The organism is Oxalicibacterium sp. (genome assembly GCF_035565035.1).
Lineage (GTDB): Bacteria > Pseudomonadota > Gammaproteobacteria > Burkholderiales > Burkholderiaceae_D > Oxalicibacterium.
Map to the genome: position 1 here is coordinate 1 of NZ_DATMTD010000014.1, position 57,671 is coordinate 57,671.

At 57.0% G+C, this 57,671-nt stretch carries 56 protein-coding genes (1 of these 56 running past the window's edge); 30 read left to right on the top strand and 26 right to left on the bottom strand.

The window, feature by feature from the left end:
- Positions 1 to 103: 103 nt before the first annotated feature.
- The 3 genes from VN114_RS01405 to VN114_RS01415 all read right to left on the bottom strand — a co-directional run bounded on the left by VN114_RS01405 (position 104) and on the right by VN114_RS01415 (position 3,207).
- The gene (locus VN114_RS01405) at positions 104 to 580 is read right to left on the bottom strand and encodes a DUF494 domain-containing protein (protein ID WP_325511231.1); all 477 of its coding nucleotides are present in this window, start codon (positions 578 to 580) and stop codon (positions 104 to 106) included.
- 355 nt (positions 581 to 935) lie between these two features.
- Positions 936 to 2,051 carry a DNA-processing protein DprA gene (dprA, locus tag VN114_RS01410; RefSeq protein ID WP_325511347.1) on the bottom strand — a complete coding sequence of 372 codons (1,116 nt, stop codon included), beginning with the start codon at positions 2,049 to 2,051 and terminating at the stop codon, positions 936 to 938.
- Between the two features lie 61 nt (positions 2,052 to 2,112).
- Entirely contained in the window at positions 2,113 to 3,207 is a 1,095-nt protein-coding gene (locus tag VN114_RS01415) for a LysM peptidoglycan-binding domain-containing protein (protein WP_325511233.1), read from the bottom strand.
- Positions 3,208 to 3,384: 177 nt separating this feature from the next.
- Here VN114_RS01415 and def point away from each other — a divergent pair, with 177 nt between their 5' ends.
- From def to metH, 3 genes are all read left to right on the top strand, one after another.
- Complete coding sequence (gene def / locus VN114_RS01420; RefSeq protein ID WP_325511235.1) at positions 3,385 to 3,918, top strand: peptide deformylase; 534 nt, start codon at positions 3,385 to 3,387, stop codon at positions 3,916 to 3,918.
- A 146-nt stretch (positions 3,919 to 4,064) separates the two neighbouring features.
- Complete coding sequence (fmt, locus tag VN114_RS01425; RefSeq protein WP_325511237.1) at positions 4,065 to 5,015, top strand: methionyl-tRNA formyltransferase; 951 nt, start codon at positions 4,065 to 4,067, stop codon at positions 5,013 to 5,015.
- Positions 5,016 to 5,263: 248 nt separating this feature from the next.
- Positions 5,264 to 9,040 (top strand): methionine synthase, encoded by a 3,777-nt coding sequence (gene metH / locus VN114_RS01430; protein ID WP_325511239.1) that lies wholly within the window; start codon positions 5,264 to 5,266, stop codon positions 9,038 to 9,040.
- 63 nt (positions 9,041 to 9,103) lie between these two features.
- On the opposite strand, the gene VN114_RS01435 is transcribed toward metH, so the two are convergent.
- The 10 genes from VN114_RS01435 to VN114_RS01480 all read right to left on the bottom strand — a co-directional run bounded on the left by VN114_RS01435 (position 9,104) and on the right by VN114_RS01480 (position 17,967).
- Positions 9,104 to 9,871, bottom strand: coding sequence for a class II glutamine amidotransferase (locus tag VN114_RS01435; protein WP_325511241.1), 768 nt, complete (start codon positions 9,869 to 9,871; stop codon positions 9,104 to 9,106).
- A gap of 89 nt (positions 9,872 to 9,960) precedes the next feature.
- Positions 9,961 to 10,644, bottom strand: a complete 684-nt coding sequence (trmB, locus tag VN114_RS01440) for a tRNA (guanine(46)-N(7))-methyltransferase TrmB (RefSeq protein WP_325511243.1) — start codon at positions 10,642 to 10,644, stop codon at positions 9,961 to 9,963.
- Between the two features lie 139 nt (positions 10,645 to 10,783).
- Entirely contained in the window at positions 10,784 to 11,041 is a 258-nt protein-coding gene (locus VN114_RS01445; RefSeq protein WP_325511245.1) for a BTH_I0359 family protein, read from the bottom strand.
- A 212-nt stretch (positions 11,042 to 11,253) separates the two neighbouring features.
- Complete coding sequence (locus tag VN114_RS01450) at positions 11,254 to 11,619, bottom strand: GTPase (RefSeq protein ID WP_325511247.1); 366 nt, start codon at positions 11,617 to 11,619, stop codon at positions 11,254 to 11,256.
- Between the two features lie 4 nt (positions 11,620 to 11,623).
- On the bottom strand, positions 11,624 to 12,340 hold the full coding sequence (locus tag VN114_RS01455; RefSeq protein ID WP_325511248.1) for a response regulator: 717 nt from the start codon (positions 12,338 to 12,340) through the stop codon (positions 11,624 to 11,626).
- A gap of 61 nt (positions 12,341 to 12,401) precedes the next feature.
- On the bottom strand, positions 12,402 to 14,726 hold the full coding sequence (locus tag VN114_RS01460; protein ID WP_325511249.1) for a sensor histidine kinase: 2,325 nt from the start codon (positions 14,724 to 14,726) through the stop codon (positions 12,402 to 12,404).
- Positions 14,727 to 14,728: 2 nt separating this feature from the next.
- Positions 14,729 to 15,304: a DUF4390 domain-containing protein gene (locus tag VN114_RS01465; protein WP_325511251.1), complete on the bottom strand. Its 576-nt coding sequence runs from the start codon at positions 15,302 to 15,304 to the stop codon at positions 14,729 to 14,731.
- Positions 15,305 to 15,362: 58 nt separating this feature from the next.
- Positions 15,363 to 16,679, bottom strand: coding sequence for a 16S rRNA (cytosine(967)-C(5))-methyltransferase RsmB (rsmB, locus tag VN114_RS01470; protein WP_325511253.1), 1,317 nt, complete (start codon positions 16,677 to 16,679; stop codon positions 15,363 to 15,365).
- A 257-nt stretch (positions 16,680 to 16,936) separates the two neighbouring features.
- Positions 16,937 to 17,281 (bottom strand): DUF1840 domain-containing protein, encoded by a 345-nt coding sequence (locus tag VN114_RS01475; protein ID WP_325511255.1) that lies wholly within the window; start codon positions 17,279 to 17,281, stop codon positions 16,937 to 16,939.
- A 134-nt stretch (positions 17,282 to 17,415) separates the two neighbouring features.
- A complete protein-coding gene (locus VN114_RS01480) occupies positions 17,416 to 17,967 on the bottom strand; it encodes a hypothetical protein (RefSeq protein WP_325511257.1) in 552 nt (183 codons plus the stop codon).
- 172 nt (positions 17,968 to 18,139) lie between these two features.
- On the opposite strand from VN114_RS01480, the gene VN114_RS01485 reads away from it, so the two are divergent.
- Positions 18,140 to 18,925 carry a 5'-3' exonuclease gene (locus tag VN114_RS01485; protein WP_325511259.1) on the top strand — a complete coding sequence of 262 codons (786 nt, stop codon included), beginning with the start codon at positions 18,140 to 18,142 and terminating at the stop codon, positions 18,923 to 18,925.
- A gap of 113 nt (positions 18,926 to 19,038) precedes the next feature.
- Positions 19,039 to 19,329, top strand: a complete 291-nt coding sequence (locus VN114_RS01490; protein WP_325511261.1) for a hypothetical protein — start codon at positions 19,039 to 19,041, stop codon at positions 19,327 to 19,329.
- Positions 19,330 to 19,357: 28 nt separating this feature from the next.
- Here VN114_RS01490 and VN114_RS01495 read toward each other — a convergent pair whose 3' ends face one another.
- The 3 genes from VN114_RS01495 to VN114_RS01505 form a co-directional block, all read right to left on the bottom strand.
- Positions 19,358 to 20,881: a YifB family Mg chelatase-like AAA ATPase gene (locus VN114_RS01495; protein ID WP_325511263.1), complete on the bottom strand. Its 1,524-nt coding sequence runs from the start codon at positions 20,879 to 20,881 to the stop codon at positions 19,358 to 19,360.
- Between the two features lie 391 nt (positions 20,882 to 21,272).
- Positions 21,273 to 21,635, bottom strand: coding sequence for an aminoacyl-tRNA synthetase (locus VN114_RS01500; protein ID WP_325511265.1), 363 nt, complete (start codon positions 21,633 to 21,635; stop codon positions 21,273 to 21,275).
- Between the two features lie 102 nt (positions 21,636 to 21,737).
- A complete protein-coding gene (locus tag VN114_RS01505) occupies positions 21,738 to 21,977 on the bottom strand; it encodes an accessory factor UbiK family protein (RefSeq protein ID WP_325511267.1) in 240 nt (79 codons plus the stop codon).
- Between the two features lie 253 nt (positions 21,978 to 22,230).
- Between VN114_RS01505 and VN114_RS01510 the strand changes: the two genes are divergently transcribed.
- The 8 genes from VN114_RS01510 (at position 22,231) to ptsP (ending at position 30,095) form a co-directional block, all read left to right on the top strand.
- Positions 22,231 to 22,989 (top strand): TorF family putative porin, encoded by a 759-nt coding sequence (locus VN114_RS01510; protein WP_325511268.1) that lies wholly within the window; start codon positions 22,231 to 22,233, stop codon positions 22,987 to 22,989.
- Positions 22,990 to 23,005: 16 nt separating this feature from the next.
- Positions 23,006 to 23,344 (top strand): P-II family nitrogen regulator, encoded by a 339-nt coding sequence (locus VN114_RS01515; RefSeq protein WP_325511270.1) that lies wholly within the window; start codon positions 23,006 to 23,008, stop codon positions 23,342 to 23,344.
- Between the two features lie 10 nt (positions 23,345 to 23,354).
- The gene (locus tag VN114_RS01520; RefSeq protein WP_325511272.1) at positions 23,355 to 24,845 is read left to right on the top strand and encodes an ammonium transporter; all 1,491 of its coding nucleotides are present in this window, start codon (positions 23,355 to 23,357) and stop codon (positions 24,843 to 24,845) included.
- A gap of 218 nt (positions 24,846 to 25,063) precedes the next feature.
- Complete coding sequence (gshA, locus tag VN114_RS01525; protein WP_325511274.1) at positions 25,064 to 26,362, top strand: glutamate--cysteine ligase; 1,299 nt, start codon at positions 25,064 to 25,066, stop codon at positions 26,360 to 26,362.
- 111 nt (positions 26,363 to 26,473) lie between these two features.
- Positions 26,474 to 27,427 carry a glutathione synthase gene (gshB, locus tag VN114_RS01530; protein ID WP_325511276.1) on the top strand — a complete coding sequence of 318 codons (954 nt, stop codon included), beginning with the start codon at positions 26,474 to 26,476 and terminating at the stop codon, positions 27,425 to 27,427.
- 82 nt (positions 27,428 to 27,509) lie between these two features.
- Entirely contained in the window at positions 27,510 to 27,917 is a 408-nt protein-coding gene (locus VN114_RS01535) for a PTS fructose transporter subunit IIA (RefSeq protein ID WP_325511278.1), read from the top strand.
- 25 nt (positions 27,918 to 27,942) lie between these two features.
- Positions 27,943 to 28,212, top strand: a complete 270-nt coding sequence (locus VN114_RS01540; RefSeq protein WP_325511280.1) for an HPr family phosphocarrier protein — start codon at positions 27,943 to 27,945, stop codon at positions 28,210 to 28,212.
- Positions 28,213 to 28,346: 134 nt separating this feature from the next.
- A complete protein-coding gene (ptsP, locus tag VN114_RS01545) occupies positions 28,347 to 30,095 on the top strand; it encodes a phosphoenolpyruvate--protein phosphotransferase (RefSeq protein WP_325511282.1) in 1,749 nt (582 codons plus the stop codon).
- Between the two features lie 25 nt (positions 30,096 to 30,120).
- Here the strand turns inward: ptsP and VN114_RS01550 are convergent, their stop codons facing one another.
- Positions 30,121 to 30,705, bottom strand: a complete 585-nt coding sequence (locus tag VN114_RS01550; RefSeq protein WP_325511284.1) for a chromate transporter — start codon at positions 30,703 to 30,705, stop codon at positions 30,121 to 30,123.
- Entirely contained in the window at positions 30,702 to 31,319 is a 618-nt protein-coding gene (locus VN114_RS01555) for a chromate transporter (protein ID WP_414694179.1), read from the bottom strand. Before VN114_RS01555 ends, VN114_RS01550 begins: the two co-directional genes overlap by 4 nt.
- A 494-nt stretch (positions 31,320 to 31,813) precedes the next feature.
- On the opposite strand from VN114_RS01555, the gene metX reads away from it, so the two are divergent.
- Together metX and metW are read left to right on the top strand one after the other, a co-directional pair.
- Positions 31,814 to 32,971: a homoserine O-succinyltransferase MetX gene (metX, locus tag VN114_RS01560; protein ID WP_325511286.1), complete on the top strand. Its 1,158-nt coding sequence runs from the start codon at positions 31,814 to 31,816 to the stop codon at positions 32,969 to 32,971.
- Positions 32,968 to 33,573, top strand: coding sequence for a methionine biosynthesis protein MetW (metW, locus tag VN114_RS01565; RefSeq protein ID WP_325511288.1), 606 nt, complete (start codon positions 32,968 to 32,970; stop codon positions 33,571 to 33,573). Before metX ends, metW begins: the two co-directional genes overlap by 4 nt.
- Here the strand turns inward: metW and VN114_RS01570 are convergent, their stop codons facing one another.
- Positions 33,574 to 34,926, bottom strand: a complete 1,353-nt coding sequence (locus VN114_RS01570) for an AmpG family muropeptide MFS transporter (protein ID WP_325511290.1) — start codon at positions 34,924 to 34,926, stop codon at positions 33,574 to 33,576.
- A gap of 99 nt (positions 34,927 to 35,025) precedes the next feature.
- Between VN114_RS01570 and VN114_RS01575 the strand changes: the two genes are divergently transcribed.
- Complete coding sequence (locus VN114_RS01575) at positions 35,026 to 35,508, top strand: VOC family protein (RefSeq protein ID WP_325511292.1); 483 nt, start codon at positions 35,026 to 35,028, stop codon at positions 35,506 to 35,508.
- A gap of 35 nt (positions 35,509 to 35,543) precedes the next feature.
- A complete protein-coding gene (locus tag VN114_RS01580) occupies positions 35,544 to 36,710 on the top strand; it encodes a putative sulfate/molybdate transporter (RefSeq protein WP_325511294.1) in 1,167 nt (388 codons plus the stop codon).
- A 13-nt stretch (positions 36,711 to 36,723) separates the two neighbouring features.
- Here the strand turns inward: VN114_RS01580 and VN114_RS01585 are convergent, their stop codons facing one another.
- The 3 genes from VN114_RS01585 to VN114_RS01595 all read right to left on the bottom strand — a co-directional run bounded on the left by VN114_RS01585 (position 36,724) and on the right by VN114_RS01595 (position 41,532).
- The gene (locus tag VN114_RS01585) at positions 36,724 to 37,851 is read right to left on the bottom strand and encodes an MFS transporter (protein WP_325511296.1); all 1,128 of its coding nucleotides are present in this window, start codon (positions 37,849 to 37,851) and stop codon (positions 36,724 to 36,726) included.
- A gap of 177 nt (positions 37,852 to 38,028) precedes the next feature.
- Positions 38,029 to 40,275 carry a PhoX family phosphatase gene (locus VN114_RS01590; protein WP_325511298.1) on the bottom strand — a complete coding sequence of 749 codons (2,247 nt, stop codon included), beginning with the start codon at positions 40,273 to 40,275 and terminating at the stop codon, positions 38,029 to 38,031.
- Between the two features lie 480 nt (positions 40,276 to 40,755).
- A complete protein-coding gene (locus VN114_RS01595) occupies positions 40,756 to 41,532 on the bottom strand; it encodes an exodeoxyribonuclease III (RefSeq protein WP_325511351.1) in 777 nt (258 codons plus the stop codon).
- Positions 41,533 to 41,709: 177 nt separating this feature from the next.
- Here VN114_RS01595 and pyrE point away from each other — a divergent pair, with 177 nt between their 5' ends.
- The 3 genes from pyrE (at position 41,710) to VN114_RS01610 (ending at position 43,591) form a co-directional block, all read left to right on the top strand.
- Complete coding sequence (pyrE, locus tag VN114_RS01600) at positions 41,710 to 42,375, top strand: orotate phosphoribosyltransferase (protein WP_325511300.1); 666 nt, start codon at positions 41,710 to 41,712, stop codon at positions 42,373 to 42,375.
- Between the two features lie 23 nt (positions 42,376 to 42,398).
- Positions 42,399 to 43,016 carry a DUF4124 domain-containing protein gene (locus VN114_RS01605; protein WP_325511301.1) on the top strand — a complete coding sequence of 206 codons (618 nt, stop codon included), beginning with the start codon at positions 42,399 to 42,401 and terminating at the stop codon, positions 43,014 to 43,016.
- 248 nt (positions 43,017 to 43,264) lie between these two features.
- The gene (locus VN114_RS01610; RefSeq protein WP_325511302.1) at positions 43,265 to 43,591 is read left to right on the top strand and encodes a DUF805 domain-containing protein; all 327 of its coding nucleotides are present in this window, start codon (positions 43,265 to 43,267) and stop codon (positions 43,589 to 43,591) included.
- A gap of 68 nt (positions 43,592 to 43,659) precedes the next feature.
- Here the strand turns inward: VN114_RS01610 and gatB are convergent, their stop codons facing one another.
- The 3 genes from gatB to gatC form a co-directional block, all read right to left on the bottom strand.
- Positions 43,660 to 45,309 (bottom strand): Asp-tRNA(Asn)/Glu-tRNA(Gln) amidotransferase subunit GatB, encoded by a 1,650-nt coding sequence (gene gatB, locus VN114_RS01615; protein WP_325511353.1) that lies wholly within the window; start codon positions 45,307 to 45,309, stop codon positions 43,660 to 43,662.
- Positions 45,204 to 46,664, bottom strand: coding sequence for an Asp-tRNA(Asn)/Glu-tRNA(Gln) amidotransferase subunit GatA (gene gatA / locus VN114_RS01620; protein ID WP_325511304.1), 1,461 nt, complete (start codon positions 46,662 to 46,664; stop codon positions 45,204 to 45,206). Before gatA ends, gatB begins: the two co-directional genes overlap by 106 nt.
- A gap of 85 nt (positions 46,665 to 46,749) precedes the next feature.
- On the bottom strand, positions 46,750 to 47,052 hold the full coding sequence (gene gatC / locus VN114_RS01625) for an Asp-tRNA(Asn)/Glu-tRNA(Gln) amidotransferase subunit GatC (protein ID WP_325511306.1): 303 nt from the start codon (positions 47,050 to 47,052) through the stop codon (positions 46,750 to 46,752).
- A 267-nt stretch (positions 47,053 to 47,319) separates the two neighbouring features.
- Between gatC and VN114_RS01630 the strand changes: the two genes are divergently transcribed.
- The 6 genes from VN114_RS01630 to VN114_RS01655 all read left to right on the top strand — a co-directional run bounded on the left by VN114_RS01630 (position 47,320) and on the right by VN114_RS01655 (position 54,281).
- Positions 47,320 to 48,363 carry a rod shape-determining protein gene (locus VN114_RS01630; protein ID WP_325511308.1) on the top strand — a complete coding sequence of 348 codons (1,044 nt, stop codon included), beginning with the start codon at positions 47,320 to 47,322 and terminating at the stop codon, positions 48,361 to 48,363.
- A gap of 158 nt (positions 48,364 to 48,521) precedes the next feature.
- Positions 48,522 to 49,499 (top strand): rod shape-determining protein MreC, encoded by a 978-nt coding sequence (gene mreC / locus VN114_RS01635; protein WP_325511310.1) that lies wholly within the window; start codon positions 48,522 to 48,524, stop codon positions 49,497 to 49,499.
- On the top strand, positions 49,496 to 50,011 hold the full coding sequence (gene mreD / locus VN114_RS01640) for a rod shape-determining protein MreD (protein WP_325511312.1): 516 nt from the start codon (positions 49,496 to 49,498) through the stop codon (positions 50,009 to 50,011). The genes mreC and mreD overlap by 4 nt, the downstream gene beginning before the upstream one ends.
- Positions 50,012 to 50,085: 74 nt before the next feature.
- Positions 50,086 to 52,002: a penicillin-binding protein 2 gene (mrdA, locus tag VN114_RS01645; protein ID WP_325511314.1), complete on the top strand. Its 1,917-nt coding sequence runs from the start codon at positions 50,086 to 50,088 to the stop codon at positions 52,000 to 52,002.
- Between the two features lie 74 nt (positions 52,003 to 52,076).
- On the top strand, positions 52,077 to 53,180 hold the full coding sequence (gene rodA / locus VN114_RS01650; RefSeq protein ID WP_325511316.1) for a rod shape-determining protein RodA: 1,104 nt from the start codon (positions 52,077 to 52,079) through the stop codon (positions 53,178 to 53,180).
- A gap of 30 nt (positions 53,181 to 53,210) precedes the next feature.
- Positions 53,211 to 54,281, top strand: a complete 1,071-nt coding sequence (locus VN114_RS01655; protein ID WP_325511318.1) for a septal ring lytic transglycosylase RlpA family protein — start codon at positions 53,211 to 53,213, stop codon at positions 54,279 to 54,281.
- A 12-nt stretch (positions 54,282 to 54,293) separates the two neighbouring features.
- Here VN114_RS01655 and rsmI read toward each other — a convergent pair whose 3' ends face one another.
- Positions 54,294 to 55,217: a 16S rRNA (cytidine(1402)-2'-O)-methyltransferase gene (gene rsmI, locus VN114_RS01660; protein WP_325511320.1), complete on the bottom strand. Its 924-nt coding sequence runs from the start codon at positions 55,215 to 55,217 to the stop codon at positions 54,294 to 54,296.
- 12 nt (positions 55,218 to 55,229) lie between these two features.
- On the opposite strand from rsmI, the gene VN114_RS01665 reads away from it, so the two are divergent.
- The 4 genes in view from VN114_RS01665 to VN114_RS01680 are tightly spaced (at most 52 nt apart) and all read left to right on the top strand, a layout consistent with a single transcriptional unit that may run on beyond the window.
- Positions 55,230 to 56,507: a penicillin-binding protein activator gene (locus tag VN114_RS01665; protein ID WP_325511322.1), complete on the top strand. Its 1,278-nt coding sequence runs from the start codon at positions 55,230 to 55,232 to the stop codon at positions 56,505 to 56,507.
- A gap of 17 nt (positions 56,508 to 56,524) precedes the next feature.
- On the top strand, positions 56,525 to 56,896 hold the full coding sequence (locus VN114_RS01670) for a YraN family protein (RefSeq protein WP_325511324.1): 372 nt from the start codon (positions 56,525 to 56,527) through the stop codon (positions 56,894 to 56,896).
- A gap of 52 nt (positions 56,897 to 56,948) precedes the next feature.
- The gene (locus VN114_RS01675; RefSeq protein WP_325511326.1) at positions 56,949 to 57,545 is read left to right on the top strand and encodes a phosphoheptose isomerase; all 597 of its coding nucleotides are present in this window, start codon (positions 56,949 to 56,951) and stop codon (positions 57,543 to 57,545) included.
- Positions 57,538 to 57,671, top strand: the 5' end (the start) of a protein-coding gene (locus tag VN114_RS01680; RefSeq protein WP_325511328.1) for a BON domain-containing protein. 520 nt of this gene lie beyond the right edge of the window; 134 of the gene's 654 nt are visible here — the first part of the coding sequence; its start codon is at positions 57,538 to 57,540; its stop codon lies beyond the right edge, outside the window. Before VN114_RS01675 ends, VN114_RS01680 begins: the two co-directional genes overlap by 8 nt.

Sequence of the window (57,671 nt, forward strand, 5' to 3'; positions counted from 1 at the left end):
AAGCGCGTTGCGACGAAAACCGCAAGCGGGACACGGTAAGTGTGGTGGAGTGTTGTTGAAGAAGCATGTCCGATCGGTGTGCCGGACATGCTAGATGGGATGTTTAGTGCAACATCCGCGGTTCGGCGTCATCTTCGTCGACGAACAGTTCGTCGAAAATCAGGCCGTCAGGTTCCTTGCCCTGGCTCCACAGAACCATCAGCACGATGACTTTCAGCTTGTCGAGCGAGATCGGCGTCTCGCCGGCGGCCAGTGCGCGTTCGATGACGATCTCGCGCTGGATCGGATTGATCAACTTGGCCGATTCCAGAAACTGGATAAAACCGATCGCCGGCGTGCCTATGCAGTCGATTTCGCGGTCGGCATACATCCGGATGCCGAACGAGAAGGCCGTCTGGTGCGGATAGGAATCGGAGAATTCGTTGGTGGTTTCCGCCAGGGCTGTCAGCCAGCCGAGTGCCTTGGAGATTTCTTCTTCCTCAAAGCCGATGGCCGACAGCTTCTTTGTCAGCGCCTCGGAATCAGGGCACGCGTCGGGGCGGTAATAGGTTTCGTACAGATAGACAAGGACGTCGAACATGGTGTCACCGTAGCGCTTGGGTTAAGACGACACCTTGCGGATGTCATCAGGATCGGATGCGTATGAATCACGCTCTTTACACGAACAATTACAAAGAGGGTGCTACGACAGCGGCAGATCAAAGACAGCGCTTACTGGAATCTAGGATACCTCAAAATTCCGAAGGCTGGAGGGGAGGGGAAAATTTTGTTGTATCGGCGCGATGTCCGAATGGAAATGCTGCCGGAATGCATTATCGGCTCGGCAAGCAAACATATTTCAATGACATCGAACGATGCTGCTTGATCAAGAAAGCGATACGAACAATCCGCTAGGAATCAGCCGGCCCGGTTGAGTTGCGACGACACCGATCAGATCAACCGATGCGACGATGCATGCCGCCCGGGAGCATTTCCGTGCGGCCGTTCATTTCAAGCGATAGCAGATGTGCGTTGATTGCAGCAATGTCGAGCTTGCAGCGTACGGCCAGCGTATCGGCATCGACAGGATCGAATCCCATTTGCTGCAGTATCTGTTCATGCGGCGCATCGAGCGCGGAGGCGTTTGGGTTGTCGTGCGTTACGACGTGCGACGGGGGTGTGGACGCGTAGTGCAGTTCTTCGAGAATGTCCTGCGCCGATTCGACCAGTTTGGCGCCTTGCTTGATCAGCTGATGGCAGCCTTTCGACAGCGGCGAATGAATCGAGCCCGGGATTGCAAACACATCGCGTCCCTGTTCGGCAGCCATGCGCGCCGTGATCAGCGAACCGGATTGCAATGCAGCTTCAATCACCAGTACGCCGCGCGCCAAGCCACTGATGATGCGATTGCGTCGAGGGAAATTGGACGCGATGGCGGGCATGCCGAGCGGATATTCACTGACGATGCAGCCGGCTTCGGCGATCCGATGTGCCAGTGCACGATTGCGTGCCGGATAAACCATATCCGCGCCAGTGCCGATGACGGCAATGGTGGAGCCGCCCGCACGCTTCGCCGCCAGTCCGCCTTGATGTGCCGCGGTATCGATGCCGAGCGCCATGCCGGAAATGATGGTCAGGCCGGCATGGGCCAGCGCTTCCGAAAATTTTTCTGCATTCGCAATGCCTTGCGCCGTTGCATTGCGGCTGCCGACGACGGCCATCGATGGTTGCGACAGCAAGTCGAAACGGCCTTTTACGTATAACAGAATCGGTGGGTCGGCGATATCGAGCAACGCCGGCGGATAGTCAGCGTCGGCCAGCGTCAGCACACGGTTGCCGGGTTGTGCCGACCATTCGACAGTGCGCAGAATGCGTTCTGATTCTTCGGTGGTAGGTGGTGCCGCAAGCGCATGGGCGATGCGCTCTGACACGACTTTCTTCAATTCCGGCAGCGGTGCGGAAAAAATATTCTGCGGAAGTCCGAAAGCACCGAGCAGGCGTCGTGCCGTTTCAGGGCCGACACCGGTTGTTTGCGCAAGACGCAGCCAGCAAGCCAGTTCGTCGGAAGGCAACACAGTCGGGGGCGGAGAAAGTGCGCGCTGCGTACGCAGCGCGCATGGTCATCGATCGGGATTATTCCGGCGATCTGGCGATATCGCCGATTTGCGCCGTATCACGTACCTGCATGATCAGGCCGTAGGAAATGTGATTGAAGACGCGGAAGATGAACAGGTCACCGTATTGTTCGTCGGGCAGCTTGATCGTTGGTTTTTCTGCATCCGTCGTGTCTTTTATCAATCCGCCGAGGCGATACAGTTCAAGCACGCTGCCGCGATCGAGACCGTCCTGCGCGCCGCGATTGATCGTGACAATCTGGTTCTGCCCGGCTTGCGTGACACCGCCGTAGACCGACATGATCTGCCCGACAACTGATTGTTCCGGAGCGTGCGGCACGTAGTTGATGATCGGTGTCGGTTCCTGCGGAACCATGCGATCGCCGACCCCCATTTCTTCCTTCGCATTGATGACGGTGAAGGTATGCGGTTCGTTTTTGGCACGGCTTTCGCGCAGCAGGCGCAGCGTGCCGAGATAAACGGCTTCGTAACCGATGATTTCCTTGGTGGCTGGATCCTTCAGTGGTTTGCCTGGATGGAAAACCTCAAACACGGTGCGACCTTTCAGGTCGCCGCGCACGTATGCTTTCGAGCCGACGGAAATATAGACACTGCCTTCCTGCGTGGCGACGATGCGTGGCGCATTGTTCAGTTCGTTTTCCTCGACGATCAGCGGTTTCGACAGGAACGGTTCGATCGCATTCATCGGAATGGCTGGAATCGCATCGGCGGCAAGATCGGTGCTGCGTGTTTGCGGCGACAGGCGAACCGTCGGCAGGCCGCTGCCATCGCCGGTTGGCTTGCCAAGGCGCAAACGGCCGGCGACGCGATCAAAGTAAACGATCTGGCCTGGATAGATCCAGTGCGGATTGCGGATCTGGTCGCGATTCATGTCCCACACTTGCGGCCAGCACCACGGACGCTCCAGGAATTTGCCTGAAATGTCCCACAGCGTATCGCCGCGCACGACAACGTGCTGGTCCGGTGCATTCGGCAAAAATGCACAGCGCGCATTCGCAGAGACCGGTTTTGTCGGCGTCTGGGCGGAGGCGGTTACGGGAAGAACGGCTGAGGCAAAAGCGAAGAAAAGTGCAGCTGTGCTAAAATTTTTCATGGTTTGTCCGGTTGAGCTTGACCAAGTTGTGACGCCATTACTGTGCTGCAGCAGGTTGAGACGAAACAATTGCTTCGTGAAAAAACTTGCCAAATTGAATCAAATTCTGCACATAAATCCTTGAAGTAGCAAGAAAGACCACGATATCCATCGTTGTCCTGTTGCGCAAAAGCCCGTATGTCCATATTAAATATCCTGCGTTACCCCGATCCGCGTTTGCACAAGGTTGCCAAGCCGGTAACCCAATTCGATGCGCGCATCAAGCAGTTGGTCGCCGACATGGCCGAAACCATGTACGACGCGCCGGGCGTCGGCCTGGCTGCGTCGCAGGTGGATGTGCACGAACAGGTCATCGTGATCGATACGTCGGAAACGCATAGCGAACTGCGCGCCTACATCAATCCGGAAATCATCTGGGCCAGCCCTGAAATGCAGGTCTACGACGAAGGCTGCCTGTCGGTGCCGGGCGTCTACGACGGTGTCGAACGACATGCACAGGTCAAGGTTCGCGCATTCGACGCAGACGGCAAGCAGTTCGAACTGGAAGCCGACGGCTTGCTGGCGGTCTGCATTCAGCATGAAATGGATCACCTGAAAGGCAAGGTATTCGTCGAATATCTGTCGCCGCTGAAGCGCAATCGCATCAAGACGAAAATGCTGAAGGAAGAGCGCGAGTTGGCGCGTAGTGGTGCACGCGTCGCGCAGCGTTGATTCGGGCTTTTTCCCGTCCGTTTAATTTACGTCCGTTTGTGATGCGTACCGTGATGCACGCCGCAATTTAGTCGCATTTATTTGCCACGTCGTTGCTGTGCGGCACGCGGTTCGCATTCGCGTGCTGCCGTACTACAATCCTCCCCATGAAAATCATCTTCGCCGGCACGCCGGAATTCGCTGCGGTCGCTCTCGCATCATTGCATGACGCCGGGTTTGAAATCCCGCTGGTCCTGACGCAGCCGGATCGTCCGGCCGGACGGGGCATGCAGTTGCAGGCTTCGGCGGTCAAGCAATTTGCGCAGGCGCACAACATTCCGGTAGCGCAGCCCATTTCACTCAAGCTGGATGGCAAATATCCGGAAGTGGCAGCGGATGCGCATGCCTTGTTGCACGCCACGCCGCATGACGTCATGGTGGTCGCTGCGTATGGCTTGATTCTGCCGCAATCGATACTCGACATTCCACGTCTGGGCTGCATCAACATTCACGCATCTTTGTTGCCGCGCTGGCGTGGTGCCGCACCCATCCATCGCGCGATCGAAGCCGGCGATGCGGAAACGGGCGTGACCATCATGCAGATGGAACTGGGACTGGATACGGGACCGATGCTCGCAACGCAAAAACTGCCGATTGCCGCCGACGATACGACGGCATCGCTGCACGACAAACTGGCACAGCTAGGTGGCGACATGATCGTCGCCGCTTTGCGAAAACTGGGGCAAGGACCTTTGGCCGCAACGCCGCAGCCGGAAGCGGGTGCTAACTACGCAGCCAAGATCGCGAAGGAGGAAGCGGCACTCGACTTTACGCAACCGGCTGAACTGCTGTCGCGCAAGATCCGTGCGTTCAATCCTTTTCCCGGCGCTGCTGCCAGCTTCGACGGCACGCCGGTCAAGTTCTGGTGCGCCGAACCGGTCGCTTCGGGCGCATGGAAACCGGGCCAAGTCATCGCGGCCAATCCGCAGGACGGTGTGCTCGTCGCCTGTGGCGAAGGTGCATTGCGTATCGCTGAACTGCAGAAGCCGGGCGGCAAGCGCTTGCCCGCCGCAGAATTTCTCAAGGGCTTTCCGCTGGAAGGCGGCAGCTTCAACTGAGTCTGACGTACGTATGTTGCTCAGGTTTGCCCTCTTCATTCCGCAAACCCTTGATTGCACGTATAATTTTTCATGCGCCGATTTGATTGAAAGGTCAAACCAGCTTGCGGGCGCGGGGTTCCGGCCCAATATAAATCCTGCTAAAGCGGCGTTGGTGAGAAACCCGGTCCCGTTGCAGACCGGGTTTTTGCATTTTGAGGCCGCCGTATCGAGCGGCCACGACCATAACGAATTCACAAGAACGAACGATGAAACGCGACGCACTTTCCCAAACTGAGACTCTCCTGCGCGACCTGATGGCGCGCCGCATCCTGATTCTGGATGGCGCGATGGGCACGATGATCCAGCGCTACAAGCTGACGGAAGAGGATTATCGCGGCGAGCGTTTTGCCGACCTGGCTGCGGCCGGCGTTGTCGTCCCGGCAGGGCGTGAGTTGTTCGTCAAGGGCAATAACGAATTGCTGTCGCTGACCCGTCCGCATGTGATCAGCGAAATTCATGAACAGTATCTGGCGGCCGGTGCAGACCTGATCGAAACCAATACCTTCGGTGCGACGACCGTCGCGCAGGACGATTACCACATGGCGCATCTCGCTCACGAGATGAACGTCGTGTCGGCCAAGCTGGCGCGGGCAGCCTGCGACAAGTATTCGACACCGGACAAGCCACGTTTCGTGGCTGGCGCATTGGGCCCGACGCCGAAGACCGCGTCGATCTCGCCGGACGTCAACGATCCTGCCGCACGCAACGTCACGTTCGACCAACTGGTTGCCGCGTATCTTGAACAGACGCGCGGTCTGGTCGAAGGTGGCGCCGATGTGCTGCTGGTCGAAACCATTTTCGATACGCTGAACTGCAAGGCCGCGTTGTTCGCAATCGACCAGTTCTTCGAGGAATCCGGCAAGAATCTGCCGATCATGATTTCGGGCACCGTCACCGATGCATCGGGGCGCATTCTGTCCGGCCAAACCGTGCCGGCATTCTGGCATTCGATCCGTCACGCGAAACCGCTGACCGTTGGCCTGAATTGTGCGCTCGGCGCAGCGTTGATGCGTCCGTACGCGGAAGAGTTGTCGAAGATCGCCGACACCTACGTCTGCATCTATCCGAATGCGGGTTTGCCGAATCCGATGAGCGATACCGGCTTCGATGAAACGCCGGACGTCACGTCGTCGTTGCTTGAAGATTTTGCAAAGAGCGGTTTCGTCAACGTTGCCGGCGGCTGCTGCGGCACGACGCCGGATCACATCAAGGCGATTGCCGACATCGTCGCCAACATCGCGCCGCGCGTGATTCCAACAGTCGAACCGACATTGAAATTGTCAGGTCTGGAGCCATTCGTCATCGACGAGCAATCGCTGTTCGTCAATGTCGGCGAACGTACCAATGTCACCGGCTCGAAAGCGTTCGCGCGCATGATCATCAACGAGCAATACGACGAGGCGTTGTCGGTCGCGCGTCAACAGGTCGAGAATGGCGCGCAGGTGATTGACATCAACATGGACGAAGCGATGCTGGATTCGCAGGCTGCCATGACGCGCTTCCTGAATATGGTCGCATCGGAGCCCGACATCGCACGCGTGCCGATCATGATCGACTCGTCGAAGTGGTCGGTGATCGAAGCGGGTTTGAAATGCGTGCAAGGCAAATCCATCGTCAACTCGATCTCGATGAAAGAGGGCGAGGAAAAATTCCTGCACGAAGCGAAGCTGTGCCGTCGTTACGGCGCCGCCGTGATCGTGATGGCCTTCGATGAAAAAGGCCAGGCCGACACGTTCGAGCGCAAGATCGAAATCTGCGAACGCGCGTATCGACTGCTGGTCGACAAGGTCGGCTTTCCGCCGGAAGACATCATCTTCGATCCGAACATTTTCGCGATTGCGACCGGCATCGAGGAACATAACAATTACGCGGTCGACTTCATCAATTCGGTGCGCTGGATCAAGGAAAATCTGCCGCGCGCGAAAATCAGCGGCGGCGTGTCGAACGTATCGTTCTCGTTCCGCGGCAACGATCCGGCGCGCGAAGCGATTCATACCGTGTTCCTGTATCACGCGATCAAGGCCGGCATGACGATGGGCATCGTCAACGCCGGCATGGTCGGCGTGTACGACAACCTGCCGGCTGAATTGCGCGAACGCGTCGAAGACGTCGTGTTGAATCGACGTGAAGATGCAACCGAACGCATGATCGAAATCGCCGCCACGTTGAAGGCCGGCGACAAGAAGGAAGAAGCCACGCTCGAATGGCGCAGCGGCACGGTGCAGGAGCGCCTGTCGCACGCGCTGGTGTACGGCATCACGCAATGGATTGTCGAAGACACTGAAGAAGCACGTCAGGAATTATTGACCAACGGCGGCCGCCCGATCCACGTGATCGAAGGACCGCTGATGGACGGCATGAACGTGGTAGGCGATCTGTTCGGCCAGGGCAAAATGTTCTTGCCGCAAGTTGTCAAATCCGCGCGCGTGATGAAGCAGGCAGTCGCGCATCTGATTCCATTCATCGAAGAAGAAAAACGTCTGTTGCAAGAGCAGACCGGCATCGTCAGCAAGCCGAAGGGCAAGATCGTCATCGCAACGGTGAAGGGCGACGTGCACGACATCGGCAAGAACATCGTGTCCGTAGTCCTGCAATGCAACAACTTCGAGGTCGTCAACATGGGCGTGATGGTGCCCTGTTCCGAAATTCTCGCGAAGGCGAAGGAAGAGAACGCCGATATCATCGGCCTGTCCGGCCTGATCACGCCGTCGCTGGAAGAAATGGCTTACGTCGCGAAGGAAATGCAGCGCGACGACTATTTCCGCGGATTGAAAATGCCGCTGCTGATCGGCGGCGCAACCACCAGCCGCGCGCATACGGCGGTGAAGATTGCGCACAACTACGACGGCCCGGTCGTGTACGTGCCGGATGCATCGCGTTCGGTCTCGGTTGCACAATCGCTGCTGACACCGGAACAGCGTGACGCCTACATCGCCGAGATCGCGGCCGACTACGAACGTATCCGCGAACAGCATGCGAACAAGAAGGCCGTGCCGTTGTTGACACTGGCAGACGCGCGTGCGAACAAGATGCAGGTGTCGTTCGTCGGCAAGGAAACGCCGGTCAAGCCGAAGTTCATCGGCCGTCGTGAATTCCGCAACGTCGATCTGGCGACGATTGCGCGCTACATCGATTGGGGCCCGTTCTTCCAGACCTGGGATCTGGCCGGTCCGTATCCAGCGATACTGACCGATGAAGTCGTCGGCGATGCGGCGACCAAGGTATTTGCCGAAGGTCAGGCCTTGCTGAAAAAAGTCATCGACGGTCGCTGGCTGACGGCAAACGGCGTCATCGCATTACTGCCGGCGAATACGGTGAACGATGACGACATTGAAATCTATACCGACGATACCCGTTCGAAAGTGGCGTTCACCTATTACGGCGTGCGCCAGCAGACGGTGAAACCGGTGATCGACGGCGTGCAGCGTCCGAACCAGTGTCTGTCCGATTTCATCGCGCCGAAATCCTCTGGCGTCGCCGACTACATCGGTCTGTTCGCGGTAACGGCCGGACTGGGCATAGAGAAATACGAGAAGCGTTTTGAAGATGCGCATGACGATTATTCGTCGATCATGCTGAAGTCGCTGGCCGATCGTCTGGCGGAAGCCTTTGCCGAATATCTGCACGAACGCGTGCGGACCGACCTGTGGGGTTATGTGCCGAACGAACATTTGAGCAATGAAGCATTGATCAAGGAAGCGTACAGCGGCATCCGTCCCGCGCCGGGTTATCCGGCTTGTCCGGAACATACGGTGAAGGCCGACATGTTCAAGACGTTGCAGGCGGAAGATATCGGCATGCAATTGACGGAATCGTTCGCGATGTTCCCGGGCGCCGCGGTATCCGGCTTCTACTTTGCGCATCCGGAAGCGAAGTATTTTGTCGTCGGCAAGATCGGTGATGATCAAGTGATCGACATGGCGAAGCGCCGTGGCGTCGCGAAGGAAGATGTGGAGCGCTGGCTGGCGCCGAATCTCTCCTGAGTGACATGACTTGATAAAAAAAGCCGGGTTGTTACCCGGCTTTTTTATTGCGCTTCAAGAGCATCAAGCGATGGGTTGACCATCGATGAAGACTTTCAACTCGCCGGTAGCGAACGGGGTCCATGTTTCGTTCGTGGTCAGCGGCTCCGTCACGATGACGGCCACGCGATCGTTCGGTGTCGTGACTTCCGAAAAATCGACCTTCATGTCCTTGTCGCTCAATACCGCTTCGGCAAACGGATATTGCCGCACGATGTAATGCAGGCTGGTCGAGCAGTGCGCGAACAGAACCGAACCGTCGGACAGCATCATGTTGAACGTGCCATAGGCGGCGATTTCTGTCGTCAATTCGCGAATGGCTGTTTTCAAATCGTCCAGCAACGGCAAGGTGTCGCCGAAGCGGCGACGCAATTCCTGCAGGATGTAGCAGAACGCCGTTTCGCTGTCGGTGGTGCCGACAGGCTGATACGGACCGTTCAATGTCGGCGTGAAATTCTTCAGATCGCCGTTATGCGCGAAAACAAAATACCGTCCCCATAATTCCCTCACGAACGGATGACAATTCTCCAGTGCCACGCGTCCTTGTGTTGCCTTCCGAATGTGTGCGATCACATTCTTCGACTTGATCGGAACGCGCTTGATCAGTTCGGCAATCGGCGATTCGATCGCGGCCTGGTAATCGACAAAATGGCGAACGCCTGCCCCTTCGAAAAAAGCAATGCCCCAGCCGTCATTGTGATGATCGGTGCCGCCGCCGCGCGTGGCAAAACCGGTAAAGCTAAAAACGATATCGGTCGGAACATTGCAATTCATTGCGAGAAGCTGGCACATGGTCGATGCGGGAGGTAAAGATTGATGAAAGGAGCGAGTTACACAGTATCACGAACCACCGCGATGATTACGCGCATTCCGTTGCGCGGTCACCGCGTGCATACTTGAGGAAGTTGCGCAGTGCAGCGCCAAAGTGCATGACCGGACGCGCGGTATTTTTCCTCGAACGGTGTGATCGTTTGTTGCGGTACATGCGATTCGCCCCTGACGGTTTGACCGCTGAGTTGCGTCAGCGCCGCGGCGAATTCATCGATGTAGATGCGCCAGTTGCTGCGGCATTCCAGCGTGCCGCCGAGGGCGACGATGGCTGGAAAAACCGGATGCCCGTGCCAGCGTCGCGCCAGATGCCCGATCTTCGGCCACGGATTCGGATAGAGAATGTAATGACGTTCCGGAAAAATGCCATGCTGTAGAAGCAGCCGCCAGTAATCGACCAGATCCGCGCGTACGCAAATGAAGTTGGCCGGCACTTCTTCAGGCCATTGCGTGTTGCGTTCGATGCGGTCTGCCGACTGGTCGATGCCGATGACGAAATGTTCCGGAAATTGTGTCGCCAGATGCAGCGTCGACAGGCCGACACCACAGCCTGCATCGACAATCAGCGGTTTGCTGCCATGCGCGCGCCAGGTTGCGATGCTTTGATCGAAGGCATGACGGTTGTAATCGGTGACGGGTTTGCGAAACGGATGCGCTGCATGACGTGCCACCAGCGCATTCAGATGCGTGTGAACATCGGTTTGGCTACTGGTAATGGGGGAAGAGTTCGCGTACATCGGTTGCGAAAAAAAAGCCGCTGCGGCTTTGTGCAAAAACAGCTGGATAAAAACGCCTGCGCGATTTTGACCGGTTCGCGGTCGATCAGCGCAGGCGCGGAATACGGTGATTGTATGCGAGAAGCATCCCTTCGCAAATTCAGTGGAAGGTGAGTGGCTGGTTCATCATCGGATCGTAGTTGCCGAGGAAGTCGTCGATTTCTTCTTCGTTCGGTTCGCTCGCGATCAGTTCACGAACATTCTGCCGGAAGGACTCGGCCATTGCGCCGCCGATGAAGATTTCTCGTTTGGACGGTTTGTCCATGATTTCATAACCGCCGAAACGCAAAGCGTCGCGCTCTTCGTCCGCACCGAATTCCACCACGCTGTACTGTTCGCTGTTGTAGATCAGGTTCATGTATTTCTCCTGTTGCAATCGCAAGCCGATGCATTGCGTTGATAGGAACATGGCGCCGGTACGGGCGATTTCAAGTCATGCACCGGACGTTGCAACTTGCGGCCCTTGTATTGATTAACGGCTGAACGGTGAAAAGGTTGAACGCTGAATGAAAAATGCGGCAGCTTGCCAATGTGACATGCCGTTGGGGCATGTCGATGTGATAACCGAGTTCAACCCTCGGTCACGATGTCGGGTGTCAATTGCAACAATGTGTCATAGGGAGCGTTGGACAGGAACGTGCGCAGTTGAGACAGATGTTCGGTATCGGCGACGCTGATGAACAGGCGCTGCGGCTTGTCGCGCAACATGCGGTTGAGTGTCACACGCATGACGAGATTGCCGATGCAATGCATGCAGCCCGGAGCGATACGGGCGATGTTCAAATCGGTACGGGTTTGCGGCGTGTCGAGTGCGCTGTTGCCGTCGGGGAGACCTTCGAGAATGACGGCAGTGCGTTGATCGGCAGACAGTTGAGAAGCGATGGCCGATTCCCGCAGCGAGGCGCGGGCACCAATGACCAGTGAAGCCAGGGTCATGCGGTCATACACCTCGCTTGGCGATCTTTCCCGGTTCGACGCCGAGTTGCTTGAGCTTGCGGTACAGGTGCGTGCGTTCCAGTCCGGTTTTTTCCGCGACACGCGTCATGCTGCCGCCTTCCTGGCCGAGATGATGTTCAAAGTAGGCGCGCTCGAAAGCGTCACGCGCTTCACGCAACGGCAATTCGAACGAGGCGGTGAAGAACTGCGTTTCGGCTGGCATCAGCGTCACGGGTACCGACGAAGAATAGACCTGGCCCAAGGGTTGCGCTGCCAACGGTTTATCGAGCGCGGGTTGTCCTTCGGTTTGTGCGATCGGTGCGCGCACCGGTATCGCGGCAGGACGCGGTACTTCCTGTCCACGTGACAGGCCTTGTTGCACGGCCTTCAGCAGTTTCTGCAGCGAAATCGGTTTTTCGAGGAAGTTGAGCGCGCCGATGCGTGTGGCTTCGACGGCGGTATCGATGGTGGCGTGACCAGACATCATGATCACCGGCATGGTCAGCAGCCCGTCGCGCTGCCATTCTTTCAGCAGTGTGACACCGTCGGTATCAGGCATCCAGATGTCGAGCAGCACCAGATCCGGTTTGCCGGCGGCGCGAATGTCTCGTGCCTGCTGGGCATTCTCGGCGGCTGTCACGACATGTCCTTCATCTCCGAGAATTTCCGACAGCAATTCCCGGATTCCCATCTCGTCGTCGACAACTAGAATATTGGCCATGCGTTCACCTCTTTCATCTCGATTGCCATTCTTGTTCTCCTCCGCTCTGCAGCAGCCTTGATCACGGCGATAACTTTAACAGCAAAATTGCCACCTTTGCACCATTGGTGGTCACGCGATTGCGGATATCGATGCGTCCGCCATGTTCTTCGATGATTTTCTTCACCATCGGCAACCCCAGTCCGGTACCGCGCGGTTTCGATGTGATGTAGGGCTCGAACGCGTGCGCCAGAATTTTCGGTGCGAAGCCGGGACCATTGTCGTTGATCGTCAGTTGCACGGCATTGCTGACTGCACCGTCGGAACTGCGGTAATGGATTTCCTCGGTAATGATATCAATCCGGGGCGCGTCGGCCTGCGACGGCGCTGCCAGCAGATCGCGCTCGGCCGATTTTTCATTGACGGCGTCCTGCGCATTCTGCAGCAGATTGTGGATGACCTGCCGCAATTGCGTCTGGTCGCCCATGATGTGCGGCAATCCTTCAGCAAGCGATGCATGGATGATGTCGCGATCGTCGCCGGCCAGATAGAGATGCAGGATTTCCTCGATCAGTGCGTTCAGGTCGAGTGGCAGCAGCACGGCTGGCGGTGTTTTTGCATAATCCCGGAAATCGTCGACCATGCGTTTCATCGCAGCGACCTGATTGACGATGGTGGCGGTGCTGCGTTCCAGAACCTTTGCTTCCGATTCGCCGAGCTTGCCTTCCAGCTTCATCTGCAGGCGTTCGGCCGACAGCTGGATCGGTGTTAACGGATTCTTGATTTCGTGTGCGAGGCGGCGTGCGACTTCGCCCCATGCGATCGAACGCTGTGCAGAGATGACGTCGGAAATGTCATCGAACACGACCACGTAACCACCGTCGCGTACCGCCGGCAAGCGTGAACCGCGTGCGAGCAGCGAGATATCATTTTCCGCTTCGGCGTTGTCGATACGGCGCGGCACATCGATCTGATGTTGCCAGTGCAGGTTCTCTGCATCCGGGCCGCTGGCGGCCGACTGCGCACTCTGCGTGGAAAAGGATTGCGTGATGACCTGGGCGAAGGTGCTGAGGCCTTCGATGTCTTGCAACGGCTTGCCGATATGCTGCGCAAAATCGTGCTGCAGGATGCGCTCGACCGATTCATTGCAGGTGACGAGCTTGAAATTGCGGTCGAGCACCATCACGCCGGCCGACATGTTGGCGAGGACCGATTCCAGATAGGCTTTCGCCGATTCGAGTTCCGTGCGATTTTTTTCCACCGACGCGCGCGCGTCGAACAACTGACGCGTCATCGCGTTGAACGATTGCGTCAGAGTACCGAGTTCATCCGAGGTGGCGATGATCGGGCGCGGCGACAGGTTGCCTTCGGCGACGGCCTTCGTGCCTTCCGCCAGCAACAGCAGCGGTTTCGCGAGATCGCTGGCGATCAGGAACGCCGCCGCGATGGCGCCGAAGATTGCCAGCAGCAAGGTAAGCGTCAGGGTAACGATATAAATTTTGCGCAGGCCGGTACGTGCCAGATAGCGCTCCTGATATTCGCTATAGGCCACGCGCAACGCTTCTGCATTCACGGCAAGTTGCGCCGGCACCGGTTGCATCAATTGCAGATAGCGCGATTCGGTCTGCAACGACAGCGCGCGGCTGGAATTCGGAATTTCCACCACGACGCGCAGGCGCAGGTTGTTCGCGGGATTCGCCGAAGCGGCAGTGATGGTATTGGTATCGGCTGACGGCGCAGTACTGTCCTGGTAATCCGCATTGCCTTCGATGGCGGCATAGCCACGGGTCTGATGCGCCTGACGCAACATTTCGGCATTGGGAAAATCCGGCAACAGCGCGCCCAGTTGGGAGCCTGCGCTGGCAACCATCTGGCCATTGTTGGTGACAATCAGCGCATCCTGCATCAGATTCTGGTCGCGCATGCGCGACAATTGCGTGATCTGTGTCGCATCCGACATGTCGGACAGTTCGAGCGCCATGTTGCGCGCCTTGACCTGCAGTTCGTTGAGCGAAGAATCGAGCGCAGCGCGACCGAGATTGAGGCCGGCTTCCAGTGCCGATTCGACGCGGACGTCGAACCACGATTCGATCGAGCGCGAGACGAACTGCACCGACACCGTATAAATAACTGCGCCCGGCAGAATGCCGATCACGGCGAACAGCAGCACCAGCCGCGCCATGAGGCGCGAGCCGAACTTGCCGCGTCGATAGCGTTTGTACAATCGCACCAGCAGCAATACGACCAGCGTAAGCAGTGCGGCGGCAACCACGGCGTTGAGAATCAACAACCACGGATAGTTGCGTTCGAACGAATTGGAATTGTCGGACGCCGACGCCAGCAGGAACAACAGAATACTGACGACGGCGCCGCCGACGACGAGCAGGTACCGGAGCAGTCGCGTCACGCTCAGTCAGCCGTGAAGTTGAAGCGTTCCCAGTCCGAGGAAAGGCGCCAGTCGCTGCTGTTCAGCGCATGGACCTGGAACGGCTTCGGTAGTTGTGCGACGTCAAGCTGCATGCGGACTGCGACCTCGTAAGTCGCACCGGGTTTGAGTGCATTCTTGTCGGCAACGATCCATCGATTCGGACGCCGCACCATCGACAGCGCATCGTCCAGCGAGTCAAAGTTCTGATGCAGGCGATTGCCCATCGATGCGTAATACTGTCGCGTGAGCACGTTGTACGAGATGCGAATGGTTTGCGAGCTGACGATTTCGCGCGCGTCGAACCAGTACCAGCGCGGACGCGTGATTTCGATTTCCGTGGTGAAGTAAAGCGGGATGCCGCGCGTCAGTGCGTCTTCCAGTCCGCGATTCAGGTCGAATTCGTAGCTGGCTGACAGGCGATAGCCTTCGTCGCTGCTTTCCAGATGCGCCTGCTGGATGTCGATGCCGTCTGCATGTGCGGGTGCATGTTGCAGCGAAAACGCAAGCAGAAAGATGGCAAACAGCCAGTGGAACGGAAAGGAAAGTTTTCTTTTCACGCAGGTAGCGGCGCTGGTCGCCGGCAGAATAAGTGTTCGGTTGAATGGATCACGAAGGTCACAATACGGTTTTCTGGAACAGCGCGTAAAACAATCCGTCGTGATCCTGTTCGGCATTGGCGGTCGGCAGCAACTGGCCGGGCGCGGGCAAGCGTGTCGCATTGTTGCGCAACGCAAATGCTGCAGCCTGCGCTTCCGATTCCTGCGGCCATAAAGAACAGGTCACAAACAGCAATTTACCATCCGGCCGCAGCATCTGCCAAAGGTTGTCCAAGATTTGGGCGGAAATCGATGCCAACTGTGTTGTATCGCCCTTGCGCCGCAGCCAGCGAATGTCGGGATGGCGGCGCACGATGCCGGATGCGGTGCAGGGGACATCGGCAAGGATGCGGTCGAAGAACTTTCCATCCCACCAGTCCTGCAAGCTGGCGTCACCCGCCTGCAAAGTTGCCCGCAGTTGCAGGCGCTGCAGGTTTTCCTCGATGCGTTGCAGACGGCGTTCATCGCTGTCGAGCGCCAATAGCGCAACGTCAGCGCTTTCCAGAATGTGACAGCTCTTGCCGCCCGGGGCGGCGCAGGCATCCAGAACGCGCATGCCGTCCTGCAGATCGAGCAACGATGCAGCGTGCTGGGCCGCGGCATCCTGGACCGAGACCAGGCCGTCTTCAAAACCGGGAATGCGTTGAACCGGTACCGGTTGCGCAAGCCGAACGGCACCAGGACCGATGCGCCTGGCATCGATACCCTGCGCAGAAAGCAGTGCCAGATAATTGTCGACGGTTGTCTTGCGTCGATTCACACGCAACGTGAGCGGCGGCGCAACATTGCCGGCGTCGAGAATGGCTTCCCAATCCTGCGGATAGGCCGAACGCATGCGATCGATCCACCAGTTCGGATAGCTCCAGCGCGCCATTTGCGTGCCGGCGGCACTTTTCATCAAGGCTTCGCGTTCACGCAAAAAACGTCGCAGCACGGCGTTGACCATGCCCTTGGCATGGGCCATGTCCGGATCGGAAGCGGCGGCCGTGACGGCCTGATCGACCAGTGTAAAAGTGTTGTAACGAGCGTTGTCGCCCGTTTCGTCCGGATCGGATAGCAGGGCCAGCGCACAACACAACAAGCCGTGCAGCACTTCCGGTTCGGTCTGCTTGGTGGTCATCGCATTGAGCAATGCTTCGGCGCGGCCCATGTGACGCAGGCACTGATACGAAATATCCTGGATCGCACCGCGTGCCTGTGGCGTTGCACTGGTTTTGGCGAATATTTGAGCCAGCGCTTGCGGCAGCGCAACACCGCGCCCGACCGCAGCGACCGCTTGCGCTGCGCCATGCAGGCTGAAAGAAAGCGAATCCGGCTTGGAATGAGGAATGGTCACGTTGTTTGCTGAAGCCGGGTTATTGGTGCGATCGCGAAAGAGAATTCCGCAACCGTACGGAGGATTGTTCAAGGACGTGATTGTAACGGTGCGGGAAGGTGCGTGCATGACGAATGTCACATGCTGCGCGGGGGGGGGGCGACAAGAGAATCGCATTCGCGCATGCGCGCAAGAAGTATTCGGGGGAAAAGAAGTCGACGCGATGTTCAATATCAATCGCGTCGACGTGCTGTCAGTGCCGTATCAGCGACGGGAAGTTATACGCCCCACAGTACATCCTGATTTTCCTGATGTGCGGCCCGCAGCATTTCCAGCAACGGGTAGGCGCGGGACGAAAAGCTGACCGTCTGCGGAGGCTCATGTTCGTTGTCGTCACCGTCTTCACCGTGATGCGCCAGGATGTCGCGCTTGATGGCTTCGGATGCAACATGCGCTTTGCTCAGGGTGACTTCCCCTTCCAGCAGCTTGATGGCGTTGGCGGTTTCGGCTGCGGTGATGACTCCCAGCTTGTGATCCTTGTGCAGAAGATCGAGGATCCGGTTCGCGTGTTCTTCGTACATCACGACATCGGCGGCAGCTTTGGACTTGAACGTGATTAACATGAGCAGCCTCCTTTTTAGTAAGCGGTGATAAAACGATAGCACGATTCCGCCGGGCGTTCTAGCGAAGACACGGACATGCATTTTGTGCAAGTCGTGTGCCCGCAATTGGTAACGCCGATTGATATATTCCTGCGTCAGTTGAATTTGAACGAGGAAAAATACGTCGCGACAATATCGCGTGTGACGGCTTTTTCCGGACCGGTGGCAACCAGTTGATAGACGCGCTTGTCCCTGGCGACGAATCGGGCAAACAGGACGCGCGGCTGGTTGCCGGTCGCCGCGCTGGCGGGCCCGGTCGCCTCGATTTCGGTTACAGCCAGTGTGCCACCAGAGGCTGTTTGCGTTTGCGCCATCGTCAAGACTTTTTCCTGGCGGACTGTGCCGCGAATGTTGTTGACGAGTGCCGTCTTCATTGCTGCCAGTGAAAGCTGTGCGCGGGTGGCATCCGGCAGTTCCGCCATGCCGACCGCGAACGTGACGTCGCCGACTTCCGCTGCGGTCATGGTCATCACGGTTTCGGTTCCGTCGAGATCGATCTTGCGCGAAAATGTGCTGGGCTTGGCAGGCATGGCGACGACATAAGGCGCGGCATCGCTGCGGATTTCGCGCCAGTCGAATTGGGGCGAACAGGCCGCCAGCGTCAAGGCGATCGCGGCAATCAGCAGACGGGGGAAAACGGTTTTCATGTGAAGGCGATTCGCTGAAGCGTCGGGACGGTCATGTTACACCGACGGCACCGGCCGGATAGGCAGATAGCGATGTGGGCAGATGCAGAAAGATTTCTTCAATGCATTGGCGCGCGTAGAATCTGCCTCTGTTTGCCATGACATTTCTGCATAACCAGACTACAGGGTATTGATGGGAAAACTGCTTGCGATCGACGGCATGAATATCGTGCGTCGCGTTTATGAAGCCAATGCCGAAACGGATCTCGTGATCAAGGCCGAGGTTGCGTTGCGTCATTCGCTGGCATCGTTCCGCAAGCTATTGTCGATGCATCAGCCGACGCATGTACTGGCTGCATTCGATTTCGGCGGACCGACATGGCGTCACGCGTTGTATCCGGCCTACCGTGAACATCGCGATGCGATGCCGCAGGCGTTGAAGGATGGCCTTCCCGATTTTTATGCGCAACTTGCAGGCTGGGGTTTGCAGGCGGTATCGGTGCCCGAAGTTGAAGCGGATGATGTGATCGCAACGGCTGTGTTGCGCTGGCTGGGAGAAGGGCGTGGCGAAGCGATTGTCGCTTCCACTGACAAGGACTTGCACGTATTGATCGATGCAGGCGCGATGATCTGGGATCACTTTCGCAGCGAATGGCACGATGAAAAATGGGTGGAGGAAAAATTCGGCGTGCCGCCTGCGCAGCTCGCTGAACTGTTGGCATTGACCGGCGATGCCGCAGACGGCGTCCCTGGCGTATCAAAAGTCGGTGTCAAGACTGCAGCCCGACTGTTGCAGAATTACGGCAGCATCGACCGTATCATGTCCGGTGCCGGCATTCTGAAAGACGCAATGGGCGAACGCTTGCGCAAGGATAGTGCGCAACTGGAAATGTCGCGCAAATTGGTCACGCTGAAAACAGATGTACGTCTCGGGGTGACGTGGAACGTGCTCGCATTCGACAGCGGGCAGATGCCATAAATCACGACCGCCGCAAGGAACCTCGCCAGTCGGCAGAGGTCAACATCTCATCACCTGCGATGAGAAAATGAAGTGCAGCAACGCCGTCGATTCTTTTCACGAAAGGAAAAAGCATGCAACGCATTCTGTTGACCGGCATTCTGGCAGCCGCCGCGAGCGGCGCCATGGCTTCCTCCCCCGAGGCATGGCAAACGCTTTACGACACCACGGCGAAAGCCTGCCTGCAAAAAAGTACCTTGAAGGATCCAAGAATTGTCGATGGGCCGGTTGTTTTCTCCGGTGCGATCGTTTATCGGATCAAGGGACTTTTGCCGCAGATGAGCGGACAGATCAACAGTGAATACTGCCTGCATCCGTATCCGAAAGGCGAGCCGGAAATCGCCGAGGGCATGCGCAAGCGATAATCGCTGCTGATCGGGTGTGCAGATTTTCCTATTGTTCTCGCATGGCCCGGCGATACTGGATCGCTTCCGCAACATGCGGTTGTGCGATGGTAGGAGCGTCGGCCAGATCCGCAATGGTGCGTGCAACTTTCAGCACGCGATGATAGGCGCGGGCCGACCAGTTCAGACGCGTCATTGCCGTGCGCAACAGTTGTTCGCCACTCGCATCCGGCCGGCAATGCACATCGATTTCACCGCCGGATAACAGATTGTTGTGCTTTCCCTGGCGCTTTAGCTGGCGCGACGATGCCGTCGCCACACGTTGTGCGACCTGACATGATGGTTCGCCGGCAGACTGTTTGACCAGCTCCTCATGCGGCAATGCGCCGACCTGAATCTGCATGTCGATGCGATCAAGCAGCGGTCCGGAAATTTTCCCCTGATAACGCAATATGCTGTCTGGCGTGCATCGGCATTTATTCGAAGCATGGCCGAGGAAGCCGCACGGACACGGGTTCATCGCGGCGATCAACTGGAAATGCGCCGGGAAATCCGCCTGACGTGCCGCACGCGAGATCGTGATCTTTCCCGACTCCAGCGGTTCGCGCAGCACTTCAAGAACGGTGCGGCTGAATTCCGGCAACTCATCGAGAAACAATACACCGCGATGCGCGAGCGAAATTTCTCCCGGTCGGGGTGTGCCACCGCCGCCGACCAGTGCGACACCGGATGCCGTGTGATGCGGTGAGCGGAACGGCCGAACTTTCCAGCGTGCGGTCGTGAAACCGCTGGTCAGCGATTGCACCGCCGCTGATTCCAGCGCTTCGTCATCGGTCATTGGCGGCAGGATGCCGGCGAAGCGCGATGCAAGCATGGATTTGCCGGTGCCGGGAGGGCCGACCATCAACAGGCTGTGCGATCCGGCCGCAGCAACTTCGAGAGCGCGCTTCGCTTGCGCCTGCCCTTTCACATCGCCGAGATCAGGATAATCGGGGCGCGCGGTGTGCGGCGAGGCGACATGGCGTGTCAGTCGGGCATCAGGATCGCGTGCGGCGAAATGGGCACATACCTGCAACAGCGAATCGGCCGGCAGAATCGTCACATCGTTGACGAGTGCTGCTTCGTCCGCATTCATGCGCGGCAGGATGAATGCGCGTTGTTTGCCGTTGCGGTTGTCGCTGCGATGCATGGCGAACGTCATGGCAAGCGCACCGCGAATCGGACGCAATTCACCGGACAGCGACAATTCGCCGGCAAATTCATAGTGATCAAGTGTATCGGCCGGCATCTGGCCGGAGGCGGCGAGGATGCCGAGCGCAATCGGCAAGTCGAAGCGACCAGATTCTTTCGGCAAATCGGCGGGCGCCAGATTGACGGTAATCCTGCGTGCCGGGAATTCAAAGCCGGCGTTCTGCAAAGCCGCGCGCACACGATCTTTCGATTCCTTGACCTCGGTTTCCGGCAAGCCCACGATCGTAAAACTGGGGAGTCCATTGGCCAGATGAACTTCCACGACAACTTCGGGTGCTTGCATGCCGGCCAAGGCACGGCTTGTCAGAACAGCGAGGCTCATTGCGTTCCCTTGATTTATGAATGTCCGCGTGCGATGTCTGGTGTTACGAATGAACGATGACGGGACTGATCACCAGACTATGTGCGGCAGGATCGAGGTCTCAAGCGTTCAGCGGTGTACGCTTTTTGATTCTTCCCGCACGATCGAGAATTTATGTGCCTTGAAGAACCAAGATGGAAGTATTGAATAAGGGAAATGCAAGTGCTATCCCATATTCATGGCGCAACGAGGATGGGGTGAGCTTGTGATGCTGTTCAGGCGTGAGAAATTGGTGGCGCTACGATCGATTTTCTTGCAACGCCCTGACCGGAAAGGCAAGCGCGCAACAGGCCGCCGCATAATCTGCCGGCCTGACTTCCATTCCTTGTATCACCCAATTTAAACGGGCGACTCAGCCTGCGCAGTGTTTCCGGTGCTGGAGATGCTCCAGGTGCGCGATGACGGCCTTGACGATTGCGTAACGCAGAGCCTGATCATGCGATGGATGGTCCGACAGATGGACGACGGTGTGGCCGATATGAATTGCCTTGCCGTTCGGATCCTCTTCCTTTTGCCGGTAATCGATGGCAAGTGCGTATTCCGACAGCAACGGACCGCACGCCTGCCAGTCGCGCGTCCATTTAGGCAGCGCGCGAGTTCCTTCCCATAGCGTGCCGGCGCTTTCGTAGAGCTCTTCTATATTGTGGCAGCCCAGCAGATACGCCAGCCGGCGTTCCTGCGAAACGCAACTGCGGAAGTACTCTTCATCGCTCATGCGCATGCTGCAACCTTTATCGTGGCGAAAGCTCAGTCAAATGCCGCGCACCGTACGCGGGAGAACGTCATGCGTTTCCATCGCAAGAAGTGCGACGGCATTTTATTTTTTCAGTTGCGCTTCCAGTGTGGCGACTTGCGCTTCCAGCGCTTCCAGTCGGGCGCGGGTATTGGCCAGCACTTGTGACTGCACGTCGAACTCTTCGCGGGTCACCAGATCCAGCTTGGCAAAACCCTGGCTCATCATCGCTTTGAGATTCTTTTCGATGTCCTTTGCTGGTGAGTTTTCCAGCACTTTATGAATCTTGTTTTGCATGTCGTTGATAAAAGTGGACTTTTCCATGGCGTGGCCCTATAAAAGTGATGATTCAAGTGTGATTCGGCACCATCAAGGTGCAATTGCGGACATTCTGCCCGGGAACGGTGCATACCCATAAAGGTGCATTGAAAAGGTTATTTCCAAAACGCCTTTAGCACCATGCTTCATGGTGAAAATGATAATACATCTGGAGAATTAAGCTGGCATGAGTTCTGCTAAATGTGAAGCGAGGACAAATCTAAGTCTGGTTTCTACATTTAACTTTAAAGGGAATATCATGAAAAAACTGATTCTTGCAGTCGCCGTATCGGCAGCATTTGGTGCCAATGTCGCGCACGCACAGGAAGCGGCTGCTCCTACGCCAGAGCATCAGTTCGCGTTTAATGCTGCATTCTCGACTGACTATCGTTTCCGTGGTATTTCGCAAACACATGGTGATCCTGCGATTTCCGGCGGTGTTGATTACACCCACACCCCGACTGGTTTGTATGTAGGCACCTGGGCTTCTTCCATCAAGTGGATTGACGATGCAGGCGGCGACAGCGACATCGAATACGATCTGTACGGCGGTATCCGCGGCGAGATCGTCAAGGATGTTTCCTATGATGTCGGCGTTCTGCGCTATTTCTATCCAGGCAGCGGTTTGGGCGTCAACCCTGACACGACTGAAGTATATGGTTCGATTGGTTATGGTCCCGTATCGGTCAAGTACTCGCACGCCGTTACCAATGCTTTCGGATTCGATGACAGCAAAAACAGTAATTACATTGAAGCAAACGCCAACTTCGATATTGTCGATGGCTATGCATTGAACCTGCACGCCGGTCATCAAAAGATCAAGGGTGATCAACCGGTTGACGCCAGCTACACCGACTGGAAGGTCGGCGTGACCAAGACCTTCCCGCTCGTCACGGTATCGCTGGCTGTGGTTGGCACCGATGCAGAGAGAGACGCTTATTCCTATGTGAAAGACAGCGGAAGCACGCACTTCAACGGCAAAACCGGCGCGGTTCTGACCCTCAGCAAATCCTTCTAATCAACAAGAGGCGAGCATGAAACTGATCACTGCAATTATCAAGCCGTTCAAGCTGGATGAGGTGCGTGAAGCCTTGTCCGAGATTGGCGTGCAAGGCATCACTGTGACCGAAGTAAAAGGCTTCGGTCGCCAGAAGGGGCACACCGAGCTGTATCGCGGTGCGGAATACGTGGTCGACTTTTTGCCGAAAACGAAAATCGAGGCAGCAGTCGATGATGCAATCGTCGATCGCGCGATCGAGGCAATCGAAACGGCCGCACGTACCGGCAAGATCGGCGATGGCAAGATTTTCGTCTATGACCTGCAACAAGTCGTCCGCATCCGTACCGGCGAAACCGGCAGCGAAGCACTTTAAGGGGAATGAAATGAGTATCAAGAAAATGTTCACAAGCGCTCTTGCGGCGGGCGCCTTGCTGTTCGCCGTCGGATTCGGGGCGCCGGCATTCGCGCAGGACGCCGCAGCGCCTGCTGCAGAGGCAGTCGCAGCACCGGCACCGGCGGCTGCAACTGCTCCTGCAGAAGCGCCGGCCGCCGCACCGGCACCGGTTCCGAACAAGGGTGACGTGGCATGGATGTCGATTGCCACCATCCTTGTCATCATGATGTCGATCCCGGGTTTGGCGCTGTTCTACGGCGGCCTGGTTCGCTCCAAGAACATGCTGTCGATCCTGATGCAGATCTTCATGGTCTTCTCGCTGATCGTCGTGTTGTGGTGTATCTACGGCTACTCGCTGGCGTTCACGCAAGGCGGCAGTTTCATCGGTGGCTTCGATCGATTGTTCCTGAAAGGCCTCACCGTCGATACCGTTGCAGCAACATTCAGCAAAGGCGTCGTGATTCCGGAACTCAGCTTCGTGGCATTCCAGGCGACATTTGCGGCAATTACCTGCGGCCTGATCATCGGTTCGTTCGCAGAGCGCATCAAGTTCTCCGCCGTGTTGCTGTTCATGGTGATCTGGTTCACGTTCTCGTATTTGCCGATGGCGCACATGGTCTGGTTCTGGGCCGGTCCTGATGCGTACACCGACGCTGCTGCTGCCGAGGCTGCAACCGCAACGGCCGGCTGGTTGTTCGCAAAAGGCGCACTCGACTTCGCAGGCGGCACGGTGGTGCATATCAACGCGGCAATCGCCGGTCTGGTCGGCGCGTATGTTGTCGGCAAGCGCGTCGGCTACGGCAAGGAATCGATGGCACCGCACTCGTTGACGATGACCATGATCGGCGCTTCGCTGCTGTGGGTCGGCTGGTTCGGCTTCAATGCAGGCTCGGGCCTGGAAGCAAACGGCTTGTCGGCGATGGTGATCGTCAATACGCTGGTAGCGACCGCTGCGGCAACCGTGGCATGGACGTTTGCTGAATGGATGTCCAAGGGCAAGCCTTCGATGCTGGGTGCAGCATCGGGTGCAGTTGCCGGTCTGGTCGCCATTACGCCGGCTTGCGGCTTTGTCGGTCCGATGGGCGCACTGGTAATGGGTCTCGTTGCGGGTGTGGTTTGCCTGTGGGGTGTCAATGGCCTGAAGCGCATGCTGGGTGCCGATGACTCTCTGGACGTGTTCGGTGTACACGGTGTGGGCGGTATTCTCGGCGCATTGCTGACCGGTGTGTTCGCATCGCCATCGCTCGGCGGCAGCGGCGTCTGGGACTATGTGGCGAATGCAGTCACGCCGGATTACTCGATCGCCAGCCAAGTGTGGATTCAGGCACAAGGCGTGATCGTCACGGTGATTTTGTCCGGTATCGTGTCGTTCATCGCTTTCAAACTGGTTGACCTGATCGTCGGTCTGCGCGTGCCGGAAGAAGAGGAACGCGAAGGTCTGGACATCACCAGCCACGGCGAATCGGCATATCACTCTTAATTCGTACCCGCCATTTCTTCTCCCAACCCGCGCAAGCGGGTTTTCCGGAAGCGCCTCCTTGTGGGGCGCTTTTTTTATGGTGCCTTTGGGGCATGGGGTTTAAATTCTGCATTACAACCCTGATATGCATAGTCCGGATCAATCGGATTCGGGGGCGCGATCGGACTTTCCCGTTTAGAATCAAGCGTCAATCACACTAGTTTCAGCAAAAGGTTTATATGGTTCCGCACCTCGTCACCGCCCTGAACGGTCCGCTGCTCGATCTGGAGAAGAAGATTCTCACTGCCACGCCAGCCATCGAACGCTGGTTCCGGCTTGAATGGCAGGAGCATACGCCGCCGTTCTATTGCTCGGTCGATCTGCGCAACGCCGGCTTCAAGCTGGCACCGGTGGATACCAATCTGTTTCCAGGCGGATTCAACAATCTTTCGCCGGAAATGCTGCCGCTGGCTGTGCAATCTGCGATGGCGGCCATCGAAAAATATTGTCCGGATGCCAAGAACCTGTTGCTGATTCCTGAAGGGCACACGCGCAACACGTTTTATCTGCAGAACGTTGCGCGTCTGATGCAGATCTTCCGCCAGACCGGCCTGAATGTGCGCCTCGGTTCGCTGTCGCCGGACGTCACCAAACCGACGCCGATCGAATTACCGGATGGCAGCACCTTGACGCTGGAACCGCTTGAGCGTTCGGCCAACGGTCGCCGTGTCGGCTTGAAGAATTTCGATCCCTGTACGATTTTGCTGAATAACGACCTGTCGTCGGGCCTGCCGTCCATTCTCGAAAACGTCAACGAGCAGAATTTGCTGCCGCCTTTGCACGCCGGCTGGGCGGTGCGCCGCAAGACCAACCACTTTGCCGCCTACGACGAAGTGGTCAAAAAATTCGCCAAGCTGATCGACGTTGATCCTTGGATGCTGAATCCGTTTTTCATGAAATGCGACGATGTCGATTTCAACGACCATGTCGGTGAAGACCGGTTGGCCGCCAATGTCGATACGCTTCTGGCAAAAATGCGCAAGAAGTACAAGGAATACGGCATCAAGGAAAAACCGTTCGTCGTCGTCAAGGCGGACGCCGGCACTTACGGCATGGGCATCATGACCGTGCACGACGCGAGCGAAGTCAAGGATCTGAACCGCAAGCAGCGCAACAAGATGTCCGTCGTCAAGGACGGACTGGAGGTGACCAACGTCATCATTCAGGAAGGCGTGCCAACCTTCGAACACATCAACGAATCGGTTGCCGAGCCGGTTGTCTACATGATCGATCGCTATGTGGTGGGCGGTTTCTATCGTGTGCATGCCGATCGCGGCAATCACGAAAACCTGAATGCGCCGGGCGCTCATTTCGTCCCGCTGGCATTTGCACATCAGCATGCGTTGCCGGATTACCAGGCCAAGCCGGGAACTGCTGCGCCGAACCGTTTCTACATCTATGGTGTGGTCGCTCGTCTGGCTCTGCTGGCTGCTTCGCTGGAAATGGAAAAAACCGATCCGAACCCGGAAGTGTATTGATGCCCGTCATGTGACGTCATATCGGAAAATCCGGTTGATGGCACAATGGAACATTCGCTGGATGCATTTGCACGATCCGGCACTGCGGCACGATTTTTCAGGACGCATTGCATGAAACTGGCTTTTATCGCCGATCCGCTGGACGGCTTCAAGATCTACAAGGACACGACCTACGCGATGATGGTCGAGGCGGATCGTCGCGGCCATGAGGTCCATGTTTTCCAGCACAGGGACATGGCATTCGAAGCGGGCAAAGTCGTAGCGAATGTTGCGCGCGTCACGCTGACCGGCGATCCGGACGATTGGTATCGGCTGGATACGCCGGTGGCGCAAGAATTGACGGCATTCGATGGCGTACTGGAGCGCACCGATCCGCCGTTCAACATGGAATACATCTACGCGACCTATCTGCTGGAGCTGGCGCAGAATCAGGGTGCGCGTATTTTCAACAAGCCGGAGGCGATCCGCAGCTTCAACGAAAAACTGGCGATTGCGCAGTTTCCGCAATTCATTGCACCGACACTGGTGACCGCGGATGCGGCGCGTGTGCGCGTCTTTCACCAGCAGCATCGTGACATCATTCTGAAACCGCTGGACGGCATGGGCGGCGCCGGGATTTTCCGCGTCAAGGATGATGCGATGAATCTCGGTTCCATCATCGAGACGCTGACGCAGAACGGCCGTCAGACCATCATGGTGCAACGCTACATTCCCGAAATCACGCAGGGCGACAAACGCATTCTGCTGATTGGCGGCGAAGTCGTGCCGTACTGTCTGGCGCGCATTCCGCAAGGAACTGAAATTCGCGGTAATCTCGCGGTCGGCGGTGTCGGCGTGGCGCGCGAAATCACGGCGCGCGATCGTGAAATTGGCGAGGCACTGGCGCCGGTTCTGCTGAAACGCGGACTGTTGCTGGTAGGATTGGACGCCATCGGCGATTACATGACGGAATTGAACGTCACCAGTCCGACCTGTTTTCAGGAAATCAAGCAGCAGACCGGCTTCGATGTCGCCGTGATGTTTGTCGATGCGCTGGAAAAACAGGGTGGAAATTGGAACACATGAATGCGTTTCGCAGCTTGCTGAAAGGCAAGTCGCCTGATGTGGAAGCAATGCGGTTTTGAAATTTTTCGGATGAAATGAACTGATGGTCGGTATCCTGTTGTTGACGCATGCACCTCTGGGTCAGGCCTTTATTGCGGCCGCGACTCATGTGTTCCATGCCTGTCCGGAACGGCTGACTGCAGTTGATGTCAATGCCGATCAGGATACGCATGAAGTGGAACGTCTTGCCAAGCAGGCGATTGCCAAGCTGGATGACGGCTCGGGCGTCCTGGTGATCACCGATGTGATGGGTGGCACGCCGTCGAACTGCACGCTGGGTTTGTGCAACGTCGACAATGTTGCCGTCATCGCCGGCATCAGTTTGCCGATGTTGCTGCGCGCAATCACGTATCGGCAGGATACACTCGATGTTGTTGTGGAAATGGCGCTCGCGGGCGGTCAGGGAGGTGCGGTCAGGGTAGACAACCGCATCCGGCTTTCGCCGAATTAAAATTGAACAATAGCCATAAGAAAAAATGATCGAACAGGAAATTGAAATCATCAACAAGCTTGGGCTGCACGCACGTGCATCCGCCAAGCTGACGCAACTGGCCGCCAAGTACAAGAGTGAAGTCTGGATGACGCGCAACAAGCGCCGCGTCAATGCCAAATCCATCATGGGCGTGATGATGCTGGCTGCCGGCAAGGGTGCGAAAGTCACGCTCGAAACCAACGGCCCGGATGAAAAAGAGTGTTTCGAAGCACTCGAACGGCTGATCCAGGACAAATTCGGCGAAGGTGAGTAAGGCCTGACCAAGGTCTTGTTCGCGGCGAATGGCTGGATGAGCATGCAAGATGCATTGTCTGGCGCAGGGTTGTCGCGCTCCCTATCGCGCCTTATGTTTACCGCTTCACGCTTGATCGATCCAGACCGACTTCGATGACGACTTCATTCACGCTCCACGGCATTCCTGTATCGCGCGGCATCGCAATCGGTCGCGCGCACCTGCTCGCACCGGCAGCGCTCGACGTCCAGCATTATCTGATCGGTGAAGATCAGGTCGAGGCAGAAGTATCACGCCTGCAATGTGCGCTGGCTGCCGTGCGTACCGAACTGCAAACCATCTGGAATGACCTGCCGAAGGACGCACCGGCCGAACTGGGCGCGTTCATCGATGTGCATGCGTTGATCCTGTCGGACCCGATGATTGCCGACATGCCGCTCGACATCATCCGTACGCGCTATTACAACGCCGAATGGGCGCTGGTCACGCAGATCGAGGAGCTGTCGGCGCAATTCGAGGAAATCGAGGACGCCTATCTGCGCGAACGCAAGGCGGATATCCAGCAGGTCGGCGAGCGCGTGCTGAAGCAATTGACCGGCAGCGCCAATCTGCTTCCGAAAAATGTTGATGGCGATGCGCCACACATGATCGTCGTCTCGCACGATATTTCACCGGCCGACATGCTGCAGTTCCGCGATCGCTCCTTCAGCGGATTCATCACCGATGTCGGCGGGCAAAACTCGCATACTGCGATTGTTGCGCGCAGCCTGGATATTCCGGCTACTGTCGGCGTGTCGTTTGCATCGACGCTGATCGATCAGGGCGACTGGATCATTATCGATGGCGACGCCGGTGTGGTGGTGGTCGATCCGGCGCCGATTGTTCTCGATCAGTATCGCGAAAAGCAGGCGCGCCAGCTGCGCGATCGCAAAAAGCTTGGCAAGCTCAAGAAAATGCCGTCGGTAACGATCGACGGCACGCCAGTCACGTTGCTGGCGAATATCGAATTTCCGGATGACTGTGTGCATGCACTGGAAGGTGGCGCGCATGGCATCGGCCTGTTCCGTTCCGAATTCCTGTTCATGGGACGCACCGCGCCGGCGACCAGGCTGCCGTCCGAAGAAGAACAGTTCCAGTCATACAAGCAGGCGGTCATTGCGATGAAGGGCCGTCCGGTCACGATTCGCACGCTCGACATCGGTTCCGACAAGCCGATCGACGAGGACGAACAGACTTCGTTGAATCCGGCACTGGGGTTGCGCGCGATTCGGTATTGCCTGGCCGAGCCGCAGATGTTCATGACGCAATTGCGTGCAATTCTACGGGCGTCCGCATTCGGTCCGATCAAGCTGCTGATCCCGATGCTGTCGCATGCGTTCGAAATCGACCAGACCATGGCGATGATCGAACAAGCGAAGGCGCAGTTGCGTGCAGAAAAAATCAAGTTCGATGCGGCCATTCCGATCGGCGCGATGATCGAGATTCCGGCGGCGGCACTGGCGTTGCCAATGTTCATCAAGCGGCTGGATTTCCTTTCGCTTGGTACCAATGATTTGATTCAGTACACGCTGGCAATCGATCGCGTCGATCACGAGGTCGCGCATTTGTACAATCCGCTGCATCCGGCTGTGCTGTATCTGCTGTCGACGACCATCGCGATGGCGGCCAAGGCGGAAGTGCCCATTTCGGTGTGCGGCGAAATGGCCGGCGACACGCGCATGACGCGTCTTTTGCTGGGTATGGGCTTGCGCGAATTCTCGATGCATCCGGCGCAACTGCTGGCAGTCAAGAACGAAATCCTCAACAGCGATCTGACCATGCTGGAACCGGCAACGCGCAAGATCGTGCGCACCTTCGAGCCGAAGGCAATTGCCGAAGCGGTGGAGCGTTTGCAGGTGCTGTAAGAGCGGTGGCAGTAAAGGCGCGTATTTATACCAGTCCGAACCAGCCCAGCACCGCGCCCGCTGTCAGCAGCCACAAAAGATGGATGCGGGTTTTCAATACCATCACCACGGTAATCAGTGTCACCAGATATAACGGCCAATCCTGCGACGGTGTGTCGTGGGCGCTGGCCAGAATCCAGCCGGTTGCCAGAACCAGCCCGACCACGACCGGTCCCATCCCCAACTTGAATGCACGCACTGGTCGCAACTCGCGATTGCGATGAATCCAGCGCGTCATCGTGTAAGTGAATGCCGTGCTCGGCAGTAGCATGCCGACCATCGTCAATGCCATGCCAAGCAGCCCGGTCACCATGCTGCCGGCGTTCAGACCGACGTTCCATCCCATCAAGGCCACGAACAGAATGTTCGGTCCGGGCGCTGCCTGCGCGATCGTGATCGATGCGCTGAATTGCGGATCGGTCAGTAAATGCTGGTCATCGACCAGATAGCGATGCATGTCCGGCGCCGATGCAATGGCGCCGCCGACGGACAACAATGACAGCGACAGATAATGCAGAAACAGTTGCAGCCAGTCGGCCACATGCATCGACAAATGAAGCGTCTCGTTCATCGTCCGAGTTTCCAGTAAGCGAGTACGCAACCGAACAGGCCAAGTCCGAGCAGCGGATAGGCCAGCGGAACACGCAGTAATGCAACGGCAGTGAAGCAGGCGGCGCCGAGCAGGCCGCACACCCACGGTCCAAGTGGATTGCTTTTCAGCGCACGTACCAGCCGCAAGCCGGTTGCCAGAATCAGTCCGGCCGCTACCGCACCCATCGATCGCAATGCGTGAGCGACATCCGGATGATGCGCATAAGGCGCATACAGGACTGCGATGACGAGGATCAGCACCAGCGGCGCGCTCAGAATACCGAAGAACGCAGCCAGTGCACCGGTCAAACCGAAATAACGGCCACCGAGAATGATGGAAAGATTGACGACATTCGGTCCGGGCATGATTTGCGCGACGGCCCAGTCTTCGACGAATTCCTCGGTCGTCAGCCATTTTTTTCTGTCGACCAGCTCGCGCTGTACGACCGTCATCACACCGCCGAATCCCTGCAACGCCAGCAGGGTGAATGAGATGAACAGATCGGTGCGCGACTGCGGGCGAGGCTTTTCTTCCGGCGGCAGCGTATTCATTGAGGTGCTGCGCGGCATGAAGTGTGGTCGCTGCTCAGGCATGGGAATAGTGGAAAGGATGCAGTCTGGTGATGATTCATTGCGACGATGTTCTTCAATGGCAGCAGGCACAAAAAAGCGTCCGCAATCCTGTTTTGGTTTGCGTTGCAGTGACGGCCGAGTGTAGCACCGGCGGGGAAAAGGCATTGTTGCGAAATATCGAATGGCCGTTCCTGCATGCGGTTCAACGCGCGACGCACGTTTTCGGTTGATTGCCTTTTTTGCATCTCCGACACGGAAGGGCAATGCGGCAGCAGGCGTTTGACGGCGCGGGGCGAGTTGTTTATTCTTATGGCATTGCGCCGATTTGACATCAGCTTGCGGGCGCATAATAAATACGGCTAAAGCGTGCTCGAATCAGAGTCTCGAATTTAGCCCGGCAAGCGAACAGCTTTTCGGGCTTTTTGCTTTTTGAAGTACCGGAGAAACCGGTGTCGCAGCAAATTCGTTGCAAGTTGCGACGGCGCGCAAGACACGCTTCTCGTGAATAGACAAACATGACCTCTCTCGGAATCGTTTCACCGCAATCGATGTTTTTTTCAGCGCCGCTGGCTTTGCAGAGCGGCGCGGAGATTTCCGATTACACGCTGGTGTATGAAACATACGGCACACTGAATGCAGACCGCTCGAATGCGGTGCTGGTTTGTCACGCCTTGAACGCATCGCATCACGTGGCCGGCAGCTACGGCGAAGATGCCGGTACCACCGGCTGGTGGGACAACATGGTCGGCCCGGGCAAGCCGCTTGATACGGACAAGTTTTTCGTCATCGGCGTCAACAATCTCGGCTCCTGCTTCGGCTCGACCGGGCCGATGCATACCAATCCAGCGACCGGCAAACCGTACGGTGCGCATTTCCCCGTGGTTACCGTCGAAGACTGGGTGCGTTCGCAGGCGCGTCTGGCCGATGCGCTTGGCATTCAGCAATTCGCAGCGGTGATGGGCGGCTCGCTTGGCGGCATGCAGGCGCTGTCGTGGAGCATCCTGTTTCCGGAACGACTGCGTCATTGCATCGTCATCGCTTCGACGCCGAAATTGACGGCGCAGAACATTGCATTCGACGATGTGGCGCGGCAGGCCATCCTGACCGATCCCGATTATCACGGTGGCGATTTCTACGCGCACGGCGTGGTGCCGAAAAACGGTTTGCGGGTGGCGCGCATGCTCGGTCACATTACGTATTTGTCGGATGACGACATGGCGGCGAAGTTCGGTCGCGATCTGCGTTCCGGCGCCTATCAGTTCGGTTACGGCATCGATTTCGAAATCGAATCGTATCTGCGCTATCAGGGCGACAAGTTCTCCGAATATTTCGACGCGAATACCTACCTGCTGATCACGAAGGCGCTCGATTACTTCGATCCGGCCAAGGATTTCGGCGGCGATCTGACGAAGACATTGTCCGGCACGCGTGCGCAATTCCTGCTGGTGTCGTTCTCCACGGACTGGCGTTTTGCACCGGAACGCAGTCATGAAATCGTGCAGGCATTGGTCAACAACCGTCGTACCGTCACCTATGCGGAAATCGATGCGCCGCACGGCCATGACGCGTTCCTGCTCGACGACCAGCGTTACATGAATGTCGTGCGTTCGTATTTCGCGCGGATGCAGAATGAAATCGACGGTGCAGATTCGAAACAGGGAGCGGCAGCATGAAGTTTGAAGAATTAAGCATGCTGCGTCCGGACCTCGCCTTCATCGCCCACTGGATCGGCAACGGCACGCACGTGCTCGACCTCGGTTGCGGCGACGGCGTGATGATGCAGTATCTGCAGACTGACAAGCAATGCACCGGCTACGGTATCGAAATCGACGACGACAAGATTCCACAGTGCGTGGAGCGTGGCGTTTCCGTCATCCAGCGCGATCTGGAGGCGGGCCTGGCGATTTTTGAAGACAATGCATTCGACACGGTTCTTTGTCTTTCTGCACTGCAGATGATGAAGGATGTCGAAGGCGTATTGCGTGACATCGCGCGTGTCGGTCGCGATGCGATCGTGTCGTTCCCGAATTTTGCCTACTGGCCGCATCGCATTGCGTTGCTGCGCGGCCGCATGCCGGTTTCCAAGAGCTTGCCTTACGACTGGTACGACACGCCGAACTTGCGTTGCGCGACGATCAAGGATTTCGAAAAGCTGGCAGAAGAAGTCGGCTTGCAAGTCGTCGAATGCAAGGCGCTGGACGACGGCAAGCCGGTGGAATTTTTGCCCAATTTCCGCGGCAGTCTCGCCGTATTCCGTCTGCGCAAGAAAATCTGATCAGGCGGTGTCGCCGGATTGTTCCGGCTGCTTTTGCGGCGGAACAATCCGGGCGGCGAACCACAGCAGCACGATCACCGGAATGCCGAGCAGCGCCGTGCCGGTGAAGAAGCTGGCGTAGCCGAACGCATCCACATAGGCACCGGAATAGCCGGCCAGGAATTTCGGCAGCAGCAGCATGATCGAGCTGAACAGCGCATATTGCGTCGCCGAATAGCTGATGTTGGTCAGACTCGACAGATAGGCGATGAACGCCGCACTCGCAATGCCTCCCGCCAGATTGTCGGCAGAAATCACGAGTACCAGCGCCTGCACGTCATGGCCGTGACCAGACAGCCAGACGAACAGCAGGTTGCTGGCCGAACTCATCACGGCGCCCAGCGCGAGAATGCGCATCATGCCGAACCGCATCGACAGCGCGCCGCCGATGAATGCACCGGCCAGCGTCATCACGATGCCGAACACTTTCGTGACCGCCGCCACTTCGTCCTTGGTGTAACCCATGTCGACGTAGAACGGATTGGCCATGATGCCCATCACGACATCGCTGATGCGGTAGATCGCGATCAACGCCAGAATCAGCGCGGCCTGCCAGCGATAGCGAACAATGAAGTCGCGGAACGGACCGATCACTACATCGTCCAGCCATGCCGCCATGTTTTTTGCCGGGGGCAAGATGCGTCGTACCGGTTCGGCAGAAAACAATACAGTGATCACGCCGACCAGCATCGATGCCGCCATCACCAGATACGCGACCTTCCATGCGCCTTGCTGATAGCCGATTGCACTGGCAACTTCGGCGCGCGCCGCGATCCACAACACGCCGGCGCCAGCCCAGATCATGGCAAGGCGATAGCCGGTCTGGTAACTGGCCGCAAGTGCCGCTTGTCGATCGGTGTCGGCCGATTCGATGCGGAAGGCGTCCAGCGCGATATCCTGTGTGGCGGAGCCGAATGCGACCATCAATGCACACCAGACGATCGGCTCCAGTCCTGTATGCGGATCGTTGAACGCCATGCCGATGAGTCCGGCCATGATGGCGGCCTGAGACAGCAGCAACCAGCTGCGGCGCCGTCCCAGCCATTTTGTCAGCAGCGGAATCGGCAGGCGATCGACCAGCGGTGCCCACATCCATTTGAATGCATAGGCAAGACCGACCCAGCTCAGGTAACCGATGGTGCTGCGATCGATGCCGGCTTCGCGCAACCAGAAACTCAAAGTGCCCAATACCAGCATCAGCGGCAGACCGGCGGAAAAGCCGAGAAACAGCATGCGCAGGGTAGCGGTTTCGAGATAAACCTTGAGCGTTTCCGACCACGAACGTCTCGGTACACCGCTATTGCGAAAAATCATGTTTGCCTGCCCTGACAGAATGAATTGCCGGCAGCGCGCCGACAGGCAGTGATGCTGACACAAGAGCCGTGAAGCAGCAAGCAAGGGGCGTAAATTGCCGTGTGGAAGTCAGCGAATTTCAGCGACACATACAAGCCCTTCTATGATGATGCGACATCTATTGATATCATCGGCCAAGTCATGATCGGACCGTCAACGCCGACTTGGCTTCACACAAGGTTCAATATGCCAATCCACGAAAAAATCAATTACGTCGAATATCCGTCGAGAGATCTGGAAGCGACCAAAGCCTTCTTCCAGACGGCGTTCGACTGGTCCTTTGAGGATTACGGACCTGACTATGCCGCTTTTTCGGGTCAGGGACTGGATGGAGGATTTTTCAAATCGGACCTGGTTGCGAAGTCCGATAAAGGAAGCGCGTTGATTGTTTTCTATAGTGAGCATCTTGAAGATACCCTGGAAAAAATCTCGTCCGCCGGCGGACAGATTGTGAAACCCATATTTTCGTTTCCGGGCGGCCGCCGATTTCATTTTTGCGAACCAAGCGGCAACGAATTTGCGGTGTGGGCGGATGCGGAATAATTCCTTCATAACGCGTTTGCCTGACGCCGCATCCGATGAGTAAACCTGTCGTTCCTCCTGATGAAACCCCGATGCGCAATCGCTACGACCGCATGGAATGGGCGGGTGCATTCGGTGATCTCGGCACGCTGATTCCGTTCGTTGCCGCCTATATCGGCGTACTGAAAATGGATCCTTTCGGCATATTGTTCGCGTTCGGTGCGGCGATGCTGGTTTGCGGCTTGTACTACCGGACACCGTTTCCTGTGCAACCGATGAAGGCGATCGGCGCGGTAGCGGCCTTGCAGGCGGCACAGACCGCGGTCGTTACGCCGGGCGCTGTCTACAGTGCCGCATTGGTGACTGGCGCGATCTGGTTGTTGCTCGGCATGAACGGAATCGTTTCGCGTGTAACAAGGCTGGTGCCGCCGACCGTCGTGACGGGAATCGTGTTCGGCCTGGGGTTCGGCTTCATGCTGGAAGGCGTGCGAATGATGCAGCATGACTGGCTGATCGCAGTCATCGGTGGCGTCGGTACCTTGCTGCTGATGGGCAATCGAAAAATCCCCGCGATGTTTGTACTGCTGACGTTCGGCATCGCGGTCGGTGCGATGCAGAATCCGGCATTGCTGACAACATTGACGCAACAGGGCGCGTCATTGCATGTGCCGACATTTGCCCTGGCCGATTTGTCGTGGAACCAGTTTTTTGTCGGTGCTGTTTTACTGGCATTGCCGCAGATTCCGCTGACGCTAGGTAATGCTGTAATCGCGATCCGCGAAGAGAACAACCGTCTTTTTCCGCAACGACAAGTGACGGAACGCGGCATCTCGATTTCGACCGGCCTCATGAATCTGTTCAGTGCATCGGTCGGAGGCGTGCCGATGTGTCATGGTGCCGGCGGCATGGCGGGCCACATTGCGTTCGGCGCACGCACCGGCGGTGCGCCGGTCATCCTGGGTTGCGTGCTGTTGATCCTGGCGTTTTTCTTCAGTGGCTCGGTCGATCTGCTGTTCCGGCTTTTTCCTGCCCCCGTGCTGGGCGTGATCCTGTTCCTGACCGGCATGCAACTGGCACTCGGCAGCAGCGTACTTCCCGCGGAACGCAATGGTCGCCTCGTCGTGTTGCTGACGGCGGCGTTGTGCATGTGGAACGTCGGCGCCGGATTCGTTGCCGGCATCGCGTTGCACCATGCACAGCAGCGCGGCTGGTTGCGTATGTGAGGACAACGGTGGTCTATTCCAGCCACTTTGCCCGGCTTGCCGAAATCGAAATGCCGATCGCCAGCACGCCGATGAAGGCAATACCGACCTGCAATCCCCAGCCTTGCGTGAGGAACCCGACAGCCGGCGGTCCGATCAGGCCGCCGCTGTAACTGAACGTCGCCACTGCAGCCAGCGCTGTCGAACCGTGCCGTCCGGCTGCACTGAACATGAATGGGAAAACCGACGCCAGACCCGCGCCAGCCAATGCAAAACCGATCAGCGTCACAGGCACGTTCACTGCCAGCACGGCAATGAAGATGCCGATCGCAGCCAGCAACGCGCCGATCGACACCACGCGGCGTGCACCGAACCGATCCTTCAACGGATCGCATACCAGGCGCGCCAGCAACATCAGGCAGGCGAAGCCGGCAAACGCAAGCGGCGCAACACCGTCATGCACGTGCAGATGGTCTTTCATGAAGACGCCGCTCCAGTCGGCGATGGAACCTTCCGCCACGGCGCCGCAAAAACCGATGATGCCAAGTGCGATGACCGGACCGTGTGCGATGGCAAACAGCTCATGCGGTTTTTCCGATGCGACATGATCCGGCGGCAGGGCGCGATACGCGATAAAAAGCGGTATCAGCAGAGCAAGCGATGCACCGAGGAAATGCACGAACGGCGTGATGCCCATGCCCGCCATCAAGCTGCCAAGCAATGAGCCCGACAGGGTGCCGACGCAGAACCATGCGTGCAACAGCGACATGGTTGAACGTCCGGCAGCTTTTTCATTTTCAGTACCGATGGCATTGATGGCGACATCGAAGCACCCGGAGCCTGCGCCCAGCCCGACCACCGTCATCATCAGCAACGACATGTTCGGCGCCAGCGCGGTACATGGCAAAATCACGATCAATCCCAATCCCGCATACCAGGCCGCGCGCCGCGCGCCGAATTTCGCAACGAGGCCAGCCGCCAGCGGAAACGACGCCACTGCGCCGAAACCGCCGCCCAGTAAAACAATACCGAGCTGCGCCGGACTCAGCAGCAAACCATCACGGATCGCCGGAATACGCGCCGCCCACGACGCATAGATCACGCCAAGAAGGATGAACAAAAATGGCGTGGCGGCGAGACGGAAACGGGATGCGCTGATCATGAAGGAAGAGAATGAATGAGGCGATGTGTCAGCATGAATTGTATGGCGTCTCCCTATATAACGCGTGCGCATGCCGGAAAAACAACGGATAAGGCGCATGGCTTGTTCATAAAAAAAGCGTCCCGAAGGACGCTTTCATCAAGACGGTGTTCTGGATTCACCATCTGTCATTTCTCATCAGCTACCGACGCGTCCACCGTCGTCCTTCGTGATGACGATTGTTGCCGAACGCGGGCGGGCCAACGCACCACCTGCGCCGTAGCCGGCGTTGCCGGGCCAATGACTCAGATAGGCTGCTGGATTGCCGGGCAAGCCGAAGGCAGAAAAAGGCGTGCTTTCTCCAGGATGCTGAATGTTCACGAACAATGCCTTGCCATCAGGCGTTTCGCACAAGCCGGTGATCTCGCAATCCTTTGGCCCGACCAGAAAACGCTTCAACGTTCCAGACGTCGCCTTTGCGCCGACAACAGTGTCCACGGAGATGGTGCCGGTAACGTCGGTATTGGCGATGCTTGTCGGACCGCCATCGCCGACTTGTCCCGGCAATGCTGCCAGCATCATGCAATTGGTGACATCCGTATAAGCACCGTCATCTGTTTGAATCCAGCAAATGTTGGTGGAATGGCTAAATGCGATGCCGTCAGGGCTGGAGAAGTCTTGATCCTTGGTGAGAGCGGACAGATTGATCGAAGCCAGGTCAGCGCCTTGTTCCGCACCGAACAGATAGACATCCCATGTAAATGTAGACGAAGCAGGGCCGGTATCTTCCTTGATACGAACGATATGTCCGTTCACATTGCCGTTCGAAGAACCTTCCGTATAGGTACGAGGATTGGCCGCGTTAGGTGCTTTTTGCGTGCTGGGTGGCGCCGCAGGAACAGCACGACGACTGCTATTGTTGGTCAACGTAAAATAGATTTCTCCGTTTGCCGGGTTCACGGCACACCACTCAGGACGATCCATTGGCGTGGCCAGTGCAGCATCAGCGGCGAGGCGGACATTGATGGCAACATCGCCGGGATTCGCGAATGTGTAGCCGTTGAAACCTGCTGCCACGTCCGGATTTGCAAGTGACAGTGCCTGCCATTCGCCGATGCCGTTTCCGCCGGCGTCGAGATCGAATCTGGCGGCATACAGCGTACCGTCATTCAGATATTTGTCGCCCGTTGCAATACGGTCGACAGGATTCGCATCGAGCGGATCCCAGACCGCGGTCGATACCCATTTGTAGATATACTCGTTTGCAACGTCGTCGCCCATGTAGACGGCCAACGGTTGTCCTGCGACCGGTTTGCTGAAGGCGGCGCTTTCGTGATTGAAACGACCCATGCTGGTACGCTTCTTGATCGCCCGGTTTTTGTCATACGGGTCGATTTCGACGATATAGCCGAACGTATTCATTTCGTTGCGGAAGTCGGTGTCTGCCGCGCCGGCAGTTTGATCGAGAATCCAGCGTTTGTATTCGTCGGTTGTATCGCCGCTTTCCCAGGCGTGGCGGGACGTCTTGTTTTTTCCGATTCCGTAACGGGACAGCGCGATCGTACTGGTATCGACACGATTGGTATCGGCGCCACGCACGAAATAGCCATTCCAGTTTTCTTCACCGGTCAGTAGCGTTGCCCATGGCGTTTTGCCGGTTCCGCAATTATTGATGGTGCCGCGTGCGGTGGTGCCGCCGGGAGCATAGATGGTTTTCAGCAAATCGTTGCCGCTTGCCACGCCATCAAGTTCAACTGGTGTCAATGGCGTGATGCGACGGTTGAAAGTGGAATCTTTCTTCGTAGTCCATGTGCTGCCAGTGCGATTCACTTCGACGATGGATACGCCATGTACTTTCATTTCCTTATCGACTTCGGCTTTCGGGCGCGACGTCGAATTGGTACCTCCATCTGCATGCAGGAAATAAGAAGTTTTCGTGCCGGAATTTGAAGTCGCTTCATGGTTCATCGCCAGCAGGCCGCGATTGGTGCTACTCGTCGACGGCGCATCAGCGGCCGAGAGACCGAACCATTCCATCCCGTCATGATGATCACCTGCGCGATCCTCGAAATCGGCGTCCGTGCCATCGTTCTTGAAATCGGTTGTTGTGCCTTTCAACGGATCGCCTAATGCATAGAGTACGGTTGCCGTATAGCCGCCCGGAACAACGACGATGTCGTCCTTGCTCCATGCAACAGCGTTGAAGTTGAGCAGTTTCTCACCTGTAGCGGCATCATCACCGCCACCGCCGCCGCCACCACCGCAGGCGGACAAACCGAGAGAACCGAACAACGCGCCGGCAGCGGAAGCCGCGCCACCGCGCAGCAGACTGCGACGGCTGAGTCGTGCATTCAGAATCGAGCTGAAATGTGCATTCGAGGATTCGTTGTAACCGATGTCATCCGGATCGATGGCGGTTACGGGAAGATCTACTGGCTTGTTCATGCGTCTGTGCTCCTGATATTTGTAAGTTGCGATGAATTGCTGGCTATAGAATCGGTTGAAGACAATATGACGCCGCTCGCGAAACTGATTTTGTATTTTTCCGCATTGCATCCCGACACCCGATGTCATCGAATTGTCAGGTTTCGTCGAAGCGGATTATAGAAACGCTATGTGACAGGAAAATGAAGCCTGAAAAAGCTTCCAAGAAAATGAAATGCCTGTTTTTTAAGCAAGAACGAAGATGAACCAGCGAGTCGTAAACGACCGGAAAGCGAATGACAAAAACGTTTTCATTGAAGAATGTTTTGCCGGAAGAAGAATTTTTCAGCGAAAATTCGAAGAAAAAATTCGTGAATGCAGAATCGGCTACGTGAAAATACTTAAACGAATTTGCGTCGCGACAATGATGTTCAACTGCCGCGACCTCGGTTATTTCAGGAGCATGACAAGAATGTACGCAAGAAAGAGATGACGCAACTATTACGATTTCCAGTCGTAATCGATCGTCAGCGGAGCATGATCGCTGAAGCGTTCATCCTTGTAGATGGAAACGCTTTGTGCCGTTGCTGCAAAATCCGGTGTCGCGATCTGGTAATCGATGCGCCATCCGACGTTCTTTGCCCACGCCTGTCCGCGATTGCTCCACCATGTGTATTGGTCGGGGCGTACATCGATCTTGCGGAACACGTCGACGAATCCGACCTCGTCGAAAATGCGCGTCAGCCACGCGCGCTCTTCCGGCAGAAAACCTGAATTCTTGCGATTCCCTTTGTAGTTCTTCAGATCGATTTCGTTGTGTGCAATATTCCAGTCGCCGCAGATCACGCATTCGCGACCTTGCGCCTTCAGTTCCAGCAGATGCGGCAGAAACAGATCCATGAAGCGGAATTTCGCCTGTTGTCTTTCCTCGCTCGAAGAGCCGGACGGGCAATAGACGGAAATCACGCTGAGATTACCGAAATCGCATTGCACGTAACGACCTTCCGCATCGAATTCCGGGCAGTTGAAGCCGATCTGGACATTGTCGGGTTTGGTTTTGCAGTACACGCCTGCACCCGAGTAGCCTTTCTTTTCGGCGTAATGGAAGTAGCCGAAATAGCCTTCCGGCGTCAGGAAGTCGGGCGTCATGTCCCCGACCTGCGCTTTCAGCTCCTGTACGCAGACGTAATCGGCATTCTGTTTGGCCATCCACGGGAAAAACCCCTTTTTTGCAGCGGAGCGGATGCCGTTCAAGTTGGCGGAAATGATTTTCATGATGTCGTTCAAAAAAACAAGGCGATCAGGATACCCGATTCGGCGCTGCCGATTCCAGGCAATCGGATGGGCACGCCCTTTGCATTTACAGGTGTCGATGGCGAATAACGATTTAAAATGTGGCCGTGGTCGCGCAGGCAGCGACAAATTTCGTCACTTTTTATCCGTTATGGAGTCGTTTTGAACAATTTACGGCAGGAATTCATCCAGTTTGCGGTCGAGGCCGGCGTATTGCGTTTCGGTGAATTTGTCACCAAGGCGGGACGTACCTCTCCGTATTTTTTCAATGCCGGTCTGTTCAATCAGGGCGGCACGCTGGCGAAGATCGCGGATTTCTATGCACAGACGCTGATCGATTCCGGCATCCAGTTCGACATGCTGTTCGGGCCGGCATACAAAGGCATCACGCTGGCATCGGCGACTGCAGTGGCCCTGGCAAACAAGGGGCATGACGTGCCATTTGCCTTCAACCGCAAGGAAGCCAAGGACCATGGCGAAGGCGGCACGATCGTCGGTGCGAAGTTGCAGGGTCGCGTGGTGATAATCGACGACGTGATTTCCGCCGGAACGTCGGTGCGGGAATCGGTCGACATGATCACAGCCGCAGGCGCAACACCATGCGCGGTACTGATTGCGCTGGATCGCATGGAGCGCTCCGGCAAGGATGATGCGCTGTCGACGTATTCGGCGGTGCAGGAAGTGAGCAATACCTATGGCATGCCGGTCATTTCGATCGGTAATCTGTCGGACTTGTTTGAATACATTTCGAACGGCGGTACGGGTTCGGAACAGGCGCAATACAAGGATGCAATCGCCGCGTACCGCACGAGGTACGGCGTGAGCTGACACTGTTACTTCAGGGGAGTGAGATGCGAGGTGCGGTCAAGACACTGGTTATTCTCTCGTTGTTCTGTTCGGTCGGAACGTATGCCGGCGTTTTCTACATGTGCAAGGACGCGTCGGGCAGAACGCTTACTTCCGATCGGCCGATTCCTGAATGTGCGGATCGCACCATGCGCGAGTACGGCAACAACGGTGTGCTGAAAAGAGAAATCACGCCGCCCCTGACTGCCGAACAAAAACGCGCAAAAGACGCCGAGCAGCTACAGCGTCAGGCGCAACAGGCCGCACTGGAAGAACAAAGAAGGACGGATCGCGCTTTGCTGGCTCGCTATCGCAGCGAGGACGACATTGTCACGGCGCGCAAAAGAGCGAGTGCAACCTTGATCGAGCAAATCGCGCAGCAGAAGGACGAGCTGGCTGCAGCGGACAAGGAATGGCAGGCGCGACGGACGGCAGTCGATGCGCAAAGAGAAAAAGGCGAGGTGCCGGCCGCGATGCAGGCCAAACTGGCGCAGGCGCTTGAGGATGTCCGTACGCGCAGGACAACGCTGCGAGACAGCGAAGCGCATCTGGCGCAGATCAATGCGAAGTACGATGCAGTATTGCAGCGTTATCGCGATGTCGCCACGGCTTCTGCGCAATAATCGACGGCAATCTACCCGACAGATAGTACGCGGCTCCGCGTAAGTTCGATACAAAGATGAATCTGTTCTCATATTTATGAGATGGTCGGACCGTGTTCCGCGACATATGATCCCTTCTGTTTTTTACGCAAATTGCACGAAGCGTCCTGATGCGTTACCCGGGATTTGCCTGAAACAAGAATGTCGGTCATCGACACGCGTGACGCGATGTTCTGCACAACATTCATAAACCAGGGGAGAGAAAAGCCGTGACATTTATCGAATCCGTCAGTACATGCTTTAAGAAATATGCCGATTTCAAGGGGTGCGCATCGCGTTCGGAGTTCTGGTGGTGGGTATTGTTCGTTCTGGTTGTCAGCATTGTGTTGAGTGCGATCAATGAAAAATTGAGTTTCGTCTTTACCCTTGCAACGTTGGTGCCGTATTTTGCGGTGACCGCAAGAAGGCTGCACGATACGGACCGCAGCGGATGGCTGCAGCTTCTGGGCATCATTCCCATCATTGGATGGATATTGCTGATTTACTGGTGCACGCAGGAAGGAAAAAGCACGACCAGATTTGCGGTGAACGCTTAATGTATCGACGCAAAAAATAAAAAACGCGCTCCTGTGAGCGCGTTTTTTATCTGCGTTGCAATAGGGCGTTACGTTGCCAGTTTTTTCTTCAACAACTCCGTCAGTTGCGCCGGATTTGCCTTGCCTCGGCTGGCCTTCATTGCCTGGCCCATCAATGCGTTGATCGCCTGTTCTTTGCCGGCACGGAATTCCTCGACGGATTTCGCGTTGGCCGCCAATACATCATCGACGATTTTTTCCAGAGCGCCGCTGTCAGAAATCTGCTTCAAGCCTTTCGATTCGATGATGTCGTCGGCCAGCGTGGCGCTGTCCGATTTTGCTTCCCACATCGCGCCGAATACTTCCTTCGCGATCTTGTTGGAAATTGTGCCGTCGGCGATACGTTTCAGCAGCAGTGCCAATTGTGCGGGTGCGACCGGCGTGGCATCGATTTCGATGCCTTCACGATTCAATGTAGACGATACATCGCCCATGAGCCAGTTGGCGGCGGGTTTGGCTTGATCGTTGCCGGCCGTGGCGACAACGCTTTCAAAATAATTCGCCATCGCTTTCGATTGCGTCAGCACTGAACCGTCGTAGTCGGACAGCCCGTAGTCGCGTGCAAAACGTTCGCGCATCGCGCCCGGCAATTCCGGCATTGCGGCCTTGACGCGTGCTATCCATTCCTCGCTGATGACGAGCGGCGGCAGATCGGGATCGGGGAAGTAACGGTAATCCTGCGCGTCTTCCTTGCTGCGCATTTCGCGTGTTTCCTTCTTGTCCGGATCGTACAGGCGCGTGGCTTGCACGACACGACCGCCGTCTTCAATCAGTTCGATCTGGCGGCGTACTTCGTAATTGATTGCATCTTCCAGAAAGCGGAACGAGTTCAGGTTCTTGATTTCGCAACGCGTGCCGTATTCCTTCTGTCCGACTGGACGTACCGAAACGTTGGCGTCGCAGCGGAACGAGCCTTCCTGCATGTTGCCGTCGCAAATGCCGAGCCAGGTTACCAGGCCGTGGAGTGCCTTTGCATAGGCAACCGCTTCTGCGGCGCTGCGCATGTCTGGTTCGGTGACGATCTCGAGCAGGGGAGTGCCGGCACGGTTCAGGTCGATGCCGGTCATGCCGTGATAATCCTCGTGCAACGATTTACCTGCATCCTCTTCCAGATGCGCGCGTGTCAGTTGCACCGAGCGGATTTCGGTTTTACCGTCGACTTCCATCGCAAATGACACTTTGCCGCCTTGCACCACCGGCAAATCCATCTGGCTGATCTGGTACCCCTTCGGCAGATCGGGATAAAAATAATTCTTGCGCGCGAACACCGAATGCGAAGCGATATGCGCACCGATCGCGAGGCCGAACTGGATGGCGCGTTCGACGGCGGTGCGGTTCATCACAGGCAATGCACCGGGCAAGGCCAGATCGACCGGTGAAGTCTGCGTGTTCGGCGCGGCGCCAAATTGTGTCGGCGAGCCGCTGAAAATCTTGGTATTGGTCGTCAATTGCGTGTGCGTTTCCAGACCGATGACTACTTCCCACTGCATAATTTCCTCACTCGCTTGTTGGTGCTGCGTGTCTGTTGCGATCGCGACGATTTTTTGTGCGTCGGATGGGCGTTGCTTATTTCTCAGATATCGGCCGGTTGTCGCAGGTGCCAGTCGGTGGCCTGCTGATATTGATGTGCGACGTTCAGCAATTTCGCCTCGGCGAAATAATTGCCGATGATCTGCAATCCGACCGGACGTTTTGCATTCTTTTCGCCCTGACCGAAGCCGCATGGAATCGACATGCCCGGCAATCCTGCCAGACTGGTCGACAGGGTGAAGATGTCGGCCAGATAGTTGGCAACCGGATCATCGGCCTTGTCGCCGAGATCCCATGCAACGGTTGGCGACACCGGACCCATGATGACGTCGCACTGCGTGAAAGCCTGCTGAAAATCCTGCGCGATCAGGCGACGGATTTTTTGTGCCTGCAAATAATAGGCGTCGTAATAACCGTGCGACAGCACATATGCGCCGACCAAAATGCGGCGTTTGACTTCATCGCCGAATCCTTCGGCGCGCGTCTTGCGATACATGTCGACCAGATCCTTGTATTCCTTCGCGCGATAACCGTACCGCACGCCGTCGAAACGGCTCAGGTTCGATGATGCTTCGGCCGGCGCGATGACGTAATAAGTCGGGATCGACAGTTCGGTTTTCGGCAGTGAAATATCGACCAGTGTGGCGCCAAGTTTTTCATATTCGCTCAATGCTGCGCGTACGGCTTGCTCCACATCTGAAGCGAGGCCGGCGCCAAAGTATTCGCGCGGAATGCCGATCTTCAAGCCTTTCAGACTTGTGTTCAGATCACGTGTGAAATCCTCTTCCGGACGTTCGACGCTGGTCGAATCGCGTTCATCGAAGCCGGTCATTGCGTTGAGCAACAGGCCGCAGTCTTCAGCGGTCTTGGCAATCGGGCCGCCTTGATCGAGCGACGATGCGAAGGCGATCATGCCGAAGCGCGACACGCGGCCGTAAGTCGGCTTGATGCCGGTGACGCCGCACAGCGATGACGGCTGGCGGATCGAGCCGCCGGTATCGGTTGCGGTCACAGCCGGTGTCAGTCGCGCAGCGATCGCTGCTGCAGAGCCGCCCGACGACCCGCCGGGAATCGCGGTCTTGTCCCACGGGTTTTTTACCGCGCCGAAATGCGAATTCTCGTTCGATGAACCCATCGCGAATTCATCGCAATTCAGTTTGCCGAGATTGACCATGCCGGCCTGATTGAAACGTTCGACCACGGTCGCGTCGAACGGGCTGACGTAGTTTTCCAGCATCTTCGACCCGGCCGTCGAGCGCCAGCCGCGCGTGACAAAAATATCCTTGTGCGCGATCGGGATGCCGGTCAATGCCGTTGCGTCACCGCTTGCCAGTCGGGCGTCCGCAGCCGCGGCCTGCTGCAGTGTCAGCGCTTCGTCCACATGCAGAAAGGCATTGAGATCGCTGTTGCCGATGCGTGCGAGAAACAGCTTTGCCAGTTCGGCGGACGAAATCTTTTTCGCCTGCAGCAGTGCGGATAATTCCTTGAGTGTCTTGGTATGCATGGTGATGTCAGGTGTTCATGTGTACGCGGTTTGGCGTGCAGGGCAAGAGAAAATCAATCGAGAAGAAGTTGTCCGGGACGCTTTTTTATTCGATGACCTTGGGAACCAGATACAAACCATCCTGCGTGGCAGGCGCGACCTGCTGATAGTCATCGCGGCGATTCGGCTCATTCGCTGTGTCGTCGCGCAGGCGCAGCGACAATTCGGGAAGGATGGCAGCGATCGGGTGATTCAGCGGTTCAATGCCGGTCGTATCGACGGCGCGCAACTGTTCGACCAGCGAAAAAATGCCGTTGAGTTTGTCCAGCGTTTGAGTGGACTGCGCATCGGTCAATTCGATCTGCGCAAGAATCGACAGGCGTTTGACATCGGAAAGTTCGAGAGACATGGTTGGAAGGCGGTCGGGCCGCGAGTCAAAATGCGTTTAAAGGACAATCAGGGACGAGGCAGGGCGACTGCATTCCTGTGTCGGTGAATTTCGCGCAAAAGGATGCGTCCGGCACAGATTTTTGGGAATTTTGTCGCCTAATTTCATGTAAATTATAAGGTAGAATACCGGGTTAATGCCTTGCTGGCGCTGTGATATCCGGCTGCCGCGGCTTAGAAAATCCTTTTTACACATTTCGCGCACAACTGCTGCGCATCGGGACAATTCATGTTTGGATTTTTACGCAGTTATTTTTCGAATGATCTGGCAATCGATCTGGGCACTGCCAATACCCTGATTTATGTACGCAGCATGGGCATCGTGCTGGACGAACCTTCGGTCGTGGCGATTCGCCAGCAGGGCGGTCCGAATGCCAAGAAAACCATCATGGCGGTCGGCAAGGAAGCCAAGCAGATGCTGGGCAAGGTGCCGGGCAACATCGAGGCGATCCGCCCGATGAAAGACGGCGTGATCGCCGATTTCACCGTCACCGAGCAAATGCTCAAGCAGTTCATCCGCATGGTGCACGACACCAAACTCTTCAAGCCTTCCCCTCGCATCATCATCTGTGTTCCCTGCGGTTCGACCCAGGTGGAGCGTCGCGCGATTCGTGAATCGGCACTGGGCGCAGGTGCTGCACAGGTTTATCTGATTGAAGAGCCGATGGCGGCAGCAATCGGTGCCGGTTTGCCGGTGTCGGACGCAACCGGCTCGATGGTGGTCGATATCGGTGGCGGCACGACCGAAGTCGGCATCATCTCGCTGGGCGGCATGGTCTACAAAGGTTCGATCCGCGTCGGCGGCGACAAGTTTGACGAAGCGATCGTCAACTACATCCGCCGCAACTACGGCATGCTGATCGGCGAACAAACTGCTGAAGCGATCAAGAAGGAAATCGGTTCCGCCTTCCCGGGTTCCGAAGTGCGCGAGATGGAAGTCAAGGGCCGCAACCTGTCCGAAGGCATTCCGCGTTCGTTCACGATCTCCAGCAACGAGATCCTCGAAGCGCTGACCGATCCGCTGAACAACATCGTTTCCGCCGTCAAGAACGCGCTGGAACAGACGCCACCGGAGCTCGGTGCCGACATCGCCGAAAAAGGCATGATGCTGACCGGCGGCGGCGCGTTGCTGCGCGATCTGGATCGGCTGCTGATGGAGGAAACCGGCCTGCCGGTCATCGTTGCAGAAGATCCGCTGACCTGTGTCGTGCGCGGGTCCGGCATGGCGCTGGAACGGATGGACAAGCTCGGTTCGATCTTCTCCAACGAATAATCGATCCAAATAACGATTCGTCATGCATCACCATCTGACTGGGCGCCATGAATGATGTGATGAAGACACCGTATCCTGAAACGGGATTTGCCGCGGCCGGGTTTTCCTCGACGCGGCATGTTGTTTCCGGGCTCTTCTGCAGGTTCCTCAGGTTTTAAATGGAATACAGTCCACCGCCACTCTTCAAGCAAGGTGCATCGGCACGTGCAAAGATGGTGTTCTTCGCCTTGATTGCGCTGGTGCTGTTGAGTGTTGATTCGCACGTCCGTTCCCTCGGCATGGTGCGCCAGGTTGTTTCCACCGCGTTGTATCCCCTGCAGGTAGCCGCACTCGCCCCGCGCGATGCATTCCGCTATGTCGGCGGCTATTTCGGTTCGCTTTCCGACCTCAAGGAAGAAAACGCCAAGCTCAGGCTGCAGCAGACAATCGATGCGCGTGCTCTGCAGCAAGGACAGCAACTTTTGTCCGAAAACACGCATCTTCGCAATTTGCTGGACATGAAGGCGCAATTGCCTGTGAAGTCGGTAATGGGCGAAATCCTGTATGACACGCGCGATCCGTTCACACGCAAGATCATGCTCGATCGCGGCAGCCAGAACGGTGTCGAACCCGGCCAGCCGGTGATCGACCATGTCGGTGTGGTTGGGCAGGTAACGCGCGTTTTCCCTTTTGCCTCGGAAGTGACCTTGCTGAGCGACAAGGATCAGGTCATTCCGGTGCAGGTCGTGCGCAACGGCCTGCGTAGCGTGGCGTACGGTCGCGGTCAGTCCAATCTGCTGGAGTTGCGCTTCATGCCGACCAATGCCGACATTCAGAAGGACGACGTGCTGGTCACCTCCGGCATCGATGGCGTTTATCCACCGGGACTCGCAGTGGCGACCGTGACACAGGTCGAGAACAAGGCAGATTCGTTCGCGCGCATCGTTTGCAAGCCGTCGGCCGGCATCGATCGCAACCGCCATTTGCTGATTCTGTTGACCGAACACCGGCCTGATCCACGGCCTCCTGAAGAGCAGAAGCACAATGCGCGCAAACAGGGTCTGCTGCAGCATGCGGCCAGCCGCGGCGGCGATCCTGTGGAAAAACAGCCGGAAGCACCGGCTCCGTCCAAACCGTCAGCCAGTGTGCCGCGATGAACAACAACCCGCATTACATTCTGCTGCCGGCCAGTCCGCTCTTTATTGCGGTCAGCCTGTTCGCTGCCTTCCTGCTGAATCTGCTGCCGTGGGGGCAATGGTTCGGTGTTCCCGATTTCGTCGCGTTGATTCTCGTTTTCTGGAGCATGCATCAGCCGCGCAAGGTTGGCATCGGCATCGCCTTTTTCATGGGCTTGTTGATGGATGTGCATGATGCTGCGGTACTTGGCGAGAACGCGCTGGCCTATACATTGCTGTCATATTTTGCGATCACTATTCATCGCCGTGTCCTGTGGTTTCCAAACCGTACGCAGGCATTGCATGTATTTTTCCTGCTGATCATGGCGCAGGTTGTCGGCGTCGTGGTACGGATGGTCGTTGGCGGACGTTTTCCGGGCTGGTTGTATTTTGCCGAAAGCGCAGTGGCTGCATGTCTGTGGCCGGTCGTGACGTGGATTTTGCTGGCGCCGCAGCGCAGGGCGATCGACAAGGACGACACGCGGCCGATTTGATCGGCTGACTGCAATAAGACTGAGGTCGGACGATGTTTGTTGTCCTTGATGATGAGCCGGTATTTTGACTGCGCATGACTGAACTAAAAGATACCGAACGCGAATTGCATCGCTTCCGCCTGCGCCTGTCGGTGGCGGGCGTGGTGGTGTTCGTGCTGTTTGCCTGTCTGCTGACGCGCTTTGTCTGGCTGCAGGTTTTCAAGCATAACGACTATGTGGCTCAGGCGGAGGAAAACCGCATATCCGTCGTCCCCGTGGTGCCGAATCGCGGTCTGATCATGGATCGCAACGGCGTCGTGCTGGCACGTAATTTTTCTGCCTATACGCTGGAAATCACGCCGACCAAGCTCAACGGCAATCTTGAAGACGTGATCGATGAATTGGCGAAGCTGGTCGATATCCAGCCGCGCGATCGCAAGCGTTTCAAGAAACTGCAGGAAGAATCGCGCAATCTCGGCAGTTCTCCGATTCGCGTGCGACTGACCGATGAAGAGGTCGCGCGTTTTTCCGCACAGCGCTATCGCTTCCCCGGCGTGGAAATCCAGGCACGACTGTTCCGTCAATATCCTCTCGGCGAAGTGGCATCGCATGTGGTCGGCTATATCGGCCGCATCAACCAGCGCGATGCGAAGGAAATCGAGGAGAGCGACGACGCTACCAATTACCGTGGCACCGAGCACATGGGAAAGGAAGGACTGGAGCGCAGTTACGAAGAGCAGTTGCATGGAAGGACCGGTTACGAGGAGGTCGAGGTATCGGCTGGCGGTCGTCCGGTTCGTACCTTGTCGCGTACGCCTGCAATCCCGGGCGACAACCTGATTCTGTCGATCGATATCGAATTGCAGAAGGTTGTCGAGCAGGCGTTCGGCGACCGCCGCGGGGCACTGATCGCCATCGAGCCGTCGACCGGCGACGTTCTTGCCTACGTGTCGATGCCGAATTTCGATCCGAATCTGTTTGTCGAGGGGATCGACCAGCAGAACTGGGATGCGCTCAACAATTCACCGGATCATCCATTGCTGAATCGCCCCTTGTCCGGCGCGTATCCACCCGGCTCGACCTACAAGCCGTTCATGGCGCTGGCGGCTCTGGAACTCGGCAAGCGCCGCCCGACGGACGCGATTTCCGATCCCGGCTATTTCATCTTCGGCAATCACCGCTTCCGTGACGACAAGGAGGGTGGCCACGGCATGGTCGACATGTACAAGTCGATCGTGCAGTCGTGCGATACCTATTACTACATGCTGGCCAACGATCTCGGCGTCGATGCGATTCACGATTTCATGGCGCCGTTCGGCTTCGGGCAGAAGACCGGCATCGACCTGAAATACGAACGCACCGGCGTGCTGCCTTCGACAACATGGAAGCGCGAGGCCTATCGCAAACCGGAGCAGCAGAAATGGTACGCAGGCGAGACGATTTCGATCGGCATCGGTCAGGGATATAACTCGTTTACGCCCTTGCAACTGGCGCATGCCACGGCGACACTGGCCAACAACGGTATCGTCATGAAGCCGCATCTGGTGAAGATGGTCGAGAACGGCGTGACACGCGAACGTACGCTGACCGTGCCGAAGGAAAGTTACCGGATTCCGCTGAAGCAGGAAAACATCGACGTCATCAAGCACGCAATGATCGGCGTGACGAAGGAGGGCACGTCGGCCCGTGTGTTCGCCAATGCCGGTTACGAATCGGCCGGCAAGACGGGTACCGCACAGGTGATTGCCATCAAGAAAAATGAAAAATACGACGCATCCAAGTTGTGGGATCGCCATCACGATCATGCGTTGTACACGGCGTTTGCGCCAGCCGACAAACCGCGCATTGCGATTGCGCTGATTGTCGAGAACGGCGGTTTCGGTGCGGTGGCCGCAGCGCCGATTGCAAAGGCGGCAATGGACTACTACCTGCTTGGCAAGCGGCCTGACGTCAAGCCGGCCGACAAAAAAGCGGAAGAGAAGCCGGTGCCGGCAGAGGAGTTGGTGGATTGATGGCACCGCATCTCTCGGCCGGAATCGAATCATGCGAATGGACATCCGTTTTCATGTCCGCAAAGAGGTAATCGATGGACAAGCGTTCGCTTACAAATTTGGTGCGACCTTATGTGCAGGTGTTTGACGGCCCGCTGATTCTGATCGTCTGCCTCATCCTGATGGTCGGTTCGGTGACGCTGTATTCCGCCGGCATCGATTTTCCAGGCCGTTTCGAAGATCACATGCGCAACATCATGATCTCGTTGCTGATCATGTGGATCGCCGCACTGATTCCGCCGCAGACGATGATGCGTTTTGCGGTGCCGCTGTACGTCGTCGGCGTCGCACTGCTGATTGGCGTGGCGATGTTCGGACTGATCAGAAACGGGGCGCGACGCTGGATCGATCTCGGCGTGATCATTCAACCGTCGGAGATCATGAAGATCGCGATGCCGATGATGCTGGCGTGGTTTTTCCAGAAGCGAGAAGGCATGACGCGCTGGAGTGAATTCCTGGTGGCAGGATTGCTGCTCATCGTGCCGATCGGGCTGATCATGCGCCAGCCGGATCTGGGCACCTCGCTGCTGGTGCTGGCCGCAGGTTTTTACGTGATATTTTTTGCCGGATTGTCCTGGAAGGTGCTGGTTGCCGCATTGGTCGCCGCGCTGGCAAGCCTGCCAGTCGCGTGGTCGATGTTGCATGATTACCAGCGTGAACGGGTGATGACGCTGATCGATCCGACCACCGATCCGCTCGGCAAGGGTTTCCACATCATCCAGTCGACAATCGCCATCGGTTCCGGCGGTGTGACGGGCAAGGGCTGGCTGCACGGCACGCAGGCGCATCTGGAATTCATCCCCGAACGTACGACCGATTTCATCTTCGCCGTTTTTTCCGAAGAATTCGGTCTCATCGGCAACTGCATTCTCCTGACTTTGTATTTGCTGCTGATCGGGCGCGGCATGCTGATTGCAGCCAATGCGCCGACCCTGTTCAGCCGTCTGATGGCCGGCGCGATCACGATGATTTTCTTCACGTATGCATTCGTGAACATGGGAATGGTCAGTGGTATTCTCCCGGTCGTCGGTGTACCCATGCCTTTTGTCAGTTATGGCGGCACTGCCTTCGTTACGCTCGGTTTGGGTGTCGGCATTCTGATGAGTATTCAGCGGCACAGAAAACTGATGCAAAGCTGAAGACGCCTTAAAATTTTTTCAGGAGAAGCGATGCAGTTCCGCCCTTGCGACAGATTGCGCGAATCGACGATCATCCTGTCGGTCACGGTATTGCTGGCGCTCGCCGGTTGCAGCAGCGTGCCGTTGTCATCGCCATCAACCTCACCTTCTCCGGGAACACCCCAATCCACCCCGTCCAAAGCCGGTTCCAAGCATCCGGTACTGCCGCCCGCAGGTTCCGGACGTGGCGGTTATTATCTGGATGACGGTCCGGGCGATGTGACGCCGGACGGCTTGCAGGATGTGCCGGATGCGGAGCCGCGTATCGAACCCTATTCGCGCACGGGCAACAAGCCGTATGTTGTCTTCGGCAAGCGTTATGTCCCGATTACCGATGCAAAACCGTTCACGCAGCGTGGCTACGGCAGCTGGTACGGCAAGAAATTTCACGGGCAACGCACTTCTTCCGGCGAGCCGTATGACATGTACCAGATGACGGCCGCACACCCGACGTTGCCGATTCCATCCTATGCGCGCGTTACCAATCTGAGCAACGGCAAGCAGGTAATCGTGCGCGTCAACGATCGCGGACCTTTTCACTCCAGCCGCATCATCGACTTGTCGTATACCGCTGCGTTGAGACTTGGTTATATCGGCAAGGGCAGCACGGAACTGCAGGTCGACCGGTTGCTGCCGGCCGATATCGAGCAGATTCTGGCGGCAAAAGAGAATGGTGCAAAAGTTGCGACAGTCGAACCGGAGGCAGCAGGTGTCGTGATGCCGGCAATGGAAACGACCTCATTGGCACCGCCTGCAATTCAGGCTGCGTCATCCACATCGGCCCCATCGATGCAGCCGACAGCAACAACCGCCGCGACGGCGCCTGCAGCAGGGTTTTACCTGCAGTTTGGGGCGTACTCACAATCTGCCAATGCAGAAGCGTTGCGTGCGCGTTTGTCGCAGAATGCGGGAAATGTGCTGCCATCGTTGACGGTCGAGTCATCAAACAATCTCTATCGCCTGTACAGCGGACCGTTTGCCACCCGAGGCGAAGCTGCTTCGGCCGCGATGCAGGTCGAGCAAAACGCCGGTGGTATCAAGCCCTTCATTGTGCAGCGTTAGGATCGGGACAAATTAGCCGGCATCATCTTCGCCGGTATTTTTGAGTTGCAGAGCGCGCTCATAGAGCGCGTTTTTTTTCTGCCCGGTAATCTGGGCGGTGAGCGCTGCAGCCTGTTTGAGCGGGCACTCCTGCAACAGAATCGTCAGGATGCGTTCTGCCTCCATCCATTCGTTGTCGCCGGCAGTTTGTGCACCTTCCAGCAACAGGACGAATTCGCCTTTTTGCCGGTTCGCATCCGCATTGATCCACGTGATCGCGTCCTGCAATGTGCAACGGTGCATCTCTTCGAACAACTTGGTCAGCTCGCGTGCGAAAACAATTTGTCGCGATGGTTCGAAAGCGTCAACAAGAGCGGCGACGGTTTCTGCGATGCGATGTGGCGCTTCGTAAAAGACCATGGTCGCGGTCATGGGTTTCAGTGTGGTGAGCACGGATTCGCGCTGCTTTGATTTTGATGGCAGGAAGCCAACGAAATGGAACTCGTCGTTGAGCAGGCCACTGGCCGACAACGCTGCAACTGCAGCGGATGCACCTGGCAGCGGCACGACGCGCAATCCCGCGTTGCGCACCGCATCGACGATGCGTGCGCCGGGGTCGGAGACTGCCGGCGTGCCCGCATCCGAAACCAGCGCAATGCGTTCGCCGGCCTGCAGGCGCGTGATCAGCTTGTCGGCGATTTCGCGTTCGTTATGTTGATGCGCGGCGATCAGGTGTTTCGACAGGCCGTAACGTGACAGCAAATGACCGGTATTGCGCGTATCTTCGCAAGCGACGGCATCCACGATCGTCAAAGTGTGCAAAGCACGCAACGATATGTCGCCCGCGTTACCGATCGGTGTGGCCACCACATATAATGTCGCCGGAGGATACGCCTGCCGCATCACGTCATCCATGATGGGTGCGATTGCGGACAGGTTGTTGTCGGAGTCAGTCATTGGGGGAATCGGATGTTGGGAAATCTCGCAAGAATGTGCGCGCTGGCCGGATTGATCTGCGGATTGTGCACGCCCGCAATGGCGCTGACAACTGTCGTGGCAGACACCGGTACACCGGCCGGCGTCAGTGTAACCGGCATTCAGGCGCAACAGGGCGTTGACGGCTTGCAGCTTGCACAAACCGATCTTTCCCTGGTGCGTGATGCGGGTGAGGTACTCGACGAACCGATCGCGGAAGCAGTCGAGTTGCCGGTGGTGACAGCCAGCTTTCCGCCGACACGCATTGCCTTGCTGTTGCCAAGCCGTTCCGATTCGCTGAATCAGGTTGCCAATGCCGTGCATGCCGGATTCATGGCGGCCTACCAGTATGAACCGGGCAATATCGTCATCAATCTGGTGGAAACCGGTGATGCGGCGGTGGACGTACTCTCCGGTTATCAGAGCGCTGCGGCCAATAACGATATCGTGGTCGGTCCGCTGACACGCAGTGGTGCAACCGAAATCATTGTGAACCATGCGGTTACCAAACCGACCATTGCATTGACGCAGCCGGATACGGATGAGGCCGGCACGATTCCTTCCAACATGCTGTTGATGGGTTTGTCCGTGGAAGATGAAGCGCGTCAGGCTGCTACGTGGGCTGCTGCGGGAAAATCCGGGTCCAAGGCATTTGCGATTTCGACCGGCGTTTCATGGCAACGCCGTGCGGCGAGTGCTTTTGTCACGAAATGGCGTTCACTCGGGATGCAGCCGGAGACGGTAGAGTTATCGACTGGTAGCGGGTTCATCAATGCGAACGGCATGCTGCAATTACGCAAACGGATTCAGGAAGAAAAGCCGGCGTTACTGTTTCTGGCACTCGATGCGACACAGGCAATCCAGTTGCGCATGGCAATCGGCAATACCGTGCCGATGGTCGGTACGTCGCAGCTGAATCCGGTGGCGCTGGACGATTGGCCGACCGCGAATCGTCTGAACGAACTGGAAGGAATGATGCTGCTGGACGTGCCGTGGCAATTGCAGGCGGATCATGCGGCGGTCATGGCGTATCCGCACTTGCCGCCGAATGCCGACCAGCGCCGCAGCCCGGATATCGAGCGACTGTATGCGCTTGGTATCGATGCCTATCGCGTTGCGCACAACATCGCGCTGAAGCAGACGGATTTTCAACTGGATGGCGTGACCGGAAAGCTGATTGTCCGTTTCGGCAATGGCCCTGCCTCTTTCGATCGCATCATGCAGACGGCGATTTATCGCGACGGCATGGTGCAGCCATTGCAGGCACCCTGAGCGTTTCCGCTCATCCGATGCGCGTTCCCGATTTTCGGCGGCCACGTACCGAGAAACAGATTGCCGGTCAACTCGGCGAAGATGCTGCGCTGTCCTATCTTCAGCAACGCGGGCTGGTGCTGGTCGAGCGTAATTTTTTGTGCAAGGGCGGCGAGCTCGATCTGGTCATGCAGGAAGGCGACGTACTGGTTTTCGTCGAGGTCCGCAAGCGTGCCGATCGCAGTCACGGCGGTGCCGCTGCCAGCGTTACACCGGCCAAGCAGAAGCGACTGACGACTGCCGCCCATCATTATCTGCAACGCTATCGCATGCCGCCCGCCTGTCGGTTCGACGTGGTCGCGATCGACGGCGATGAAACATCCTGGATCAGGAACGCCATCGTCGCCTGAGCTCATCCATGTTGCAGTCCGCGGCATCGTACTACTCTATAATCCGTACACCATGAATACGCAACGCATCCTCAGTCATTTCCACGAAAGTGCCGAACTGAAAATACAGGCGGCCTCGCAGCTATCCCATCCGATTGCGCAGGCAGTGGAACTAATGTTCACCGCCCTGTCTAACGGGAGCAGGATTCTCGCGTGCGGCAACGGCGGATCAGCGGCCGATTGTCAGCATTTCTCGGCGCAGCTGGTCGGACGTTTCGAACGCGAACGGTTGCCGCTTCCGGTGATGGCGCTGACGACGGATACCTCGATACTGACGGCCATCGGCAATGACTACAGCTATCAGGAAATTTTCAGCAAGCAGGTGCAGGCCTTCGGCCAGCCCGGCGATATCCTGCTGGCATTGTCGACGTCCGGCAATTCCGCCAACATCATTGCGGCGATCGAAGCAGCACGGGAGCGCGATATGCACGTCGTGGCGCTGACCGGCAAAGGTGGTGGTGCAATCGAAAAACTGCTTACCGACGCAGATGTTCACATTTGCGTTCCGCATGATCGTACTTCCCGTATCAAGGAAGTGCATTTATTGACATTGCATTGTTTGTGCGACGGCATTGACGTCGCACTATTTGGAGGAGATGAAAATGATTGACCTGAATCGTTACCTGGCAGCGGCACGCCGTCCGCTTGCGTTGGTGCTGGCAGTTGGCGCCACCGCGTTTGCCTTGCAGGGTTGCGTCGGTGTGATGATGGGCGGTGCCGTGGTCGGTACGCTGGC

Coding starts and splice junctions, on each gene's coding strand:
- VN114_RS01570 (WP_325511290.1), bottom strand. CDS start 34,926: ATGATTTTTCGCAATAGCGGTGTACCGAGACGTTCGTGGTCGGAAACG.
- VN114_RS01455 (WP_325511248.1), bottom strand. CDS start 12,340: ATGGCCAATATTCTAGTTGTCGACGACGAGATGGGAATCCGGGAATTG.
- VN114_RS01670 (WP_325511324.1), top strand. CDS start 56,525: ATGCGCGTTCCCGATTTTCGGCGGCCACGTACCGAGAAACAGATTGCC.
- VN114_RS01490 (WP_325511261.1), top strand. CDS start 19,039: ATGCAACGCATTCTGTTGACCGGCATTCTGGCAGCCGCCGCGAGCGGC.
- mrdA (WP_325511314.1), top strand. CDS start 50,086: ATGACTGAACTAAAAGATACCGAACGCGAATTGCATCGCTTCCGCCTG.
- mreC (WP_325511310.1), top strand. CDS start 48,522: ATGGAATACAGTCCACCGCCACTCTTCAAGCAAGGTGCATCGGCACGT.
- gatA (WP_325511304.1), bottom strand. CDS start 46,664: ATGCATACCAAGACACTCAAGGAATTATCCGCACTGCTGCAGGCGAAA.
- VN114_RS01405 (WP_325511231.1), bottom strand. CDS start 580: ATGTTCGACGTCCTTGTCTATCTGTACGAAACCTATTACCGCCCCGAC.
- VN114_RS01485 (WP_325511259.1), top strand. CDS start 18,140: ATGGGAAAACTGCTTGCGATCGACGGCATGAATATCGTGCGTCGCGTT.
- VN114_RS01500 (WP_325511265.1), bottom strand. CDS start 21,635: ATGAGCGATGAAGAGTACTTCCGCAGTTGCGTTTCGCAGGAACGCCGG.
- fmt (WP_325511237.1), top strand. CDS start 4,065: ATGAAAATCATCTTCGCCGGCACGCCGGAATTCGCTGCGGTCGCTCTC.
- VN114_RS01540 (WP_325511280.1), top strand. CDS start 27,943: ATGATCGAACAGGAAATTGAAATCATCAACAAGCTTGGGCTGCACGCA.
- VN114_RS01435 (WP_325511241.1), bottom strand. CDS start 9,871: ATGTGCCAGCTTCTCGCAATGAATTGCAATGTTCCGACCGATATCGTT.
- trmB (WP_325511243.1), bottom strand. CDS start 10,644: ATGTACGCGAACTCTTCCCCCATTACCAGTAGCCAAACCGATGTTCAC.
- metW (WP_325511288.1), top strand. CDS start 32,968: ATGAAGTTTGAAGAATTAAGCATGCTGCGTCCGGACCTCGCCTTCATC.
- VN114_RS01535 (WP_325511278.1), top strand. CDS start 27,510: ATGGTCGGTATCCTGTTGTTGACGCATGCACCTCTGGGTCAGGCCTTT.
- metH (WP_325511239.1), top strand. CDS start 5,264: ATGAAACGCGACGCACTTTCCCAAACTGAGACTCTCCTGCGCGACCTG.
- VN114_RS01585 (WP_325511296.1), bottom strand. CDS start 37,851: ATGATCAGCGCATCCCGTTTCCGTCTCGCCGCCACGCCATTTTTGTTC.
- rodA (WP_325511316.1), top strand. CDS start 52,077: ATGGACAAGCGTTCGCTTACAAATTTGGTGCGACCTTATGTGCAGGTG.
- ptsP (WP_325511282.1), top strand. CDS start 28,347: ATGACGACTTCATTCACGCTCCACGGCATTCCTGTATCGCGCGGCATC.
- VN114_RS01665 (WP_325511322.1), top strand. CDS start 55,230: ATGTTGGGAAATCTCGCAAGAATGTGCGCGCTGGCCGGATTGATCTGC.
- VN114_RS01475 (WP_325511255.1), bottom strand. CDS start 17,281: ATGTTAATCACGTTCAAGTCCAAAGCTGCCGCCGATGTCGTGATGTAC.
- VN114_RS01495 (WP_325511263.1), bottom strand. CDS start 20,881: ATGAGCCTCGCTGTTCTGACAAGCCGTGCCTTGGCCGGCATGCAAGCA.
- def (WP_325511235.1), top strand. CDS start 3,385: ATGTCCATATTAAATATCCTGCGTTACCCCGATCCGCGTTTGCACAAG.
- VN114_RS01555 (WP_414694179.1), bottom strand. CDS start 31,319: ATGCCTGAGCAGCGACCACACTTCATGCCGCGCAGCACCTCAATGAAT.
- VN114_RS01505 (WP_325511267.1), bottom strand. CDS start 21,977: ATGGAAAAGTCCACTTTTATCAACGACATGCAAAACAAGATTCATAAA.
- VN114_RS01480 (WP_325511257.1), bottom strand. CDS start 17,967: ATGAAAACCGTTTTCCCCCGTCTGCTGATTGCCGCGATCGCCTTGACG.
- VN114_RS01510 (WP_325511268.1), top strand. CDS start 22,231: ATGAAAAAACTGATTCTTGCAGTCGCCGTATCGGCAGCATTTGGTGCC.
- VN114_RS01655 (WP_325511318.1), top strand. CDS start 53,211: ATGCAGTTCCGCCCTTGCGACAGATTGCGCGAATCGACGATCATCCTG.
- mreD (WP_325511312.1), top strand. CDS start 49,496: ATGAACAACAACCCGCATTACATTCTGCTGCCGGCCAGTCCGCTCTTT.
- VN114_RS01675 (WP_325511326.1), top strand. CDS start 56,949: ATGAATACGCAACGCATCCTCAGTCATTTCCACGAAAGTGCCGAACTG.
- VN114_RS01605 (WP_325511301.1), top strand. CDS start 42,399: ATGCGAGGTGCGGTCAAGACACTGGTTATTCTCTCGTTGTTCTGTTCG.
- VN114_RS01515 (WP_325511270.1), top strand. CDS start 23,006: ATGAAACTGATCACTGCAATTATCAAGCCGTTCAAGCTGGATGAGGTG.
- metX (WP_325511286.1), top strand. CDS start 31,814: ATGACCTCTCTCGGAATCGTTTCACCGCAATCGATGTTTTTTTCAGCG.
- VN114_RS01550 (WP_325511284.1), bottom strand. CDS start 30,705: ATGAACGAGACGCTTCATTTGTCGATGCATGTGGCCGACTGGCTGCAA.
- VN114_RS01450 (WP_325511247.1), bottom strand. CDS start 11,619: ATGACCCTGGCTTCACTGGTCATTGGTGCCCGCGCCTCGCTGCGGGAA.
- VN114_RS01630 (WP_325511308.1), top strand. CDS start 47,320: ATGTTTGGATTTTTACGCAGTTATTTTTCGAATGATCTGGCAATCGAT.
- gshB (WP_325511276.1), top strand. CDS start 26,474: ATGAAACTGGCTTTTATCGCCGATCCGCTGGACGGCTTCAAGATCTAC.
- VN114_RS01445 (WP_325511245.1), bottom strand. CDS start 11,041: ATGAACCTGATCTACAACAGCGAACAGTACAGCGTGGTGGAATTCGGT.
- VN114_RS01580 (WP_325511294.1), top strand. CDS start 35,544: ATGAGTAAACCTGTCGTTCCTCCTGATGAAACCCCGATGCGCAATCGC.
- rsmI (WP_325511320.1), bottom strand. CDS start 55,217: ATGACTGACTCCGACAACAACCTGTCCGCAATCGCACCCATCATGGAT.
- VN114_RS01520 (WP_325511272.1), top strand. CDS start 23,355: ATGAGTATCAAGAAAATGTTCACAAGCGCTCTTGCGGCGGGCGCCTTG.
- VN114_RS01590 (WP_325511298.1), bottom strand. CDS start 40,275: ATGAACAAGCCAGTAGATCTTCCCGTAACCGCCATCGATCCGGATGAC.
- gshA (WP_325511274.1), top strand. CDS start 25,064: ATGGTTCCGCACCTCGTCACCGCCCTGAACGGTCCGCTGCTCGATCTG.
- gatC (WP_325511306.1), bottom strand. CDS start 47,052: ATGTCTCTCGAACTTTCCGATGTCAAACGCCTGTCGATTCTTGCGCAG.
- VN114_RS01415 (WP_325511233.1), bottom strand. CDS start 3,207: ATGAAAAATTTTAGCACAGCTGCACTTTTCTTCGCTTTTGCCTCAGCC.